The sequence below is a fragment of the Streptomyces sp. NPDC006314 genome (assembly GCF_040613075.1).
Lineage (GTDB): Bacteria > Actinomycetota > Actinomycetes > Streptomycetales > Streptomycetaceae > Streptomyces.
The window spans coordinates 1-56,444 of record NZ_JBEXRL010000021.1 but is presented as its reverse complement, the minus strand read 5'-3'; the positions used below and the strand labels follow the sequence as shown (position 1 = coordinate 56,444).

The window sequence follows — 56,444 nt, the reverse complement described above, 5'->3', positions numbered from 1 at the left end:
GGCCCGGACCGGACTCGGCCCGGGCCGCCGGCCCGGGAAGAACCGGGGTGGTCCTGCTCCTTCGCCTGCCAGCCGATCATCGGAGCGGTCCGGCAGCGGAGGCCGGGGTCAGGAGTGACCGAGTTCCGCCGTTTCCTCGTCGCCCACCTCGGGCACCGAGCCCGAGTCGCGCGCGGGGCGCAGGGGGAAGGGATCGACCCTCGTCTCGTCGATGACCGGCGCGGCCGGCTGGGGCGGCTTCGGCATGACCGCCGCCTCCGAGTGGCCGCCGCAGCCGTAGGCGAGCGAGACCACGCGGCCGTCCGCGGGGGAGAACTCGTTCGCGCAGACACCGAAGGCCTGGCCGAGGTAGCCGCCGATCGGAGCGAGGAAGCCGCAGGTCATACAGGTGGCCGGGGCCGCCTGCGCCATCGGGGTCTTGGCGCCGAACGCCTCCTCCCAGCGGTCCGCGGCGACGTGCAGGCCGTAGCGGGACAGGACCCGGGCGCGGCGCATGCCCAGTTCCTCGGCGACGGCGGCGATCGAGCCCCGGGAGGGCGTCGGCTGGGTGGCGGGAGCGCCGGGAGTGACATCGGCGTCCTCCGCCTCCGCCAGTTCCGCCATCTCCTCCGACACCACCGAGTTCGGCGCCGGCTCGTCCTCGCCGGTGTAGCCCGGCTCCAGGCGCAGGTCGTCCTGGTCGGTGGGGAGCAGATCACCGGGGCCCATGTCACCGGGGCGCAGGCGCTCGCTCCACGGCACCCACTCGGGGGCGAGCAGGGCGTCCGGGCCGGGAAGGAGGACCACCTCGTCGAGGGTGACGATCTTGGCGCGGGAGGCGCGGGCCACCGTCACCGCCCAGCGCCAGCCCCGGTAGCCCAGCTCCTTGCACTCGAAGAAGTGCGTGACAACGCGGTCGCCCTCCGACACCAGGCCGGCGTGCTCGCCGACCACGCCGGGCGCGGCGGCCTCCTCGGCGGCGGCGCGGGCGAGGTCGACGGCCTCGGCGCACAGGCGGTCGGGGGTGCGGCTTCGCGTTGTCGCTGCGCTCACAGGTATCGCTTCTCTCCTACGCCGTCTCGACGAGTGCGGCTGCCTCCGGCGGCTTAGCCGACGGAGCGGACCTGGGGACCGCATCGACGTCTGCATCCGCGCGCTCGGGCGCACCTCTGCCATCCATTCTGCGTTATGGCTGAGATACGCACGCTACACCGAACACGATTCGTTGCCGCCACGCGGCCGGATTTCCCACCCGCCGACCCGGCCCGCCGGGCCGGGAGGCGAGCACCCCGCGCGGCCCGGCGGGCCGAGGAGACACCGCCTCGCCGGCCCGGTTCGCCGCCACACGCGTCGTAACCGCACTATCAGCCGCCTTCTCGGGGCACTATGAACGTCGTGGCAGCCGCGGACAAGACAACTGATCGTGGCGGCGGTGCAGGCCGGGTGGGTGGTGCCGTCCGTGCGGTCGGCCGTGCCCTGAACCTTCCCGTCACCGGTGCCGCGCGAGGCATCCGCAAGGCCACGCACGCCCATGGCGCGGGCGAGTCGGGGCTGGGCAAGCTGATCGAGTTGCACGCGGTGAACGGCGCGGGGGACGTGATGGTCACCGTGGCGCTCGCGTCCACGGTGTTCTTCTCGGTGCCGACCGATGAGGCGCGGGGGCGGGTCGCCCTCTACCTCGCCATCACCATGGCGCCCTTCACCATCCTCGCCCCCGTCATCGGCCCCCTCCTCGACCGGCTGCCGCACGGGCGCCGCGCCGCGATGGCTGGCGCGATGCTGGCCCGTGCGCTGCTCGCCCTGATCATCTCGGGGGCCGTGGCGAGCGGCAGCCTGGAGTTGTATCCGGCCGCGCTGGGCGTGCTCGTGGCGTCCAAGGCCTATGGGGTGGTGCGCAGTGCCGTCGTGCCCCGGCTGCTGCCGCCCGGGTTCTCGCTCGTGAGGGCCAACTCCCGGGTCACCCTGGCCGGCCTCCTGGCCACCGGTGCCGCCGCGCCGATCGGAGCGGGGCTGCACGCCTTCGGTGATCCCTGGCCGCTCTACGGCGCCTTCGTGATCTTCGTGGCGGGTACCTGCCTGTCGTTCTCCCTGCCGGCCAAGGTGGACTCGGCCAGGGGCGAGGACGTGGCGCTGCTCGCGGCCGACGAGCGGCATCTGCACGGGCCGCACCGCAAGCAGGCCAAGCGGCCGGGGCTGCGGACCGTGGGGCCCGCTGTCACGCACGCGCTCGGTGCCAACGCGTCCCTGCGCTGTCTGTCCGGCTTCCTGATCTTCTTCCTCGCTTTCCTGCTGCGCGAACACCCGCTGACCGGGGAGAGCGCGGCGGTCTCGCTGGGGATAGTGGGTGTCGCGGCCGGTGCGGGCAACGCGCTGGGGACGGCCGTGGGGGCGTGGCTGAGATCACGCGCCCCGGAGGTCATCATCGTGACCGTCGTCGCCGTGGTGCTCGGCGCTGCGATCGTGGCCGCCGTGTTCTTCGGCGCGTTCCTGGTGGCCTGCCTCGCCGCGGTCGCCGGCTTCGCGCAGGCGCTGGCCAAGCTGGCGCTGGACGCGCTGATCCAGCGGGACGTGCCGGAGCTGGTGCGCACCTCCGCGTTCGCGCGCTCGGAGACGCTGCTGCAGATGGCCTGGGTGTTCGGCGGCGCGGTCGGCATCGTGATGCCGCTCAACGGCACCGTCGGCCTGCTGGTCGGCGCCGTGTTCGTGGCCGTCGGCTGGCTGGCCACCCTGAAGGGGCTCCTCGCCTCGGCCCGGCACGGCGGCCGGTCCCGGGCACGGGTGGCATAACGAATGGGACACGGTCTCCCCGCCACCGGCGCACCTGGCGTAACGAACCGGGCACGCCGCACCCCACGTGGGTGGACGGCCAGGGGCGCCCGATAGCCTTCGGACATGACCACGCTGCAATCCGCTGTGCGACGCCGCCGCGCCGTCGCCGCCGCCGGCGCCGTTTCCGCCGGACTGCTCGTCCTGTCGGCCTGCGACAAGCCGACGCCTGTCGCGACGATCACCGTCGGCCGAAGCTCGGTCAACTCCGAGGCCCTCTGCTACAACGACGGCAAGAAGCTGGACGCCAAGTCGCTCGCGAGCTGCGCCAAGAAGGCGAACGACGTCGAGTCGATCAAGGTGGACCAGGACGACACGGTCCGCTTCGGTGTCGACCCGAAGATCGCGGACGGCGGCTGGACGATCCTGGTGAACGGCCGTCAGTTCACCGACTCCAGCAAGAAGACGTACCGCACGATCCCCGGCAGCGCCTTCTTCAACGCCCAGTACGGCACCCAGGGCAACACCAACACCGTGTCCATCCAGCAGGGCGAGAAGGGTCTGTGGTCCTTCAAGCTGAAGAAGGCCTGATCACGGCCCCCCTGCGGGTCCTCGTGGCCACCGCCGTCCCCGTCGAACGGGACGCGGTGGCACGGGCGTTCCCCGGGGCGGCCGAGGACGTGCGTCTGCCGGGCGCCCTGCTCCGCCGTACGACCGCGGGCTGTGACCTGCTCGCCGCCGGAGTCGGGCCGGCCCTCGCCGCCGCCTCCACGGCGGCGGCCCTCACCGCCGCCGCGCTGGACGGCACACCGTACGGCCTGGTCGTCTCGGCCGGTATCGGCGGCGGCTTTCCGCCCGAGGCTCCCCTCGGCTCACTCGTCGTCGCCGACGCGATCACCGTGGCCGACCTGGGCGCCGAGACCGCCGACGGCTTCCTCCCGGTCACCGAACTGGGCTTCGGGACCGTCACCCATCGGCCGCCGCGATCACTCGTACGAGTCGTGTCCGAGGCCACCGGCGCCCGTACCGGCACCGTCCTGAGCGTCTCCACCGTCACCGGCACCGCGGCCCGCGCCGCCGAGCTGCGCGCCCGGCACCCCCGCGCGCTCGCCGAGGGCATGGAGGGGTTCGGGGTGGCGGAGGCGGCCGCCGCGCACGGGGTGCCCGTGCTGGAGGTCCGCGCGATCTCCAACCCGGTCGGCCCGCGCGACCGCGCCGCCTGGCGCATCGGCGACGCGCTCACCGCCCTCACCGAGGCCTTCGGGAAGCTCGCCCCCGCACTGGAGAGTTGGAACCCGCATGACCACCAGTGAGCAGCAGCGCCTGCGGATCGCGTACTCGCCCTGCCCGAACGACACCTTCGTCTTCGACGCCTTCGCCCACGGCCGCGTCCCCGGCGCCCCCGCGCTGGACGTGACCTTCGCCGACATCGACATCACCAACGGGATGGCCGAGCGGGGCGAGTTCGACGTGCTGAAGGTGTCGTACGCCGTCCTGCCGTACGTCCTCGACGAGTACGCGCTGCTTCCGTGCGGCGGTGCGCTGGGCCGGGGCTGCGGGCCGCTGGTGCTCACGCGGGAGCCCGACGCCGAACTGACGGGGCGTACGGTCGCGGTGCCGGGCGAGAAGTCGACCGCCTACCTGCTGTTCCGCCTCTGGGCCGCGGACACGCTGCCCGGCGGGGTCGGCGAGATCGTCGTCATGCCGTTCCACGAGATCATGCCGGCCGTGCGGGACGGCAAGGTGGACGCCGGCCTGGTCATCCACGAGGCCCGGTTCACGTACCGGGACTACGGGCTGCACAAGCTCGCCGACATGGGCGAGCACTGGGAGCGGACCACCGGCCTGCCGATCCCGCTGGGCGCGATCATCGCCAAGCGTTCGCTGGGCACCGCCACCCTGGGCCGGCTCGCCGAGTCCGTCCGTGCGTCCGTACGGGCCGCCTGGGACGACCCCGAGGCCTCCCGGCCGTACGTCATGGCGCACGCGCAGGAGATGGACCCGGCCGTCGCCGACCAGCACATCGGGCTGTACGTCAACGAGTTCACCGCCGGCCTCGGCGAGGACGGCTACGCGGCCGTCCGCGGGCTGCTCACCCGTGCGGCGGCCGAGGGGCTCGTACCGCCCCTCGGCCCGACGGCGCTCGCTTTCCCGTAGAACGGCTCGAACGCGCTCGCTTTCCCGTGGCGCGGACTTCAGACGTCCAGCTGGTCGGCGACCGCGCGGAGCAGGCCGGCGATCTTCTTGCCGGAAGTCTTTTCCGGGTAGCGGCCCTTCTCGAGCATCGGCGTGATGTTCTCGAGAAGGGTCGTCAGGTCCTGCACGATCGATGCCAGCTCGTCCGGCTTCTTGCGCTGGGCGGCGGCGACCGACGGCGTCGGGTCGAGCACGGTCACCGAGAGCGCCTGGTCACCGCGCTGACCGGCGACGACGCCGAACTCCACGCGCTGTCCCGGCTTGAGCTCATCGACTCCGGCGGGGAGAACCGAGGAATGGACGAAGACGTCACCGCCGTCGTCGCGGGAGAGAAAGCCGAAGCCCTTCTCGCTGTTGAACCACTTGACCTTGCCGGTAGGCACGTCTGTCCTCGTCCTCGTACTCGTTGGGAAAACTGCTCGGAAACGGCTCTTGATAGCACTAGAGCGGGTCGACCATGACCCGCCGCTACCAAGGCTAATGGTCTTCGGGCGGGTGACAAGACGTCCCCCGGTTGTTCTCTCGCGCAGGGAACTACCCTGGTCCGGTGCGTGACAAAACCCAAACGAATTCCGCCGCGCCCGGTGAGCGACTGATCCGCGCCGGTGCCGTCGTCTTCTTCGTCGGGGCCGTGGCCACCCTGGTCACGGTGGCCCCGCTGTTCCTCGGTGCGAAGCCTTTTCCGACGTACATGTTCGGCCTGAGCATGCTCATGGCCGTCGGTTTCCTCGTCGCCGGCGCGGGCGTCCTGCGGTCGGTCACCGCGGGACGACGTCAGGCGCGGGGCGCCTCCCGGTAACCGGCCAGCCACTGCGGGAAGGCGGCCAGGTCGTCCAGGACGACGTCCGCCCCGGCCGCGCGCAGCTCACCGGCGGAGCACGGTCCGGTCGCCACGGCCACCGGCAGGGCCCCCGCCGCACGGGCTCCGCGCACGTCACCGGTGTGATCACCGACGTACACGGCGGCGCCGTACTCGCGCAGCGCCCGCGCCTTCCCCTCGGCCCACAGGTCGCCCACGACCACGTCCGGCTCGATGCCGAGATGGGCCAGGTGCAGCTTGGCGTTCGGCTCGTACTTCGCCGTGACCACCATCGTCCGGCCGCCGGCCGCGCGCACCGCCTCCATCGCCTCCCGGGCCCCGGCCATCGCGGGACTCGCGGCTACGGCGATCGACGGGTACATCTCCCGGTACAGGCCGGCCATCGCGGCTACCTGCTCGGCCGGGAACCAGTTGACCAGCTCCTCCACGAGCGGCGGCCCGAGCCGGGTCACCGCCAGATCGGCGTCGATGTACGTCCCCGTCCGCTCCGACAGCGCCACGTAGCAGGCACGGATACCCGGCCGGGAGTCTATGAGCGTCATGTCGAGATCGAAGCCGACGGTGAGGGAAGCCATGGGGGACATTGTGCCGGTGCCGGTTTTCGTCGGCGCCCCGTGCCATGGCCGGGCAGGGGCGCGGGGAACCGCGCGACCGGGCACCGGCTGCCGGCAGCCCCGCGACGACCCGCGGGACCACAGCGAGCCCGCAGCCGCTAGCGCTGTCGCTGTGAGCGCCACACCACGTACAGGGCCGACGCCACCGCCGCACCCCTGACCACCCACGGCCAGGTCTCAGCGACGGCGTCCGTCATGTGGCCCTGGGCGATCGGCTCGCCCCAGCGGCCGTTGTCCCTCCCCCACAGCCACACCACACCGGCCGTGACCGCGGTGCCGGGCAGGACCAGCACGGCGCCTTTGGTCTCCGCGGGCGTCAGCCGCCGCGAGCCGTAGGCGATCAGCCAGCCCAGGAGCAGCGCGAACCAGTTCCCGAGCACCGCGCCGGCGACCAGCGCGGCGGCGGCCAGCAGCAGGAGGGGGTTGGTCCAGCCGGCGGAGCGGCGCGGGAGCAGCCGGCGGGTGGGGGTTCCGGTCTCCGCGGGAGCGGAGGCGGCGGCAGGCGCGGGGGCGGGAGTACGGCGGGTGAACAGGCGGCGGCGCGGGGCGGGCACGGTCTCGGCGGAGTCCGCTTCCGGCGTGGTGTCCCGGGCGGCGGCCTGCTCCGTGTCCGTCTCCTTCGGCGGCCGCTTGAGCAACTCCGGGATCTCCACACCGCCCACGAACCCCGGCACCGGGTCGGCGTCCCCGAAGGGACCGCCCGCGGGGCTGCCGAAGGGGTGGCCGCCCACGCGCCACCAGTCGGGCGGTACGGCGCCGTCCCCCAGTTCGTGCGCGGCGGCGAGGTGCGGCGGGGACGGCGCGTCGCGCGGGGCGCGGGGTTCGGGTTCGGCCGTGCGCGGCCGGGGCACGACCCGGCGCAGCCCCTTCGGCCGTTCCTCCTGTGCCGGCTCCGGCTTCCCCACGCGCGGCGCGGGTTGTACGGGCACGGCGGCGGTGGGCGGCTGCGGGCCGCGGCCGGTGCTCGCGGCGCCTCCAGCGGCCTCGACGACCTCGTCCGGGCTGCCCAGGTGGTCCAGGATGCGGCGGACGGCGGCGGGGGAGTCAACGGTCACCCTGGCCCGGCGCCGGTCGATCTCGTTGCGCAGCTCCGACACGAGCCGCATCCGCGTGGCCGACGGCAGCTGCCGCTGCTGAGCGACGTCCCCGACGCGGCTCAGATACTCGTAGACGACCTGGTCGCTCTCAATCCCCACGGAACCCCTCCGGGGCGACGGCGATGAAACCCCGCTGAGGACGGTACCGCTTCTTCCCGGTTGCCCGGAGCCGGTGTGGCCCTCGACGGGGGCCGTGCCCCCGGACCCCCGCTTCGGCCTGACGGCCTCGCCCTCGAACGCCGGACGGGGCCGCCTGAGCCGCCCGCTCCGGACCCGCCGGAATGTCCGCTACCGTTGGCCGGATGAGCCCCGAGGCCCACTCAGCCCCCCGCTCCCTCGCGGAAGCGCTCCGTGTCAGGGACGACGCCTCCCTGGGCGCGCTGTTGCGCAGCCGCCCGGACCTCATCACCCCCGTCCCGTCCGACCTCACCCAGCTGGCCACCCGGGCCGGCACCCGTGCCTCGGTGCTGCGTGCTCTGGAGCGGCTGGACCGGTTCGCGCTGCAGACGGCGGAGGCGCTGGCCGTGGCCCCGGACCCGGCGTCGTACGGGACGCTGCTCGGGCTGATGGCCGGGGACGCCGGGGACGAGACCGTCGCCGCCGCGCTGCCGCGTGCCGTCGGCACCCTGCGCGAACAGGCGCTGGTGTGGGGCGACGACGACCGCCTCCGGCTCGTCCGCACCGCCCGGGAACTGCTCGCGCCGTCCCCGCAGCATCCCTCCCCGACCGGTCTCGGGCCGACCGTGCAGGAGGCCACCCCGGGCATGTCGCCGGGCCGGATCCAGGAGATCGTGACGACGGCCGGGCTGGCCTCTACCCATGACTCGGTGTCCGCCGTGGCCGCGCTCACCGCGCTGTTCACCGACCGGAAGAAGATGACCAAGCTGCTCGCCGGGGCCCCGGAGGCCGCGCGCGAGGTGCTGTCCCGGCTGGTGTGGGGGCCGCCGTACGGGCAGGTCACCCCCGACCCGGCCGCACATCTGCGCTGGCTGCTCGACCGGGGCCTGCTGCTGCCGACCGCGCCGGGCACGGTCGTCCTGCCCCGTGAGGTCGCCCTGCATCTGCGCGAGGGCCGCGCGCACCGGGAGCCCGAGCCGCTGCCGCCCGTCGTGGAGCCGGCCGCGAGCCACAGTCCACAGGTGGTGGACGCGACGGCGGCCGGACAGGCGTACACCGCCCTCGCCACCGTCGAGGAGCTGCTGAAGGAGTGGGACGAGGGCGGCCCGGCCGTGCTGCGGGCCGGCGGGCTCAGCGTGCGCGATCTGAAGCGGACCGCCGTAGCCCTCGACGTGTCCGAGCCGGTCGCCGCGTTCTGGGTGGAGCTGGCCTACGCGGCCGGCCTGCTCGCCTCCGACGGCGAGGCCGACGAGCGGTACGCGGCCACCCCCGCCTACGACGAGTGGCTGGAGCGGCCCGCCGCCGAGCGCTGGGCCCGGCTCGCGGAGGTCTGGCTGGCGGGCACCCGCACGCCGGGACTGGTCGGCGGCCGGGACGCGAAGGACCGTACGCTCTCCACGCTCGGCCCGGGTCTCGACCGCTCGGCCGCGCCCGAGGTACGGCACCGGGTGCTGACCCTGCTGGCCGGGCTGCCGCAGGGCGCCGCCCCGGACGCCGAGTCGGTGCTGGCCCGGCTGCGCTGGGAACGGCCGTTGCGCGGTCCCCAGCGCGACGAAGACCTGCGGATCCGGCTGGCCCGCTGGACCCTGTCGGAGGCGGAACTGCTGGGCGTCACCGGGCGCGGCGCCCTGGCGGCGCACGCCCGCGCGCTCCTGGGGGCGCCGCCGGCCCCCACGCCCGGCTCCCCCGAGCCCGGCACACCCGCCGCCCCCGCGGCCGGCTCCCCGACGCCCTCCGGCCCCGGGGACAAACTCCCGGTGCACCACCACCGCCCGCCCGTGTCGCACGCGCCCCTGTCCCCCGCCGAGCAGGCCGTGGCCACGGCCGCCGCGGCCCGGCTCCTCGCACCGCTGCTCCCCGAGCCGCTGGACCACGTCCTGCTCCAGGCCGACCTGACGGCGGTGGCCCCGGGCCCCCTGCAGCGTCCGCTCGCGGACATGCTGGGCGTGCTCGCCGAGGTGGAGTCCAAGGGCGGGGCGACCGTCTACCGCTTCACCCCGGCCTCGGTCCGCCGCGCCCTGGACGCCGGCCGGACCGCCGTCGACCTGCACGCCTTCCTCGCCCAGCACTCCCGGACCCCGGTCCCGCAGCCGCTCGCGTACCTGATCGACGACGTGGCCCGTAGGCACGGCCATCTGCGGGTGGGCGCGGCCTCGGCCTACGTGCGCTGCGACGACGACAACCTGCTGAACGAGATCGTCGCCGACAAGCGGGCCGCCGCCCTGGGCCTGCGCCGCCTCGCCCCGACGGTCCTGGCCGCCCAGTCCGACCCGGCGACGCTGCTGGAGGGTCTGCGCGCGATGGGCTACGCACCGGCCGCCGAGTCCGCCGAGGGCGATGTCCTGATCACCCGGGCCCATGCCCACCGCACCCCGCCGCGCACCGCCCCCGATCCGGTGCCGGACGGCCCGCCGCCGCCCGACGCCACGCTCCTCGCGGCGGCGATCCGCGCGATCCGGGCCGGCGATCTGGCCGCCACCACCCCGCGCAAGAACACCGGCACCCCCCTCGCGGGCGGCGAGCTGCCCCGCACCTCCTCCGCCGAGACCCTGGCCACCGTGCAGGCCGCCGTCCTCACCGGCGAGTCCCTGTGGATCGGCTACGTCAACGCCGAGGGCACCGCCAGCCAGCGCGTCATCGCCCCCATCCGCGTGGAGGGAGGCTTCGTGACGGCGTACGACCACACGGCGGACGAGGTGCGGACGTATCCCCTGCACCGGATCACGGGGGTGGCCGAGCTGGCGGACGACTGAGGCCGCTTCAGCAGTCCCGGACCGGCGCGTGCGCGGGCAGGCCGAAGTGGGCGCGGGCGGCGCGCTCCAGGCTGTCGGAGGACATCGGCTTCTCCAGGGTGTAGCCGGCGAAGTAACCGAAGTGGGCCCGAGTCCACCGCGCGTACCCCTCGCCGTCGGGCGCCTCCTCCCGCGACACCACCCGGTAACCGCCGTCCGCGTCCCGCTCCAGCCGCACCACCTGCGGGCCCTGCCCGGCACTGCACTCCACCAGGCTGCCGTCGCGCACCCCGTACTCGACGCACAGCGTGTTGACTCTCGCCCGCACGTCGTCCCCGCGCTCCTCCAGGTCGAACGCCTCCGCCCGGCAGAACCAGCGCGCGTCGAGCGCGGGCACGGTCTCGCCGTATCCGCTGCCCCTGCTCTCCGCCGCCAGCCGGGCCTCGATCACCGGCCGTACCTCGCCCCACAGCCGCCTGTCGGCGTTCTCCGGCCTCATCGCCCAGGCTCCGGTGGCGATCAGCACCACCACGGCTCCGACGCCCGTTGCCCCTCTGCGTCCCGACATCCGTGAACTCCTCACCGCGCCGCCCACACCGCGTCTCCCGCCGGTCAAGACACACGAAGGACGGGAGGGGTTGCACGACCGGCCCTGCCCGGCGCCCACCACGTCTCCGGCAAGACGCCCACGAAGCCGACGAAAGCCAGGCGGTCCGGCAGATCCGGGAAGTCCGCCGGCCGGAGCCATCCGAACCGGATCACCGGCAGGACAAGCGTGGGCGCCGGGCGAGCACCGCCGCGGGCACGGAGGCCGTGATCGAGCCCCGCACCGGCGCGGACGCCCGGCTCTTCGTCGTCGAAGCCGCGCCGTGAGCCCGTTCCCGCACCAGGGAGAGCCGCTGATCCCGGGACCTGCGAGCAACCCCGGTTTCGTCGGCATAGCCGCAGCCCTCATCGGCTACCGCCGACTCACCAAGTGAAACGACGTCTAAATGGCCAACCACACCGCGACGTTCGTCGGCCGCTTCCAGTGCGGCCAGGGCTCTTGGCGTGTCTCCACTGGAGCTGAGGAAGGCGCCGCAGTCATCGGGCAGCTCTTCGGCAGGCAATCGCCGACCCAGGCTGGCAACGAAGCCGACCACTTCGAAGTGCTGCCCCGATCAATCACCATGCGAGTCGTCATCTCCGGCCCCGAATCCATCAGGGCCGGCGTGCTGACAGCAGCACCTCGCTATGAGCCAAAGTGTATTCGGCTCTCGTTCCGCCTCGCCGACGCATACGCCCTCGGCGGCTTCCGCCTCAGTTCCGCCTCATGGGACCTGGCGGAATCCGTCCCAGCGCTGATGGCCGCACTATCCGGGACGGACGGGGATGCCCTCTGCGAACTCGCTGCGGAGACGGTTGAGTTCACGACCCGCGATGGAGTCGCACTTTCCTATTGCCGCCCATCTATCAAGGTCATCGGCCCCTGGCACGCCCCCGACCAACACACTGCCTGAGCTGAACAGACCAAGGGCGCACCCACCTTGTCCGGTGGGGGCGCCCTCTCGTCTGTCTGGCGGCGTCGGCGTCAGCCCTGGCTGTCGGTCGCCTCGATCTCCTGTCCGCTCTTCTTCGCCGCTGCCGCCCGTCGCATGTGCCCCTCCTCGCCGAAGTACACCGACAGGCGTGAGGTGTCCAGCTTCTTCCCGCCCCGCCGCGCAGGTGCCACCTCCACGTAGCCGCCCGCGTTCAACAACAGGTCTCGCTTACCGGCCCCGTCCGAGCGCTTCCACTGCTCGGCGTGCGTCTCGCCGGTCGGCTCCGCCTTCACGCCGCCCGGCTTCGCCGTTCGCTGTCTCTCTTTCAGGGACGCCAGACGCTCCTCCAGCTTGGCGTACTGCTCCGCGTATCGGATCGCTCCGTCGTCGCCCTTAAACAGGCCCCGGTCGTAGCGATCTTTCTGCAAGTCGGCCAATGCTTCCTCAGCCTGCCTGATCTGCGGGCGGAAGTCCTCGCCCGCCTCCTGGACCATCCGCATCACGGGAAGGTGCCCGTACTTCGTGAGGAACTGCTCGGTGACATGCTCCTCGGTGGTCACCCCCGCCACGGTCGGCCCGTAGCACTTCTCGCCCGGCTTCTCCTCCCCCTTGGCCGCCCGCTGGCGGTACTTTAGGGGGCCGATGCACCGGTACCGAAGCTGGCCGTTGCGCCCGCTGAAGGTGTACATGCGCTCACCACAGACTCCGCAGTGCATGATGCCGCGCAACAACGACGTCCCCTCCCGGCGCTTCTCACCGGGATTGGCCCGACGCTCCAACTCGTCCTGGAGCGCCTGCCAGATGTCCGTTTCGAGGATCGGCGGGCGGTTGACCAGGGGCAGACCGTCCGTCCGCAGGATCGGCTTTCCGTCCTCGATGACCTGGCCGAGCAACTGGGGATTGCCCAGCAGGCTACGCAGCGTCGTCGTGTACCACTGCTTGGAGTCACTGCGCTTGCCCGTGGTCTGGCGTGAGGTGTGGCCGGGCGACGGGACGCCCTCCTTGTTGAGGTCGTTGATGATCTGCATGAGGGAGTCCTTGGCCAGGACCCGCTCCACGATCTTCCTGATCGTCTTGGCCTCGTTCTCGTTGACCGCGAGGACCTTGCCCGCCCCGTTGGGGTTGGGGACGACCATGTACCCGTACGGAACCCGCCCACCGGTATAGCGGCCCTCCCGGCGCAGGTGCTCGTGGGCACTGGACACCCGCATGCCGATGGTGTCGGACTCCAGCTCGGCGAAAACCGCGATGACCTTCGCCATGGCCCGGCCCATGGACGACGTGAGGTCAAGAGGTTCCGTGGCCGACGCGAGCGCAACGCTCTGGTGCTCGGCGAGTCGCATGATCTCCGCGAAGTCGACCGTCGAGCGTGCGAGCCGGTCGATCTTGAAGAACACGATCACGTCCAGCTCGGCGAGCCGGGTCAGGATGCGTTGCAGACCCGGCCGGTCGAGGCCCCGCGAGAAGCCGGAGACATCGATGTCTTCCTCGACGACTATGACGTCCCAACCGCGTGCCTCACACAGCGCCTCGCAAGCCGCTCTCTGGCGCTCGGGAGAAGTCGTCTCGTCCGTTTCACGCGATAGGCGAACATAGATAGCGGCGCGCATCCCCGGCGCGCTGGCCGGTACGCCCTTCCGGCGCCGGGCACGGGGCATGGCCCGAGCAGTGGCAGGTGCAGTGTCTGTCACGCTGACGATCCTATCTGCGGAGGTATGCGTGTCCTGCCTAATCGTCCAGTCTGACAAGACCCTGCTCCTGGAAGTCGACCACGAGCTGGCCGACGACTGCCGTCGGGCCATCGCGCCCTTCGCCGAACTGGAGCGGGCACCCGAGCACATCCACACCTACCGGGTCACGCCGCTCGGCCTGTGGAACGCGCGGGCGGCCGGGCATGACGCCGAGCAGGTCGTGGACGCCCTGGTGCAGTACAGCCGGTATCCCGTGCCGCACGCGCTGCTCGTGGACATCGCCGAGACGATGGACCGCTACGGCCGCCTCACCCTCTCCAAGCACCCCGCGCACGGCCTCGTCCTCACCACCACCGACCGGCCGGTGCTGGAGGAAGTGCTGAAGTCCAGGCGGATCGCCCCGCTGGTCGGCGCCCGCATCGATCCGGACACCGTCGCCGTGCACCCCTCCGAGCGCGGGCAGATCAAGCAGACGCTGCTCAAGCTGGGCTGGCCCGCCGAGGACCTCGCCGGGTACGTGGACGGCGAGGCGCACGCGATCGAGCTGCTGGAGGACGGCTGGAACCTGCGGCCGTACCAGAAGCAGGCCGTGGAGAACTTCTGGCACGGCGGCAGCGGGGTCGTCGTGCTGCCCTGTGGCGCCGGGAAGACGCTGGTCGGCGCGGGCTCGATGGCCCAGGCGAAGTCGACGACGCTCATCCTCGTCACCAACACCGTCTCCGCCCGGCAGTGGAAGCACGAACTGGTGAAGCGGACCTCGCTCACCGAGGACGAGATCGGCGAGTACAGCGGGACGAAGAAGGAGATCCGGCCCGTCACGATCGCCACCTACCAGGTCCTCACCACCAAGCGGAAGGGTGTCTATCCGCACCTGGAACTGTTCGACTCCCGGGACTGGGGGCTGATCGTCTACGACGAGGTGCATCTGCTGCCGGCTCCCGTCTTCAAGTTCACCGCCGATCTGCAGGCGCGGCGGCGGCTCGGTCTCACGGCCACCCTCGTCCGCGAGGACGGCCGCGAGTCGGACGTGTTCTCACTGATCGGGCCCAAGCGGTTCGACGCGCCCTGGAAGGAGATCGAGGCGCAGGGCTACATCGCGCCCGCCGACTGCGTCGAGGTCCGGGTCAATCTCACCGACTCCGAGCGGCTCGCCTACGCCACCGCGGAGACCGAGGAGAAGTACCGCTTCTGTGCCACGACCGCGACCAAGCGGAAGGTCACGGAGGCCATCGTCCGCCGGTTCGCCGGGCAGCAGATCCTCGTCATCGGCCAGTACATCGACCAGCTCGACGAGCTGGGCGAGCACCTGAACGCGCCGGTGATCAAGGGCGAGACGTCGAACGCCCAGCGGGAGAAGCTCTTCGACGCCTTCCGTGAGGGCGAGATCAGCGTGCTCGTCGTCTCCAAGGTCGCCAACTTCTCCATCGACCTGCCCGAGGCCACGGTCGCCATCCAGGTGTCCGGCACGTTCGGCTCCCGGCAGGAGGAGGCCCAGCGGCTCGGGCGCGTACTGCGCCCGAAGGCCGACGGCCACCAGGCCCACTTCTACTCGGTGGTCGCCCGCGACACCATCGACCAGGACTTCGCCGCCCACCGCCAGCGCTTCCTGGCCGAACAGGGCTACGCCTACCGGATCGTGGACGCGGACGAGATCCTGGCGGAGGGCACGGGCTGACCCCCCCGGCGGCGCGGTACGGCCGCCCACGCCAGCAGCGCCAGCCCCAGCAGCGGATACGGCGACGCCAGGGGTTGCTGCCACCACGGGAGGTGCAGGTCACGGTCGCCCTCGTGGGGGAGCAGCCAGAGGGTGCGGGCCGTGAACGCCGTCGCCGTCAGGGCCGTCAGGAGGACGCGGCCCTCGGCGAGGAGCACGGCGAGGAGCGGTACGCACCACACCCAGTGGTGGGACCAGCTGATCGGGGAGATCAGCAGGGTGGTGAACGCGGTGAGCAGGATGCCGTGCCGGTCCTCGCGGGCGCGGGCCGCCAGGCAGAGGCCCACCGCGCCGACGGCGGCCGCCGGGAGCGCCCAGGCGAGGCCCGGGGCGGGGTCGCCGAGGGCCCGCGCGACCAGGCCCTGCAGGGACTGGTTGTCCACGATCCACGCCTTGCCCACCCGGTCGGTCTCGTACAGACGCCGGGTCCAGAAGTCGGCGCTCGCGGAGGGGAGCAGCAGGCCGCCGAGTGCGACCGTGCCGGCGCACACCGCCGTCGCCGTGGCCGCCTCCCGTCTGCGTCCGGTCAGGAACAGGTACGGCACGAAGAGGGCCGGGGTGAGCTTGATGCCGGTCGCGATGCCGAGGGCCACCCCCTTGCCCCGGGCGGTGGGGGGCCGGGTGAGGTCCCACAGCACCAGGCCGGCCACGGCGAGGTTGATCTGGCCGAACAGGAGGGTCTGGAAGACCGGTTCGAGCCAGAGGGACAGGGCCGTGGCCGCGCAGAGCAGAGGCGGCGGCAGCGGCTGGGGCGGCGGGGGCAGGAGGCCGGTTCGGGCGGCCAGGCGGGCCGAGAGGGTGATCAGGAGCGCGAGCAGGAGCGCGTTGCCCGCGAGGAAGGCCGCCTTCAGGGCCGGGACGGGAAGCCAGGTGGCCGGGACGAACAGGATCGCCGCGAACGGCGGGTAGGTCGCGGGGAGCCGCCACCGGGTGACCGTGAAGCCGTAGAGATCGGTGCCGTGGGCCACGGCCGCGCCCTCGGCCCGGTAGACGAGGAGATCGGCCATGGGTGCGCCGCGCAGGACGCACAGCGCGGCGAAGGAGGCGAGGGAGAGGGCGAGGAGAGGCAGGGCCATCCGTTTCCGCACGGACGTGACCCTATGCCGTCACTTGCGGCGTATGCCCGCTTCCTCGCCGTACTCACCGAGGACGACGACGCCGAACGCCGCCTCCGCGAACACCTTGACGGCACGCAGGGCGTCGCCGAGGCGGTGACGATGGGGGCCGCCCACGGCCGTGGCACCGGACGGGGGTCGGACAGGAGTGGGAGTGATGGTCGCTGCGCTCATGTCTCCATGGTGGAACTTCGGGCATAAGTCCCGCATCGGTCTCCGGAGCCAGTCCCCAAGGGGCCCGAGTAGGCCTGCGGGTGGACCGCGGCCCCTACGCGGCGTGTCCCCCGTCCCCTAGGGGCGGAAATTCATTGGCTTCCACCCAGCCCCCTCACCTAGGATCTCCGCTCTTGCCCGCCTCCCTCACGGAGTGCCGCCGCCCGGACGGAAACCGGGCGGCCCCGTCATGCCCCAGTCATGGAAGAGCAGATCCGGAGGCACCCCCTTGTCCACGCCCGTCCACGACCCGCTCGACGACCCCCTCGCCCGAGAGCGCTCCCACCTCGCCGCGTCCCGTGCCGCCCTGCGCGCCATGCGCGAGGACGTGGAGGCGCTGGACATCAAGGACGTCACCGCGAACTGGGTCAACGCCGAGGTGCTCGCCCGGCAGATCGACGAACGCATCAAGGCCCTGGCCGACCTCAGCGACACCCCGCTGTTCTTCGGCCGGCTGGACTATCTGCACGCGCCGGGGGCCGAGCGGGCCGAGGGCGCGCAGGGCGAGAAGTTCTACATCGGCCGGCGGCATGTGCACGACGCCGACGGGGATCCCATGGTCATCGACTGGCGTGCGCCGGTCTCGCAGCCGTTCTACCGGGCGTCCAAGAAGGACCCCATGGACGTCGGGCTGCGCCGCCGCTTCGGCTACACCGGCGGCGACCTGACCGCCTACGAGGACGAGCACCTGTCCGACCCGGCCGATCCGTCAGGGGCCGCCACCACCAGCAAGCTGCTCCAGCAGGAGATCGAGCGGCCGCGCGTCGGCCCGATGCGGGACATCGTCGCCACGATCCAGCCCGAGCAGGACGAGATCGTCCGCTCCGGTCTGTCCGGCACGGTGTGCGTGCAGGGCGGACCCGGCACCGGAAAGACCGCCGTCGGCCTGCACCGGGTCGCGTATCTGCTGTACGCCCACCGGGAACGGCTCGCGCGCACCGGCACGCTCGTCATCGGGCCGAACAGATCCTTCCTGCACTACATCGAGCAGGTCCTGCCCGCGCTCGGTGAGCTGACCGTGCAGCAGGCCACCGTGGACGACCTGGTCGCGCAGGTGGAGGTGCGCGGCACGGACGACGCGGCCGCCGCTGTCGTCAAGGGCGACGCCCGGATGGCCGAGGTGCTGCGCCGGGCCCTGTACTCCCAGGTGAGCATGCCCACCGAGCCGGTCGTCGTCGTGCGCGGCTCGCGCCGCTGGCGGGTTCCGGCGTACGAACTGGAGGACATGGTCCGGGAGTTGCTGGAGCGGGACATCCGCTACGGCGCCGCGCGCGAGGCCCTGCCGCAGCGGATCGCGCACGTGGTGCTGGTGCAGATGGAGCGGGCCGGGGAGGCGCCGGACGACCGGGTGCAGGACGCCGTGGCCCGCAACAGCGCGGTGAAGGCGGCCGTGAAGGAGATCTGGCCGGCCGTCGACCCGGCGAAGCTCGTGCTGCGGCTGCTGACCGACGCGGACTTCCTCGCCGAGCACGCCGACGGTGTCCTGGACGAGGACGAGCAGAAGACGATCCTGTGGGCGAAGCCGGTGCGGAGTGTGAAGTCGGCCAAGTGGTCGGCGGCGGACGCGGTGCTGATCGACGAGGCGACCGACCTGATCCAGCGCACGCACTCGCTCGGCCATGTGGTCCTGGACGAGGCGCAGGACCTGTCCCCCATGCAGTACCGGGCCGTCGGCCGCCGCTGCACGACGGGCAGCGCGACGGTGCTGGGGGACCTGGCGCAGGGTACGACTCCGTGGGCGACCCGCAGCTGGCAGGAGGCCCTCGCCCACCTCGGCAAGCAGGAGGGGCACATCGAGGAGCTGACCGCGGGCTTCCGTGTCCCCACGGACGTCATCGCCTACGCCTCCCGCCTCCTGCCCCACATCGCGCCCGGTCTCACCCCGGTCGCCTCCGTCCGGGAGAACCCGGGCTTCTTCGAGGTCCGTACGGTCACGGCAGCGGGCGAGGTCGTCGCCGCCTGCGAGGAGTTGCTGCGCAACGAGGGCTCGACCGGTCTGATCGCGGCGGACGCCCGCGTCCCCGCGCTCGCCGAGGCGCTGGCCGCGGCGGGGATCACGTGTCTCGCGCCCGGCGAGGAGACCACCGGCGAGACCCGCCTCACCCTCGTCCCGGCCTCCCTCGCCAAGGGCCTGGAGTACGACTACGTCGTCCTGGACGAACCGCAGGCCGTGGTGGACGGCGAACCCGACGAACGGACGGGGCTGCGGCGGCTGTACGTGGCGCTGACGCGTGCGGTGTCGGGACTGATCGTGGCGCATTCCGCGCCGTTGCCGCCGCAGCTCGCCCAGTAGGGTGCTGTGCCGTTCCCGCATGTCCCCTTGGAAAGGCCCCAGTTGAGCACCCCGCCGCCCTACCACCCCCCGTACCCGCAGACCCCGGGGCCGTACCAGCAGGCTTCGGGGCCGTACCCGCCCGCTTCCGCCGGTCCGCAGCCACGGCAGTACGGCGGCGGCGCGGTGCCGACGGCGGCCTGCCAGGTGTGCGGGGCGTCGCCCGCCGCGCAGGTCACGGTCCGCGGCCACCAGGGCATGCTGGTGATCATGCGGTTCCTGCGGCGTCAGGGGGTGTTCTGCCGCACCTGCGCACTGGCGACCTTCCGCGAGATGCAGTCGGACACCCTGGTGCGGGGCTGGTGGGGTCCGCTGTCGATGGTCATCACACCCGTCACCCTGCTGATCAACCTCGGCGCCCTGTCCGGGATACGGCGCGTCCCCGAACCGGTCACGGCGCGATGGCGGCCGCCGTTGGACCCGGGCAAGCCCGTGTTCAAGCGGCCGGCCGGGGTACTGGCCCTGATTTCACTGGGCCTCTTCGGCCTGCCGGTGCTCGCCGTTCCGGTGGTCATGGTCATCGGCCTGCTGGTCGGTTCGAGCGGGAGTGAGCACCCGACCCTGACGGTCGGCTCATGCGCGCGCAACGACGCCACCTGGCCCGAACAGGACCTGAAGCCCGTGGACTGCGGCTCCTCCCACGCCCGGTTCCGCGTCCTCGACCCGGACAGCGGCTCGTGTAGGGCCGGGGACTACGCGGCCTACCCGGAGTACAGCGGAAACGGCGACCTGTCGCTGTGCCTGCACCCTCTGAGGGGCTAGGGGGACACCTCCTGGGCGGCATCCCCGTCCAGCTCCGCCCGCCACCGGGCGACCGCCTCCACCGAGACCGGCCCCTCCCATCCGTCGGGACGAGCCGCCCCGCCGATGTGGAAGGCCTCGATCCCGCCGGCCCGGAGCCGCGGCACATGGTCGAGGCGCAGTCCGCCGCCCACCAGGATCTGCTGTTCGTACCCTGGCTCCCCGCCGTGCCCGGCCTCCGCGATCAGCGTGGGCAGGCCCTCGTCCACGCCCTCGGCGGCACCGGCCGTCAGATAGGTGTCCAGGCCGGGCAGGTCGGCGAGCTGCTTGCGCAGGGCGTCGCGGTCGGCGGCCCGGTCGATCGCCCGGTGGAAGGTCCACGCGCAGCCGTCCAGCGCGCCGACCACCCGCTCCACCGCCGCGAGGTCCACCCCGCCGCCCGCTTCGAGGAACCCGAGCACGAACTGGTCCGCACCGGCCTCCCGCAGCTCGCCCGCACACCGGACCAGCCGCTCCACGTCACCGGCCGCGAACCCGTCCGCCAGCCGGAGCATCACGCGCAGGTCGATGTCGACGGCGGCGCGGATCCCGGCGACGGTGCGGGGGGACGGGGTGAGCCCGTCGGCCGCCATCTCGGTGACCAACTCCAGGCGGTCCGCGCCTCCGGCCTGGGCGGCGACCGCGTCCTCGACGTCGAGGGCGATCACCTCCAGGACTGCACGCTTGCTCATGGCACCCCATTCGTCGGCGGCTACAGAGACAGGTCTAGTCCAATTCCAAGACTACGCCCGCATCCCGCCCGCCCGGGACGCCCCTCACCCGAAGAGGTTCAGCTCCCCCTCCCTCGCCCCCGCCAGCTCCTACGCCGCCCCGTTCACCGGCCGCCCCGCATACAGCCGTACGAGAGTGGCGGCAGCACCGATGTACCGGGCGGGTCCTCCGCGGCCACGGCCCCCAGCAGCAGCGGCTCGTCCATGTCGCCGAGGTCGGCGTGCAGCGGCACGTGCCGCTTCTCCCGGGTGATCCGGGAAAGCAGGGGCAGCGCGTCCGGCAGGCCGGCCCCGGCGTACGCCCCCGGCTCGCCGAAGACCTCCCACGCATCACCGGCGTGCACCCACTCCCCCAGCGCGATCATGTCCAGCACCCCGCCCGCCTCGGCGATCACCGGCCCGGCCTCGGTCGTACCGCGTTCCAGCTCGTCCACGATCCGGGCGTTCGTCCACTGCGCGCGCTCGGCGATGTCCCGGTCGTTCGGCTCGGGCGAAACACGCCCTGCTCGAACCGGCTCTCCACCAACCGCGGCAACGCGGCGGAACAGTGCGCCAGCACGTCCCGCACCGTCCACCCCGGACACGCGGCGGTGGGCGAGGCGAAGTCCGCGTCCGCGCGCGAGCGCGGCAGCGGTATGAGCGCATCCCGCTCGACCGTCAGCAGCCGCCCGGGGAGTTCGGGGTCACGTGGTACCTCGGTCATGACAGTCATGGGCCCCAGGCCAGGGGCCGCCGAGCGCCACCGTCACGGAAGAACCGCCCCGGATCGCCCAGGAATCGCCACGGGTCACACAGGAACGGAAGAATGAAGGCATGGCCGATCTCGACGCCCTGCGCCTCCGTTTCGCCCGTGCGCTGGAAGCAGCCCGCGCCCCCGGCGGCGGCCCCGACCCCGCGCCGTACGCCGACAACCTCCTCACCCGCTGGCAGGAGCCGCAGCGCCGCTACCACACCCTGGCCCACCTCACCGCGGTGCTCGACCGGATCGACGTACTGGAGGAGTACGCGGCCGACCCGGACGTCGTACGCCTGGCCGCCTGGTTCCACGACGCCGTCTATCTCCCCGAACGGTCGGAGAACGAGGAGCGGTCCGCGCGGCTCGCCGAGCGTGCCCTGCCGGAGGCGGGCCTGCCGGACGCCCGGACGGCCGAGGTGGCGCGGCTGGTCCGGCTCACCGTCACGCACGATCCGGCCGACGACGACCGCGACGGCCAGGTCCTGTGCGACGCGGACCTCGCGATCCTGGCCGCACCCCCGTCGGCGTACGCCGCCTACACCGCCGAGGTCCGCGAGGAGTACCACTTCGTCCCCAACGACGCCTTCCGGGCCGGCCGTTCGGCGGTTCTGCGCCAACTCCTCGACCTCCCCCGGCTGTTCCACACCCCCTACGGCCAGGAGCACTGGGAGGCCACCGCCCGCTACAACCTCGCCTCGGAGCTGGAATTGCTCTCGACCCGAGCGGACGGGGCCTAGGGTGCGTCCATGCGACCGATAAACGGGGACGACGTGAACAGGGCCGTCGCGGGCTGCCTCGCGGCACTGCGGCCGGCGGTGGACCGGGACTGGGAGAGCACCGCCGGGCGGCTGGAGTGGAGCTGCCGGAAGACGGCCGAGCACATCGCCAGCGATCTCATCGCCTACGCGGGCCAGCTGGCGGGCCGTGCCCAGGGGGCGTACGTCCCCTTCGACATCGTCCTGGACGAGGGCACCGACAACGCCGGCCTGCTGCACGTCATCGAGACCACCGGCGTGCTGCTCGCCACGACCGTCCGCACCACCCCGCCCGGCGTCCGCGCCTTCCACCCCTACCCCTTCCGCAGCGCCGACCGCGAGGGCTTCGCCGCGATGGGCATCGCCGAGGTGCTGCTGCACACCCACGACGTGGCCGAGGGTCTGGGTCTGGCCTACGAGCCGGCCGAGGACCTCGCCGAGTCCGTTCTGACCTGGCTCTTTCCGCACGTCCAGCCCGGCCCGGCACCCTGGCCGACCCTGCTGTGGGCCACCGGCCGCGGTGAACTGCCCGGCCGTGCCCCGGTCACCGGCTGGCGCTGGCACAACAACCTCGTCATCCCCGCCGAACGCCTCACCCTCACCGGTCTCCGCCCGGCCGCCGCCCGTGATCTGCGCCTCGGCGGCGACGGCGGTCTGGAGTGGATCGAGGGCGGCCCGTACGAGGGCACGCGGGAGGCCGCCGGCTTCCTGGTGAAGGCGTACGAAGCCGGCGTGCACCGGCCGGAGTTCGGGGTCTTCGCCCTCGTACGGCACGAGGACGGCCGCGCGATCGGCGGCATCGGCTTCCACGGCGCCCCGGACGAGGAGGGCCGGGTGGAGATCGGCTACGACCTCGTCGAGGGCGCCCGCGGCCAGGGCTACGCCACCGAGGCGCTGCGGACCCTGACCGAGTGGGCACTGGCCCGGGAGGATGTCGACCTGCTCTTCGCGATCATCGAGGCGGACAACCTGCCCTCACAGCGCGTGGTGACCCGGGCGGGGTACACCCGGGCGACCGTGGAGGAGGAGCGGACCGCCGGCGAGGACCACGGCATGGAGGACGGGCTCCGGCTCTACGTCCGCCGGGTCTGAAGCCCCTTGGGCCGGCGCAGTCCCGACGCCCGCAGCAGTCGCACCACCTCGCGGCTGCCGACCTCCACCGCCCCGGCGGCCACCGCGTCCGCGTACCGGTGCGACGGAATGTCGTAGTGGTCGCGTTCGAAGGCCCGCCGGGGGACGCCCAACCGCTCGGCGAACCGGTGCAGTTCCTCGTACGACACATCGCTGACCAGATGCGACCACATGCGCCCGTGGCCGGGCCAGGCCGGCGGGTCGATGTACACGGTCACGGGCACCTCACGAGGACGTCGTCCCGCCCGTGACCGCCCCCAGCGAGCCGACCGCGGCGACCTTCACGCCCGCCTTGTGGCACACCCAGTGCGGGTCGGGACCCAGTTCCGGTTCCACGTGCAGCGCGTGCGGGTCGCCGGAGCCGCACACCGAGCACAGCGGCCACCGGCCGTGCCGCTCCAGCAGCGCGTCCTGCACGTCCTGTGCGACCAGCCCGGCGACGTAGGCGGCGCCCTCCGGCCACTGCTCGACCCACCAGCGCCGCTGTGCGACGGAGTCCTCGACCAGTGAGACCACGTCCGCCGCCGCGACCTCGCGCGCGATCAGGTCGGCGAGCACCAGGGCGCGCGCCGCGTGCAAGGCCTGCTCAAGGGGACTGATGGGCTCCATGCCACCCATTGTGCGCACTCTTGACCACCAGACCGAACCGAAAATATCTTTCACCTGTGACCCAGGACATGAAGGAAAGTTTCGGCAGTCCGGGCGGCTCCCTCGCCGCGAAGGTGCGCACGCTCGCCCCCTCCATGACCCGGTCCATGCAGCGCGTCGCCGAGGCCGTGGCGAGCGACCCGGCCGGCTGCGCCGCCCTCACGGTCACCGGCCTCGCCGAACTCACCGGCACCAGCGAGGCCACGGTCGTCCGCACCGCCCGCCTCCTCGGCTACCCCGGCTACCGCGACCTGCGGCTGGCCCTCGCCGGGCTGGCCGCGCAGCAGCAGTCGGGCCGGGCGCCCGCCATCACGACGGACATCGCGGTGGACGACCCCATCGCCGACGTCGTCGCGAAACTGGCCTACGAGGAGCAGCAGACCCTCGCCGACACGGCCGCCGGACTCGACACCGTCCAGCTGGGCGCGGCCGTCACCGCGCTGGCCGGTGCCCGGCGGACCGATGTGTACGGCATAGGGGCGTCCGGGCTCGTCGCCCAGGACCTCACGCAGAAGCTGCTGCGAATAGGGCTCATAGCCCACGCGCACAGCGACCCGCACCTGGCGGTGACCAACGCGGTGCAGCTCCACTCGGGGGACGTGGCCATCGCGATCACGCACTCCGGCTCGACGGGGGACGTCATCGAGCCACTGCGGGTCGCCTTCGAGCACGGGGCGACCACCGTCGCGATCACCGGAAGACCCGATTCGCCGGTGACGCAGTACGCCGACTACGTGCTGACCACCTCCACGTCCCGGGAGACCGAGCTGCGGCCGGCCGCGATGTCCTCACGGACGAGTCAACTACTGGTGGTGGACTGCTTGTTCGTCGGTGTGGCCCAGCGCACGTACGAGACCGCGGCGCCGGCTTTGGCCGCGTCTTACGAGGCGTTGGCCCATCGGCATCGGAGTGGGTCGCGATAGACCGCAGGACCGACCGTTCGTGGGACCTGCGAGTGGGTTCGGGCTCGTCGCGCCCCGCGGCGCAGCCGCACATCGAGCAGGGCCCCGCGCCCCGAGGTAGGTTCACCCCCCTTGAAAAGTCACCGGAGAGAGCCGCCCCCCAATGACCTCTCATGATCTGCGCAGTCAGTTGGCCTCGTTGACCACCGAGGCCTTTCGGCCCGAGCTTGCCGATATCGATCAGTTGTCCACCCTTGAGATCGCCCGGTTGATGAACGGCGAGGATGCGGGCGTGCCCGGTGCCGTCGCGGCGCAGTTGCCCCGGATCGCCGCCGCCATCGACGCCGTGGCCGAGCGCATGGCGCGAGGCGGTCGGCTCGTCTACGCCGGAGCCGGAACGGCCGGACGGCTGGGCGTGCTGGACGCTTCCGAGTGCCCGCCCACCTTCAACACCGACCCCGCCCAGGTCGTCGGCCTGATCGCGGGCGGCCCCGAGGCCATGGTCACCTCCGTCGAGGGCGCGGAGGACTCCAGGGAGCTGGCCCGCAAGGACCTCGACGCGCTCCAGCCGACCGCCGACGACACGGTGGTCGGCATCTCCGCCTCCGGCCGCACGCCCTACGCCCTCGGCGCCGTCGAGCACGCCCGAGCGCTGGGCGCCCTGACCATCGGCCTCGCCTGCAACGAGCACAGCGCGCTCGCGGCCGCCGCCGAGCACGGCATCGAGGTCGTCGTGGGCCCGGAGCTGATCACCGGCTCCACCCGGCTGAAGGCGGGCACGGCCCAGAAGCTGGTCCTGAACATGCTCTCCACCATCACGATGATCCGGCTCGGCAAGACGTACGGGAACCTGATGGTCGACGTCCGTGCCTCCAACGACAAGCTCCGGGCCCGCTCCCACCGGATCGTGTCCCTGGCCACGGGGGCGGACGACGAGGAGATCGAGAAGGCGCTCACCGAGTCCGATGGCGAGGTGAAGAACGCGATCCTCACCCTTCTCGCCGATGTCGACGGCCCGACGGCCGCCCGCCTTCTGGAGGAGTCCGGCGGCCATCTGCGTGCCGCGCTGGCGCACGCGGCCGGCTGACCCGCACGCTCGGGGCGTGCGCAACGATCCCGCCTCCACCGCGACCGCCGTCCTCGCCCGGGTCGGCGGCCCGGCCAACGTCACCTCCGTGGCCCACTGCATGACCCGGCTCCGGCTGGGCCTCGCCGATCCGGCGGCGGTGGACGAGGACGCCCTGCGGGCCGTGCCCGGCGTGCTCGGGGTGGTGGTGGGCGGGGGCGTCTGGCAGATCGTGTTCGGGCCCGGGGTGGTCGACGAGGTCACGGCGGCGGTCCAGGCCCTGATCACCGGGCAGGCGGCCGGCAGCGGCACCTGTCCGGGGCAGCAGCCGCTCGGCGCGCGGCCGGCCGACCAGGGCGCCCGCATCGAGGAGGAGCTGCGGCAGCGCAACGCCACGCCCCTCAAGACCGCCCTGCGCCGCGTCGCGAGCGTCTTCGTCCCGCTCATCCCCGCCCTGATCGGCTGTGGCGTCCTCGCCGGCCTCAACGGGCTGCTCCTGAACGCCGGCTGGCTGCCCGGCCTGACCCCCGCCGTGTCCGCCATCGCCTCCGCCTTCATGGCACTGATCGCGGTGTTCGTCGGCCACAACACGGCGAAGGAGTTCGGCGGCACGCCCGTGCTGGGCGGCGCGGTGGCGGCCGTCGTCGTCTATCCGGGCGTGGCGAAGGTGACGGCGTTCGGTATGCACCTGGCGCCGGGGCAGGGCGGGGTGCTCGGCGCGCTCGCGGCGGCGCTGCTGGCGACCCGGGTGGAGAAGTGGTGCCGGGGCCGGGTCCCGGGCGCACTGGACGTCCTACTCACCCCCACGGTCACCGTGCTCGTCCCCGGCCTGGTGACGCTGTACGGCCTGATGTACGCGGCCGGCGCGGTGGCCACCGCCATCGGCACGGCGGCCAACTGGCTCCTCGCGACCGCCGGTGCCGTGGCCGGACTGGTGCTGGGCGGCCTCTTCCTGCCGCTGGTCATGCTGGGCCTGCACCAGGCCCTCATTCCCCTCCACACCACCCTCATCGAGCAGCGGGGCTACACCGTCCTGCTCCCTCTGCTGGCCATGGCGGGCGCGGGCCAGGTGGGCGCGGCCCTCGCGGTCTACGTCCGCCTGCGCCACGACGTCTCGCTGCGTACGACGATCAGGTCGGCCCTCCCGGCCGGCCTGCTGGGCGTCGGTGAACCCCTGATCTACGGCGTTTCCCTGCCGCTCGGCAGGCCCTTCCTGACCGCCTGTGCGGGCGGGGCGGCGGGCGGAGCCTTCGTCGGCTTCTTCGCCATGCTGGGCACCGAAGTGGGTGCGACGGCGATCGGCCCGTCGGGCTGGGCCCTGTTCCCGCTGCTCGCGGGGGACAGGGGGCCGGGGGTGGCGGCGGCGGTCTACGGTGGCGGGCTGCTCACCGGTTACGCGGTGGGCTTCGCGGCGACGTACCTCTTCGGCTTCCCCCGGCGCCCGGGCTCTTCACCCATCCCGCGAGCAGGTTGATCGGTACCGAGAGCAGGCTCAGCCCGTCCTCGACGGCGTCTTCGGCTCGACGGCCTGGTCGGCGTTCGTCTCGAACCTCAAGCACTGAGCGATCCCCCGAAGCTCAAGCCTCTCGCCCCGAGCTTCGAGCCCTCTTTTCAAGGAACGGGTGGAGGGCCTCAACCCGCCCTCCCACCCCGCGTGTTGACTTGACGCGTTCGGCTTGCCACGCAGAGTCACAAGGCTCTAACGTGCGGCCGTAAGCAAACAGCCCCCGCTGGTGCGCCAACACCGTGCGGGGGCTTGACCTACGAGATCGAAGAGAGAGTTCGATCCCATGGCTGACGCCAACTTTAGTGCTGCCCCCTTCCCGGCGCACCCCTCCCCGCACCCGATGGCCAACCCCGGTTACGGAAAACGCTCCGCCCCCGGCCAACGCCCCCGCAGCAACCACGACTTCGCCCACCTTCCGGCCCGCGAAGCCGCCGTCGCCGCGTACATCGACCGCCTCCCGGACGGCGCCGACATCTCCGTGAAGACGCTGGCCAGGGTGCTGCCGTACGGGCAGTGCGCCCTCGGCACGGCCCTGAGGCGCCTCCAGCGGGAAGGGCATCTGCGCCGGGGACGCGAACGGCTCCCCGGCACCGACTCCGTCCGCTGGATCACCCGATCGTGGTTCTCCCGTACCGCACGCGCCGATGACTGGTGGGCCGCCTTCACGCGCGGGGACGTCATGGGCGAGCCACCGCAGGGCCGCCCTCGGCCGACCCGCTCCCGCGCCCACGTCCTCCTCGCCGCCCTCGGCCGCAGCGCCCCCGCGCTGTCTCTCTCCGAGGCCGACTGCGCCGGCCTCGCGCCGCTGGTCGTGCAGTGGTACGTCAGGGGCGCCGGCGACGACGACGTACTCCGTGCCCTCACCACCGGGCTGCCCACCCCCGTCCACCACCCGGCCGCCCTGGTCCGCAGACGCCTGACCGACAAGCTCCCGCCCACCCCGGCGCCCGAACCCGGGCCGCCGGCGTCCCGGCCGCCCCGGTTGATGGAGTGCGCGGAGTGCGGTGTGCCGGGGCGGCCGGAGGCGCTGCCGGGTGGACTGTGCCGGGTGTGCCGGGGCGCACCCCCTCCTGGCGTTCACCACCATGCGCCCCCGTCGGCACCCGCCATCCACGCCTACGCGACGGAGATGCGTGCTGCGATCCTGGAAAAGAGACGAGAAGCAACACTCACGTGATGGCCTCAGACGATCGAGGAGAGCACTCCGGGGCACCATGGAGCCCGCTGCCCGTGGGGCGCTACCGTCGAACCGCCACCCCCGGCCGGCATCACCCTGGACACCGAGAAGCTGAAGGACTGAGCGAACTGACATGAACCACGCCCAGCTCACCGCCCTCGGCCGGGCCCTGCGGCTGCTCGGGGAGCACGGGGAGGCACTCACCGTCGACACCCCGGACGCCCGGCTGCACGAGGTGAGGGCCGATCTGCGGCGGGCCCTCGATCTGCTGGACGAGAGTGTCGGGGCCGGCGCGCCCAGCACCCGGTGCCCTGAGCACCCGCAGGGGCCCGTGGACGAGAGCGCCCCCGATCTGTGCCTGCTGTGCGAGACCCGGCGCAGGGCCCACCGGCGCTCGGAGTACGGCAGCAGGCCGAACGTGGCCGAGCCGGTCCGCTCGGCCCCCTCCCGTTACGGCGTGCGCGGTGACCGGCCCCAGCCCCAGCAGCGGTGGCTGCCCGAGCTGTGGAACGGGCAGGAGTGGCAGCTGTGCGGGACGCCCAGGCGGGATCGGCAGGAGGCCGAGGCGTACCTCGCCGCCCAGCGGCGCGGATCCCGGCCCGCCATGGCGTACCGGCTCGTGCACGAGTTCACCGACTACGAGGTGCTGCGGGTGTGGGGGACGCCGGTGCGCACCGACATCGAGCCCATGGGCAACCTCTAGCCGCGGTCAGTCCAGCAGCGGCAGCGGCCGGAAGTCGTGACCCTCCCATATGCGCCTGCTCTTCTCCTCGGGGTACGGCGTCACCTTCGGCTCCGCGTCCAGCACCTGTACCGGGCGGGTCCGGGTGTCGTACGCCGGCCAGCCGGGGTCGCCGGTGCGTGCGAACGCCGTCCAGGAGCGGCGGATGAAGGCGGAGAGGTGCTCCGCCTCCGAGGTGGGCCTGCCGCCGGGGAAGAGGAGGCCTCCCAGGTCCGCGCCGAACGTGCCGAAGAGCAGCGGGATGTCCAGGCCGTGACAGGCGCCCAGTACGCTTCCCGGGGCAGGCCAGGTCAGTTCGTAGACGTGGGACCGGCCGCCGCCCGCCAGCTGGGCCTCGGCCAGATGCAGACTCGGCATGCCGAACAGCCAGTCCGTCTGGACGCGTTCGTACAGTTCGGCCGGTGACGCCCCGGGGAAGGCCGCCCGATAGGCCCGCTCGCCCGCCTCGCCGTCCGGTGCCAGCAACCGCAGGGCCCCCGTCGCCTGCTCCCCGGTGATCTCGCCGAGCATGCCGCTCATGGCCATGAACAGGCGGAACTCGTCGCGGTTGTGGCCGACCAGCAGGTCCACCTCCCGCGCCGCGCCCGAGGCCAGCGCCTGCCAGGGAGACATGGGCAGTACGTCGCCGTCGACCACCGGGGAGAAGGGGGTGACCGTGGGCGCCGCCCGGCCCCAGCGGTCCAGATACTGGAGCATCTTGGCCGACAGCGACTGTCCGGCCTCGGGGAGTCGACGAGGGTCCACGGCGGCCAGGTCGGCCGCGGTGGGCTGCCGGCCGGCCTCCGCCGCCAGTGCCGTCGCCATGTCGCGGGCCAGGTCGGCCGAGAAGAACGTGCCGGGCACGCTCTGCGCCACCGCCCGGTGGAACAGGCCCCGCGCCCTCTCCATCGCCAGCAGGGAGGCGACGGAGCCCGCGCCCGCCGACTCGCCGAAGACCGTGACCCGGGCCGGGTCACCGCCGAACGCGCCGATGTTCTCCTGGACCCACTCCAGGGCCGCGACCTGGTCCAGCAGGCCACGGTTGGCCGGGGCGCCCGCCCAGAGGGCGAAACCCTCCATCCCGACACGGTAGTTGAAGGTGACGACCACGACGTCGCCGTCGCGGGCCACGTGCTGGGCGTCGTAGCCCGGCTGGCCGCCGTGGCCGAGCTTGTACGCGCCGCCGTGGATCCACACCATCACCGGGCGGGCGGCGGACGGGTCCGGGTCGGGGGTCCACACGTTCAGCGTGAGCCAGTCGTCGCCCGTGGGGCCGGTGGCGGGGCGGGCCGTGCGGCCCAGGACGCCCGGCTCCTGCGGGGGCGGCGGGCCGAAGGCGTACGCCTCCCGGGTGCCGTCCCAGCAGCGGGCCCGGCGCGGGGCCTGGAAGCGGGCCTCACCTACCGGAGGTTCGGCGAAGGGGATGCCCCGGAACACCGACAGCCCCCGCTCGCGCAGGCCGCGCACCGCGCCGGAGGCGGTGCGCACCACGGGGCCGTCGGTGTCCGGGGCGTGGGACTCGCTCGTCGTCATGATCGCTCCTCACTGGTTGTCAGAGGAACGGACGGCAGCGATCATGAGTGCCCCGTCAGCTGAGGGTCTTCACCGCCGCCGCGTCGTACGGCTTCAGGTCGTCGAAGCGGTCGGAGAGGACCTTGGCCGCCCACTCCGGGTCCTGGAGCAGGGCGCGGCCGACGGCGACGAGGTCGACCTCGTCGGCCTCCAGCCGGTCGAGGAGGTTGTCGATGCCCTTGACCGGGGAGCCCTCGCCCTGGAAGGCGTTGACGAAGTCGCCGTCGAGGCCGACCGACCCGACGGTGATGACCGGCTTGCCGGTGAGCTTCTTCGTCCAGCCCGCGAGGTTGAGGTCGGAGCCCTCGAACTCCGGCAGCCAGTAACGGCGGGTGGAGGCGTGGAAGACGTCGACGCCGGCGGCGGCCAGCGGAGTGAGGATGGCCTCCAGCTCCTCGGGGGTCTCGGCGAGGCGGGCGGTGTAGTCCTGCTGCTTCCACTGCGAGTAGCGGAAGATCACCGGGAATTCGGGGGACACCCTCTCGCGGACCGCGGCGACGATCTCCGCGGCGAACTGGGTACGGGCCACCGGGTCGCCGCCGTACGCGTCCGTGCGGCGGTTGGTGCCCGCCCACAGGAACTGGTCGACGAGGTAGCCGTGGGCGCCGTGGATCTCCACGCCGTCGAAGCCGATGCGCTCGGCGTCCGCGGCGGCCTGGGCGAACGCGGCGACGACGTCGTCCAGGTCCTGCTGGGTCATCGTCCTGCCGGTGGGCTCGGCGTCCGGGGTGACGAGGCCGGAGGGGCCGACGGCGGGGGCGTCCGGGAAGGGGGCGTCGCCCTGCTTGCGGACCATGCCGATGTGCCACAGCTGCGGGACGATCGTGCCGCCCGCGGCGTGCACGTCCTCGGCGACCTTGGCCCAGCCCGCGAGCTGCTCCTCGCCGTGGAAGCGCGGGACGCGGTCGCTCTGGCCGGCCGACTCGTGGCCGACGTAGGTGCCCTCGGTGACGATCAGCCCGACGCCGGCGGCGGCGCGGCGCGCGTAGTAGGAGCGCACATCCTCGCCGGGGATGCCACCCGGGGAGAACATGCGCGTCATCGGCGCCATCACGATCCGGTTGGGGACGGTGAGGCCGTTGAGGGCGATCGGGCGGGAGAGGATCCGGGCCGCGCGGGAGGCGGGCGTGGTGACGGTCACGTGGGGGGCTCCTCGTGAGTGACAGTGTTAACCGGCTGGTATGTGCGCGCGCATTGTTGCACCTTCTTAAGCAACCGTGTAGACGCAGGCCCCCATTCCCGGGCCGGCCGGCCCGGCCCACGTGATCCCGGACACGCCCGAGGGCGGTACCCCCTGCCTGTGGCAGGGGGTACCGCCCTCGTACGAAAGGACTGGTGCCGATCCTCGGAAGGATCAGAAGTCCATGTCACCGCCCGGCATGCCGCCGCCGGCCGGCGCGGCGGCCTTCTCCGGCTTGTCGGCGATGACGGCCTCGGTGGTGAGGAACAGCGCGGCGATGGAGGCGGCGTTCTGCAGGGCAGAGCGGGTCACCTTCGCCGGGTCGATGATGCCCTCGGCGACCAGGTCGACGTACTCGCCGGTCGCGGCGTTCAGGCCGTGGCCCGGGGTCAGGTTGCGCACCTTCTCCACCACGACACCGCCCTCGAGGCCGGCGTTGACGGCGATCTGCTTCAGCGGGGCCTCGAGCGCGATGCGCACGGCGTTGGCGCCGGTCGCCTCGTCACCCTCGAGCTCCAGCTTCTCGAAGACCTGGGAGGCCTGCAGCAGGGCCACGCCACCACCGGCGACGATGCCCTCCTCGACGGCGGCCTTCGCGTTGCGGACGGCGTCCTCGATGCGGTGCTTGCGCTCCTTGAGCTCCACCTCGGTGGCGGCACCGGCCTTGATGACCGCGACACCGCCGGCGAGCTTCGCCAGGCGCTCCTGCAGCTTCTCGCGGTCGTAGTCCGAGTCGCTGTTCTCGATCTCGGCGCGGATCTGGTTGACCCGGCCGTTGACCTGCTCCGAGGAGCCGGCACCGTCGACGATGGTGGTCTCGTCCTTGGTGATGACGACCTTGCGGGCGCGGCCCAGGAGGTCCAGGGTCGCGTTCTCCAGCTTGAGGCCGACCTCCTCGGAGATGACCTCGCCGCCCGTGAGGATGGCGATGTCGCCGAGCATGGCCTTGCGGCGGTCACCGAAGCCCGGGGCCTTGACGGCGACGGACTTGAAGGTGCCGCGGATCTTGTTGACGACCAGGGTGGAGAGGGCCTCGCCCTCGACGTCCTCGGCGATGATCAGCAGCGGCTTGCCCGACTGCATGACCTTCTCCAGCAGCGGGAGCAGGTCCTTGACCGAGGAGATCTTGGAGTTGGCGATGAGGATGTACGGGTCCTCGAGCACCGCCTCCATGCGCTCCATGTCGGTCGCGAAGTAGGCGGAGATGTAGCCCTTGTCGAAGCGCATACCCTCGGTGAGCTCGAGCTCCAGGCCGAAGGTGTTGGACTCCTCGACGGTGATGACGCCTTCCTTGCCGACCTTGTCCATGGCCTCGGCGATCAGCTCGCCGATCTGGGTGTCGGCGGCGGAGATGGACGCGGTGGAGGCGATCTGCTCCTTGGTCTCGACGTCCTTCGCCTGCTCCAGCAGGGCGGCGGAGACGGCCTCGACGGCCTTCTCGATACCGCGCTTCAGAGCCATCGGGTTGGCACCGGCGGCGACGTTGCGCAGGCCTTCCTTGACCAGGGCCTGGGCGAGCACGGTCGCGGTGGTCGTTCCGTCACCGGCGACGTCGTCCGTCTTCTTGGCGACTTCCTTGACCAGCTCGGCGCCGATCTTCTCGTACGGGTCCTCGAGCTCGATCTCCTTGGCGATGGAGACACCATCGTTGGTGATCGTGGGGGCGCCCCACTTCTTCTCGAGGACGACGTTGCGGCCCTTGGGGCCGAGCGTCACCTTCACGGCGTCCGCGAGCTGGTTCATGCCGCGCTCGAGGCCGCGCCGCGCCTCCTCGTCGAACGCGATGATCTTGGCCATGTGAAGTGGTCCCTCCAGGACTGGGGGTGATTCCTTCGGACCGCGCCCGCGCCCGCGACGGACGGCTCGCCGGCCTCGTGGTTCCTTGCCCCACCCGGCCTGCGGGCCTCACCGACCCGGTCCTTCACTGTCACTCTCACCTTCAGAGTGCTAACGCAATGATTAGCACTCGGCATGGTCGAGTGCAAGCGCCTCCGGGGCGACAGGCGGCGCTCAGCCGTCCGGGACGGGGAGGCCCCGGGCAGGAAGAAGGGCCCGCACCCTGTGCCGGTGCGGGCCCTTCGTCGCAAGAAACGTTCAGGCGGTGACGCGAACCATGTCGGCCTGCGGACCCTTCTGGCCCTGCGAGATCTCGAACTCGACCCGCTGACCCTCTTCAAGGGTGCGGTAGCCGTCCATCTGAATCGCGCTGTAGTGGACGAAGACGTCCGCACCACCGTCGACCGCGATGAAGCCGTACCCCTTCTCCGCGTTGAACCACTTGACGGTGCCCTGAGCCATGCCTAACTCCCCTATTACTGGCCCTTGCACAGATCCACACTTCGCGGACCCGGGTCAGACCTCACCCCCCATGGGACGGGGGCGTGCGCCGGAACGCGTCGACCGCCGCTGAATGTATCTGTCCAACTGCCGTCTGCAACAGGTCAATCGGACGAGAATTGCGGAGGAAACCGATCCGGAATGTGCCGAGAATTCATCCGACTTCAGGGCAAGTCGGGCTTCACAAAAGGAGCAAAAGCCGCATAAAACCCGCATACTTTGGCTACTTCTTGGCGGGCTGTGCGGTGTGAATCCAGGGTCCGCAGCCCGAAGGCCACGGCCGCGTTCCCCAACTGTACCGCGCTCAATCACACAGAATTGCCCCCTCCGCTTCTCTCACGGAGGGGGCAATCAGGGAAACAACAGGTAACCACTGTTACCGAAGGTAATGATCGGTCATTCCGTCAGCAGCCGCCGGCGACGGCCGGAATGATGGAGACGCCCGCCCCGTCGGGGGTCGCCGTCTCGAGGCCCTGCTCGAACCGGACGTCGTCGTCGTTGACGTAGACGTTGACGAACCGGCGCAGCTTGCCCTGGTCGTCCAGCACCCGGGCGGCGATCCCCGTGTGGTTCTTCTCCAGGTCCTCGATGACCTCGGCGAGGGTCCCGCCCTCGGCGGTGACCTCGGCCTGGCCGCCGGTGTAGGTGCGCAGGATGGTCGGGATGCGGACAGTGACGCTCATGTATGACCTCCGGTCAGCTCATCGCCCTCAGGGGCGCGGGGCTGTGTCGATATGCGGCTCCGCCGCGGGGCGCGCCCAGCCCCCACCGGCCCGCAGACGGAATCGATGGGCCGAAGCCCTAGGCGAGTCCCGCCTCACGGAACGACTCAAGGGTGGGGCGGATCGTCGCGGAGAGCCCCGTGCCGGCCACCGCGTCGAGGGTCTTGAGGCCGTCGCCGGTGTTGAGGACGACCGTGGTCTTCGCCGGGTCCAGCACCCCGTCCTTGAGCAGCTTGCGGGTGACGCCGACCGTCACACCGCCCGCCGTCTCCGCGAAGATGCCCTCCGTGCGGGCCAGCAGCTTGATCGCGTCGACGACTTCCTCGTCCGTGACGTCCTCCACCGCACCGCCGGTGCGGCGCGCGATGTCGAGGACGTAGGGGCCGTCGGCCGGGTTGCCGATGGCGAGGGACTTGGCGATGGTGTTCGGCTTCTGCGGGCGGACCACGTCGTGCCCGGCCTTGTAGGCGGTCGACACCGGCGAGCAGCCCTCGGCCTGCGCACCGAAGATCTTGTACGGCTTGTCCTCGACGAGACCGAGCTTGATCAGCTCCTGCAGCCCCTTGTCGATCTTCGTGAGCTGGGAGCCGGAGGCGATCGGGACCACGATCTGGTCCGGGAGCCGCCAGCCGAGCTGCTCACAGATCTCGTACGCCAGGGTCTTGGAGCCCTCCGCGTAGTACGGCCGCAGATTGACGTTGACGAAGCCCCAGCCCTCGCCGGCCGGGTCGCCGATCAGCTCGGAGCAGAAGCGGTTCACGTCGTCGTAGTTGCCCTCGATGCCGACGAGTTCGCCGCCGTAGACCGCGGCCATGACGACCTTGCCCTGCTCCAGGTCGTGCGGGATGAACACGCAGGAACGAAGGCCAGCCCGGGCGGCGGCGGCGCCCACGGCGCCGGCGAGGTTGCCGGTGGAGGAGCAGGAGAGCGTCGTGAAGCCGAAGGCGCGGGCGGCCTCCAGGGCCTGGGCGACGACACGGTCCTTGAAGGAGTGCGTCGGGTTGCCGGAGTCGTCCTTCACGTACAGGCCGCCGGTGACGCCCAGCTCGCCGGCCAGGTTGTCGGCCTTGACGAGCTTGGTCCAGCCCGGGTTCAGGTTCGGCTTGTCGGCCACGTCGGCGGGGACGGGCAGCAGGGGCGCGTAACGCCAGATGTTCGCGGGGCCCGCCTCGATGCGCGCACGCAGCTCTTCCGCGTCGTAGGCGGAGAAGTCGTAGGCGATCTCCAGCGGACCGAAGCACTCCTCGCACGCGAAAACCGGGCCGAGCGGGACGCGGTGACCGCACTCGCGACAGCTCAGGGCCGCGGCGGGACCGAGGTCGACGGCGGGACTGCTGGTGCTTGCAACTGTCTGCACAGCCATGGAGGCGAGGCCCTTTCTCCTCATCTTCCTCACGACGCATCTCGCCGTGAGACGGATTTGGCACCTTCCCTAGCCGGGAGCCTCGCGGAGACGATCAAGCTGATCTACGAGAACCGACTGGAGGGTTGCCGGGGCTTCATCGGGCCGTGTCCCTCTGCCCCTCTGGATGAGCTGTATGTGGTTGTAGACGCTCGTGACCCCCGACATGCGATGGTCACCGGCGTTGTTCAAGACTGTAACCGAAGGCCATGACAGTTGAGATAGTCGTCCGAACCGCGAGATGGATCACAGGTACGCCGCACGGCGTCACCGCGCGTGATCACGAACAGTGAGGAGCCGCAGACCGTGCTGGAAGAAGTCGAGCGCTGGCTGGCCACCCGCTCCTGGTCCGTGACCGATCGCCCTCTCCACCGGATCCTGGCCGCCAAGCAGCGTACGGGGCAGACGATCAGCGTCGTGCTGCCCGCGCTCAACGAGGAGGAGACGGTCGGCGACATCGTCGCGGTCATCCGTCACGACCTCGTGGAGCAGGTCCCGCTCGTCGACGAGATCGTCGTCGTCGACTCCGGCTCCACCGACCGCACCTCCGAGGTCGCCGCCGCCGCGGGCGCCCGGGTCGTCCACCGTGATGCCATCCTCCCCCGCATCCCCGCCGTCCCCGGCAAGGGCGAGGTGCTCTGGCGCTCGCTGCTCATCACCAGCGGGGACATCCTCTGTTTCATCGACGCCGACCTGAAGGACTTCTCCTCCGAGTTCGTCTCCGGGATCGTCGGCCCGCTGCTCACCGAACCCGAGGTGGACCTGGTCAAAGGCATGTACGACCGGCCGCTCGGCGGCGCGGCGGGCCAGGGCGGCCGGGTCACCGAGCTGATGGCCCGGCCGCTGCTGAACATGCACTGGCCACAGCTGGCCGGTTTCGTGCAGCCGCTGGGCGGTGAGTACGCGGCCCGCCGCTCCCTGCTGGAACAGCTGCCGTTCCCCGTCGGCTACGGCGTGGAACTGGGCATGCTGGTGGACGCCCTGCACCTGGCGGGACTCGACGCGCTGGCCCAGGTGGACGTCGGGGTGCGCAAGCACCGGCACCAGGACGGCCAGGCGCTCGGCCGGATGGCGGCGGCGATCTACCGCACGGCGCAGCTGCGGCTGGCCCGCGGGCATCTGGTCAGGCCGTCGTTGACCCAGTTCGAGCGGGGCGAGAAAGGGTTCGAGCCGCGCACCCACTCGGTGGACGCCGAGGAGCGGCCGCCGATGGCGGAGATAGCCGAGTACGCGGCACGCCGGGTGGCGTGAACGTGTGAACGCGGAAGAACGGCCGTATACAGCCCCCTTCCGGGGTGGACCGTACGTTTGAGCGTTTCCGGGCCGGGCTAGGTTGAGGCGTATGGCTTCCACGCACGGCGCTGAGGTGCTGGTCGCGTCCAATCGCGGCCCGGTTTCGTACACGGTGGACGAGGACGGTTCGCTGCTCGCCAGACGCGGCGGCGGCGGGCTGGTCTCGGGGCTGTCGGCCATCGGGCCGGACGCCAACGCGGTGTGGGTGTGCGCCGCGCTCGGCGACGGCGACCGGGCGGCCGTACGGCGCGCGGACGGCGGACTGCTGCCGGCCGAGGAGACCGGCGGGCAGCGGGTGCGGATGCTCGACATCGACGCGACCGTGCACGCCGACGCGTACAACGGCATCGCCAACTCGGTGCTCTGGTTCGTCCACCACATGCTGTACCAGACCCCGCTGGAGCCGGTCTTCGACGCGGAGTTCCGCCGGCAGTGGGCCGCGTACGAGGCCTACAACCGGGCGTTCGCCGAGGCGCTGGCCGAGGAGGCGGCCGAGGGCGCGGCGGTGCTGATCCAGGACTACCACCTGGCCCTCGCCCCCCGGATGCTCCGCCGGCTCCGCCCCGACCTGCGCATCGGCCACTTCTCGCACACCCCGTGGGCCCCGCCGGACTACTTCCGCCTGCTGCCCGACGACATCGCGGCCGAGCTGCTGACCGGCATCCTCGGCGCGGACCGGGCCGCGTTCCTCACACGGCGCTGGGCGGACGCGTTCAAGGACTGCTGCCACACGGTGCTGGGGCCCGGCATCCCCTCGGGCACGCGGATCGGCGTGCACGGGCTCGGCGCGGATGCCGACTTCCTGCGCAAGCGGGCCCACGAACCCGACGTGGACGAGCGGATGGCGGCGCTGCGGGGGGAGATCGGAGAGGGGCGCAAGGCGATCGTCCGCGTCGACCGCACCGAACTGTCGAAGAACATCGTGCGCGGGCTGCTGGCGTACCGGCAGCTGCTGGACGACCGTCCCGAGTGGCGCGAGCGCGTCGTCCACGTGGCGTTCGCGTACCCGTCCCGGCAGGATCTCGCCGTGTACCGGGAGTACACGGCCGAGGTGCAGCGGGTGGCGGAGGAGATCAACGCGCGGTACGGGACGGCCGGCTGGACTCCGGTGGTGCTGCATGTGAAGGACGACTTCGCGCGCTCGCTGGCCGCGTACCGGCTCGCCGACGTGGCGCTGGTCAACCCCATCCGGGACGGCATGAACCTGGTCGCCAAGGAGATCCCGGTCGTCTCCGACGAGGGCTGCGCCCTGGTGCTGTCGCGGGAGGCGGGGGCGTACGAGGAGCTGGGCGAGGACGCGATCGTGGTGAACCCGTACGACATCGGGGGCACGGCGAACGCGTTGCACCAGGCGCTGTCCCTGCCGGGCGGTGAGCGGGCGGAGCGCTCCAAGAGGCTGGCCGCGGCGGCGACGGCGCTGCCGCCCGCTCGGTGGTTCCTGGACCAGTTGCACGCCCTGGACGATCAGTCCAGCTGAGCCGCCAGCCGCCGCAGCAGATCCACGACTCCCTCCGGGCCGGCCACCACCAGGTCGGCCCGTTCCGCCAGTTCGGTGACCTCCGTACTGCCGCTGCACACCAGGAGGCCGGGGACGCCGTCGGAGCGGAGTTCGTCCACCGCCGCGAAGGCGGGGAGGTCGCCGAGGTCGTCACCGGCGTAGAGGACCGACTCGGCACCGACCTTGCGGACGTACTCGCTGAGCGCGACGCCCTTGTCCACCCCCGGCGGGCGCAGTTCCAGAACCATCCGGCCGGGCTCGACGATCAGGCCGTGGCGGGTGGCGAGGTCGGTGAGGGGCTCCCGCAGAGCCTCGTACGCGGCCTGCGGGTCCTCGGCGCGGCGGGTGTGGACCGCTACCGCCCGGCCCTTCTCCTCGATCCAGGTGCCCTGCCAGGCGCCGACCCGGTCCAGCAGGCCCGGCAGCTCCGCGCGGACCGCCGCCACACCGGGGTGCGGGGCGGGGGCGGTGACCGTGCCGGTGGCCGCGTCCCAGCGTTCGGCGCCGTAGTGGCCGAGGACGGTCAGGTGCTCCAGGCCGGGGACGCCGGCGAAGCCGCCGTACCGCACGGCGACACCGGCGGGCCGGCCGGTGATCACGGCGACGGAGGTCACCTTGGGGGCGAGCGCGGCGAGCGCGGGCACGGCTCCGGGGTGGGCGCGGGCCTGCTCGGGGTCGGCGACGATCGGGGCCAGCGTGCCGTCGAAGTCCAGGCCGATCACCGCGGTGCGGGGGCGGGCCAGCAGAGCGGCCAGCCCGTCCCGGCCGGCCGGGGTGGCCGGGGTCGGCAGAGGGTCCATGGGGTTGGTCGGGGAGTCCGTCGTAGGGGTGCCCATACGGCGACACTATCCGCGGAAGGCCGTGTCCACTCCTCAGCGCTCCGCTCGGCGGGCCTCCCGCACCCGGCGCAGGCGGTTCACCGTCACCGGGTCGTGGGCCAGGGCGCGCTCGTCGTCCAGGAGGGCGTTGAGGAGCTGGTAGTAGCGCACGGGCGACAGGTCCAGCTCCTCGCGTATCGCCCGTTCCTTCGCGCCGGGGCCGGGAAAGCCCCGGCGCTCCAGCGCGAGGATGGCTTGTTCGCGGTGGCCGAGTTCCATGGAAGGCACGGTAACGCCGGGCACCGACAACGGGCTCAGCCGGCGTTGCTGCTGTCGGCCGCCATGGCCGTGGCCTGGAGGCGGGTCAGGATGCCGGAGGGGCTGCCACCGGGGGCGACCGCCTGGCCGATGTTCTTCTTCACGGCCGCGCTGACCGACGCCCAGGAGGTCTTGCCGACCGGATACTGCTCGGAGGTGGGCAGCTGGTCGAGGAAGGGGTGCAGGGCCTTGTCGGCGGCCGCGCCCGACGCGCTCATGGTGTTGGAGGCGGAGCCGGTGACCGGCAGCAGTCCGTATGTGCGGGAGAAGGCGAGCACGTTCTTCTCGGTGTAGACGAAGTCGAGGAAGTCGCCGATCTGGTCGGCGTGCCCGTTCTGCCTGAAGGCCATCATCCAGTCGGTGACGCCCATCGAGGCCCTGGCCGTGCCGGTGCGGCCCGGCATCGGGACCATGCCGAACTTCACGCCCTTCTTGGCGGCCTGCTGGATCAGCGTGGGGTGTCCGTTGAGCATGCCGACCTGGCCGTCGGAGAAGGCGGCGAAGGCGTCCGCGCGGTTGAGCTTGCCGGGGGCGACCGGGCCGGTCAGGTCCTTGCCGACCAGGTCGTCCTTGAGCCAGGTGAACGTTTCTGCGTTCTGCGCGGAGTCGATGGTGTAGGTGCCGACGTCGTCGGTGTATCCGCTGCCGCCGCTCAGCAGCCACTGCATGGTCTCGGCCTGGGCCTCCTCGGGGCCCAGTGGCAGGGCGTAGGGGTACTTCACGCCCTTCTCCTTGAGCGCGGCGGCGTCGGCGGCCAGCTCGTCCCAGGTGGTGGGCGGGGTGATGCCGGCCTTGGCGAACAGGGTCTTGTTGTAGAAGAGCACACGGGTGGAGGCGGCGAAGGGGATGCCGTACTGCGTGTGCTTCCACTGGCCCGCGTCGGAGAGCTGGGAGAGGAAGTCGGCCTGGGTGCGGATGGAGAGCAGGTCGGAGACGGGGTAGAGCTTGCCGGCGGCCGCGTAGTCGGCGTAGGCGCCGATCTGGGCCAGGTCGGGCGCGTGCCCGGCGTCGACCATCTCCTTGACCTTGCGGTCGACGTCGTTCCAGGAGTAGACGCTGACCTCGACCTTCACGTTCGAGTGCGTGGACTCGTACTCCTCGGCCAGGGTGGCCCAGTACTTCTTGGAGCTGTTGGCGGCCGAGTCGCCGTAGTCGGCCGCGACGAGTCTGAGGGTCACGTCGGAGGAGCCCGTACTCCCGCAGCCGCCGAGAACCGCCGTCATGCCCAGTGCGGACACCACCGCGATCGTTCCTGCCGTACGCCGACGCACCGTCAAAACCCCAACCCTGCTGTTTGACCGTTCAATATGTGGACACATAAGGTCTACACCACGCAAGTGGACTAGACCTCTCCCGGGTGCGAGGGCCACACTAGGCCCTGTGGTGAGACATGTCATCGCCCTGGACGTGGGCGGTACCGGGATGAAGGCCGCCCTCGTCGGCGACGACGGCGCACTACTGCACCGCGTCCGCCGCGCCACCGGGCGCGAACGCGGGCCCGACGCCGTGGTCGCGGCGATCCTCGACTTCGCCGCCGAGCTGAGCGCGTACGGCGTGGAGCACTACGGCGAGCCGGCCGCCGCGGCCGGCATCGCGGTCCCCGGCATCGTCGACGAACAGCAGGGCATCGCCGCCTACGCGGCCAACCTCGGCTGGCGGGACGTCCCGCTGCGCGCCCTGCTCGCCGAACGGCTCGGGGTGCCCGTCGCCCTCGGCCACGACGTGCGCACCGGCGGGCTCGCCGAGGGCCGGATCGGCGCGGGACGGGGAGCCGACCGGTTCCTCTTCGTGCCGCTCGGCACCGGGATCGCCGGCGCCATCGGCCTGGAGGGCCGGGTGGAGGCGGGCGCGCACGGCTTCGCGGGCGAGATCGGACACATCGTCGTACGCCCCGGCGGCACCCCGTGCCCCTGCGGGCAGCACGGCTGTCTGGAGCGGTACGCCTCCGCGTCCGCCGTCAGCGAGGCCTGGGCGGCGGCCTGCGGGGACCCGGACGCGGACGCCGCCGACTGCGCCCAGGCCGTGGCGTCCGGTGACCCGAACGCCGTCCGGGTCTGGCGGGAAGCCGTGGACGCGCTCGCCGACGGCCTGGTCACCGCGCTCACCCTGCTGGACCCGCGCACGCTGATCATCGGTGGCGGTCTGGCCGAGGCGGGGGAAGTGTTGTTCCAGCCGCTGCGGGACGCCGTCCTGCGGCGGGTCACCTTCCAGAAACTGCCGGCCATCGTCCCGGCCGCCCTCGGCGACACCGCGGGCTGCCTGGGCGCGGGCCTCCTCGCCCGGGATCTCCTGACGACCACCCCTACGACTCCGGAGGTAAGCACCTGATGGCCAACGAGCGGGACAGCGCCCCGAAAGGGGCGCGGGGAACTGCGCGACCAGCCACAGCCCAGCCGCAGGTGCTCACCGGCGGAAACGTGGTACTGCCCACCGGAACCGTGGAGAACGGCCGGGTCGGCATCGATGGCCGGCGCATCGCCGGGAACACACCGGCCGACGCCCGGATCGTCGACGTGACCGGCCACTGGGTGATCCCCGGCTTCGTCGACATCCACAACCACGGCGGCGGCGGAGCCTCCTTCTCCGGCACCCCCGACCAGATCCTCACCGCCATCGACACCCACCGCCGGCACGGCACCACCACCCTGGTCGCCTCCACGGTCACCGACGAGATGGACCTGCTGGTCCGCCAGGCCGGCCTGCTGAGCGAACTGGCCGAGCAGGGCGACATCGCGGGCATCCACTTCGAGGGGCCCTTCATCTCGCCGTGCCGCAAAGGCGCGCACTCCGAGGCGCTGCTGCGCGACCCGGACCCGGCAGAGGTCCGCAAGCTGATCGACGCGGCGCGCGGCAAGGCGAAGATGGTCACCCTCGCGACGGAGCTGCCGGGCGGTATCGACTCGGTACGGCTGCTCGCCGAGCACGGTGTGATCGCGGCGATCGGCCACACGGACGCCAGCTACGAGCAGACGGCCGAGGCCATCGACGCGGGCGCCACGGTCGCCACCCACCTCTTCAACGCCATGCCCGGCCTCGGGCACCGCGCCCCCGGCCCGATCGCCGCCCTGCTGGAGGACGAGCGGGTCACCGTCGAGCTGATCAACGACGGCACGCATCTGCACCCCGCCGCGCTGGAGCTGGCCTTCCACCACGCGGGCGCGGACCGGGTCGCGTTCATCACCGACGCGATGGACGCGGCCGGCATCGGCGACGGCCGCTACATGCTCGGCCCGCTGGAGGTGGAGGTCAGCGAGGGCGTGGCCCGGCTGGTGGAGGGCGGCTCGATCGCGGGCTCCACCCTCACGCTGGACCGCGCGTTCAAGCGGGCGGTGACCGTCGACCGGCTCTCGGTGGAGGACGCCGTGACCGCCCTCTCCGCCAACCCGGCACGCCTGCTCGGCCTCTCCGACCGCATCGGTTCCCTCGAGCCCGGCAAGGACGCCGATCTGGTCCTGCTGGACGCGGACTTCGACCTCAAGGGCGTGATGCGCCGGGGCGAGTGGGTGGTCGCTCCCCAACTGGCCTGATCCGTCGGACTTCTCCCGCGACGGCGGCCGACTCATGACTGGGCCGGCCGCCGTCTCTTTGGCATGATCGAGGCCCCGGAAACCGATGGCAGGCGCAGCGACTCGAGGGAGGTCGGCCCGGGTGATCCTCACGGTCACACTGAACACCGCTCTCGACATCACCTATCGCGTACGGTCGCTGCGGCCGCACACCTCCCACCGTGTCTCGGACGTCATCGAACGGCCGGGCGGCAAAGGCGTGAACGTGGCCCGGGTGCTGGCCGCGCTCGGGCACGAGGCGACGGTCACCGGGTTCGCGGGCGGCGTGACCGGGCGGGCGATACGCGACCAGCTCACCGGCACGTCGCGGCTGACGGACGCGCTGGTACCGGTCGCCGGGGCGACCCGGCGCACGATCGCCGTCGTGGACCAGCTATCCGGCGACACGACCCAGTTGAACGAGCCGGGCCCGCAGATAGAGCCCGCCGAGTGGGGCGCCTTCCTGGACCGCTACGACGAACTCCTGCCCTCCGCCTCGGCCGTCGCCCTGTGCGGCAGCCTGCCACCGGGTGTGCCGGTCGGCGCCTACGCGAACCTCGTCCGCCGCGCCCGGTCCTTCGGCGTCCCCGTCCTCCTCGACACCAGCGGCGAACCCCTGCGCCGCGGGGTCGCCGCCCGCCCCGACATCATCAAACCGAACGCCGACGAACTGGCCGAACTCACCGGCTCGCACGAGCCGTTGCGCGCCACGCAGGACGCCCGGCGGCGCGGGGCGCACGCGGTGGTCGCCTCCCTCGGCGCCGGCGGCCTGCTCGCCGTCACCCCCGAGGGCCGCTGGCGCGCCGCCCCACCCGCCCGCCTCCACGGCAACCCGACCGGCGCGGGAGACTCCGCGGTCGCGGGCCTGCTGTCGGGGCTCGTGGAGCGGCTGCCGTGGCCGGACCGGCTGGCCCGCGCGGTCGCACTGTCGGCGGCGACGGTGCGGGCCACCGCGGCGGGCGAGTTCGACCGCGAGGTGTACGAGGAAATGCTGGAACGGGCCACGGTCTCGGCGGAGTTCAGCGCGGCTTGAGATGGCGGTCGGGTGAATTACCTCATGTCATCATCCGCCCGCTAATCCAACTCCCCATCCTCCGCAGGAGTTGGAGATGTAATGCGACTCAAGCGGAAGAATCCTTCGCTCGCCGGCTCGGCGGTGATGGTCCATCCAACCTCGCCGCCGGTGAGTTGGCCGGGTGCCTTCGCCGCGCGACGAGTGACGGAAAATCGGCACACAAAGAGACGCCCTTGCCCATCGCAGATGGGCAAGGGCGTCGGCTCTTGAGAACGGTTGCACGCCATCCTGGGCGCCCGGCGGCGCGGCGCCCACGCGGTCATGTCGTCCCCTAGGCGGAGAGACCACTGGCCGCGGGTGGCGGTGACCCTGCTGGTCAGGCGGCCTAGCTGTCCCGCGTGAGCCGGCCCTTCTTGATCCACAGCTGGTCGATCAGGACGTTGCACTTGTCACCGGGCTGGCAGGAGATGGAGAGGGTGTTCGGGCCCTTCTTCAGGTTCGGCCACACGAAGGAGTTGGTCCAGCCCTTGGCGAAGTCGCCGTCGGCGGCATCCCGCCAGTTCTTCAGCCGCAGCTTGCCGCCGAACGGCTCGCCGTTGACGGTTACCGACATCGACTGGTCGCCGCCGGAAGCGCTGTAGTTGACGAAGAGGGTGTACGCGCCGTCCTCGGGAATGTCGTTGACCGTCCAGGTCACCGAGGCACCGACCTGGTTCAGCCCCCCTACATAGCTGCCGTCCGCGGACCGCGCCCCGGTAACGTCCGAGGCCGCGGCGGCACCGCCGGCCAGCTGGAGGCTCTTGTCGGAGCCATCGGCCTTCGGCAGCTCGCCCGATGTCGCCGAGCTGTTGCCCGACGGGGTCGGGGAGTGGCTCTGGGACTGGGTCGGGGCCGGGCCGGACTGGGTGCCGGACTTGTCGTCGTCCGTCTTGCCGTTGAGCATCGCCATGCCGATGCCGATGACGACCGCTGCGACCACTGCGACCGCGCCGATCAGCAGGCCCTTGGTGTTGGGGCCGCGCCGGGCGGGGGCGGGCGGGCGGGCGGCGGGGGCGCCGCCGGGGAGCGTCTCCGGGGCCTGGTAGTGGGCGTTCGGCTGTCCGTAGGCACCCTGCTGCGGGACGCCCTGGCCGTACGTGCCGGCCTGCGGCTGGCCGTACTGGCGCTCGCCGACCGTACGCACCCTGCTGACCGAGTTCGGGTAGCCGTAACCGCCGGACGGCGGCTGGGCTCCCCGGGCCTGGCCGTCTGCGTACAGGTAGCCGAACGGGTCGTCGTCCTCGGGCGTGCTCGGGCCGTTTTCGCCGGGCGTCATCCCTAGGTCTCCTCAGCGGGTGCGGGTGAATGCGGTACAGGTCTGGAAGAGCGAGCCTACCCGCTCTCGTCGGCCCAAAAGGGTGACTCGGACCGCACCAACCCTCTGACCTGCGGATCAGCCCGCGCGGCGATGTTGTTTGGGACGAGATCGTTTCTCTATGTACATACGCTCGTCGGCTGACTTCAGCACCTCGTCCGCCGTCATGCCGCAGTGCGCCCAGCCGATGCCGAAGCTCGCGCCCACCCGGACGGCCCGCCCCTCGGCCCGGATCGGCTGGATGATCTCGTTGCGCAGCCGTACGGCGAGGTCCTGGGCGTCGGCCCGGCCGAGCCCGTCCGCGAGGATCACGAACTCGTCGCCGCCGAGCCGGGCGACCGTGTCGCCGTCGCGGACGCCGTTGCTCAGCCGCCGGGCCACCTCGATGAGGACCGCGTCGCCCGCGTTGTGGCCGAAGCGGTCGTTGATCGACTTGAAGCCGTCGAGGTCGCAGAAGAGGACCGCGAGACCCTTGGTGCCGTCGTCGCGGCCTTCCTGGGGGGCGACGGTGTGCACATGGTGGTCGTAGGCGTCGTACACCTCCGGGCCCGGCGTGAAGTCGAAGCCGTGGCCGGCGGGAGCGTCGAAGGCGTCGGGGGTCCCCCCTGCTCGAGCGGAGCCGAGAGCTTGGGGGAGGCCGTAGGCCGCGTCCAGGGACTCCAGCGCGCCGGGTTGGGCCGCACGGCGGCACAGCCGGGCCGACAGGCGCGAGCGCAGCTCGGCGGAGTTGGGCAGGCCGGTCAACGAGTCGTGGGAGGCGCGGTGGGCGAGCTGCAGCTCGCGGCGCTTGCGCTCCTCTATGTCCTCGACGTGGGTGAGCAGGAAGCGGGGGCCGTCGGCGGCGTCCGCGACGACGGAGTTGCGCAGGGACACCCAGACGTAGGTGCCGTCGCGGCGGCCGAGCCGGAGTTCGGCGCGTCCGCCCTCCGCCGAGGTGCGCAGCAGGGTGCCGATGTCCTCGGGGTGGACGAGGTCGGAGAAGGAGTAGCGGCGCATCGCTGAGGCCGGGCGGCCCAGCAGGCGGCACAGGGCGTCGTTGGTGCGCAGGATCCGGCCGTGCTGGTCCCCGCCCATCTCGGCGATGGCCATGCCGGAGGGGGCGTACTCGAAGGCCTGCCGGAAGCTTTCCTCACTGGCACGCAGGGCCTGCTGCTCACGCTCCAGACGGAGCAGGGCCCGCTGCATGTTGGCACGCAGACGCGCGTTGCTGATCGCGATGGCGGCCTGGAAGGCGTACATCTGCAACGCCTCGCGGCCCCAGGCGCCGGGGCGGCGGCCGTTGCGCGGCCGGTCGACGGATATGACGCCGAGCAGCTCGCCGGAGGAGCCGCCGCCGTGCACGCCGGGCGTGTACATCGGCGCGAAAAGGCGGTCGGCGGGATGCCACTCGTCCTCGAAGCGGGGCTCGGGCCCGTCGGTGTGCCACTGCGGGACGTCGTCGTCGTCGAGCACCCAGCCCTCGGTGTGCGGTATGAACACCAGGTCGCCCCACTGCTCGCCCATGCTCAGCCGCCGCAACCAGGACTCGCGGGAGCCGACCCGGCCGGTGATCAGGGCCTCGGCGGCGGAGTTCCCGGAGAACGCGGCGACGACGAGGTCACCGTCGGGGCGGGCGAGGTTCACGCACGCCATCTCGTACCCGAGGGCCTGCACCGCGCCGTCGGCGACGGTCTGCAGTGTGTCCGCCAGGCTGCGTGCCGTGCTCATGTCGGCCATGACCTGGTGCAGCTGTCGCAGGGACGCAAGGCGGACGTACGGCTCCGACTCGGTCTCCATGCTCGCCCTCCCCCCGAGACCTCGCAGCGAATCAAGGGTTGTCTTCGGCGCTTCTTTACCGTGGCTCTTACAGTGCTCTCGTGACTCCCCAGCCACTGAATCACAGCGCGCTGCCCACTCGGTACACAGGGTCAACAATTCTTGCCCCTTGTGACTCAAGTCACAGGAGAACGTGAACAATTGAGTGGAGTTTATGCGTTTGCCCTGTGTGTTTCCGAACGCACCTTGTCGCTGCGTTCACATGATGCACACGGCGGTCGTCCGCTGGTCCTAGGACCAGGCTCGGGCGGAGGCCCGATGCGCGCCCTCGGGGGCGGAGACTAGCGTTTCCGGCGTGCTGAACACCGCCTCCTCCATCACCCTCGCCGCTTCCGGGCATGCTGAGGGGGTGAGCAACGACGAGTTCCGGGCCGCGATGTCCCGACTGGCCGCGGGCGTGGTCCTGGTGACCGCGCAGGAACCGCCGCTGGACCCCGACGACCCCGAGGCGCCGGGCGTCGAGGACGTCGGCATGACCGCGACCGCCTTCATGTCGGTCTCCCTCGACCCGCCGCTGGTCCTGGTCAGCCTGCGCGAGGGCTCCCGCATGGACGACCTGCTGGGCGAGCAGTCCCTGTGGGCGGTGTCGGTCCTCACCGAGAGCCAGCGGCACATCGCGGGCCGTTTCGCCATGAAGGGCCGGATCAGCGACCGGCTGCTCTTCGAGGACATCTCCTACACCCGCGGCGAGGCCACCGGCGCCCCGCTGGTCGGCGGCGCGCTGGCCACCCTGGAGTGCCGCACCGAGCAGCGGGTGATCGCCGGGGACCACACCCTGGTCATCGGCCGCGTCCTGACCGCAGAGGTGCCGAGCGCGGAGGGCGGCCCGCTGCTGTACTTCCGCGGCCGCTACCGGCAGGTGGGCTGAGCCCGAAATCCCGTGGTCGCGGAGTGATCCGCCTGCCTAGGGTGCGCGGATGACACCTCGTCTGGAAGAAGTGACGCCCCGGAACTTCGAGACCGCCGTCGGCATACGCGTCCGCCCCGACCAGGAACACGCCGTCTCACCGGTCGTGCAGTCCCTCGCCGAGGCGTACGTCCACCCGGCCGGCGTCGCCTGGCCCCGCCTGATCGTCGACGAGGCCCGCACGGTCGGCTTCCTGATGGCGTTCCTCGACATCGACTGGTACGGCGACGGCAGCGTCCGGCGATCCGGGCTGTGGCGGCTCAACATCGCCGACGGGGAACAGGGCAAGGGCTACGGCCGCTTCGCCGTCGACTCCGTGGCCGCCGAGATCCGCCGACTCGGCGGCACGCAGCTGTACGTCACCTGGCATCCCGGTCCGGACGGTCCCGAGGAGTTCTACCTCCGCCTGGGCTTCCGCAGGAACGGGGAGACCAGCGGGGGACAGACGGTCGGGGTGCTGGAGTTGTGACGCGTCGGGGAGCCGCGCCCGGCCTTGCGAGTGGATCCGGTTCCCGGTTCGGCGCCCCCGCCGTCACCGTCCGCGCGGGTGATCTTCACCGGCGGCTACGCCCCTAGCCAGGGGTGCCGTACCCCCGAAGACGCAGCCGCATCCAGGAGCGGGCACCCCCGGAAACCGACCCCATACCGGCGCCGGAGCGTGCGGCGGCCCGGGAGTGGTCCGGTGTCGGCCGCTGCCCGGCTAGGCCGCCTCGATGGTGAGTTCCGCCAGCCGTGCCGGGTCGGTCACGATGTCGATGACCGTGATGCGGTCGGCCACGAAGGTGAAGGTCAGCACGCGCTCCGGGCGGCCGTCGGTGACGACGACCAGGCCGGTCGCGCCGTCGACCAGAGCCGGGCGCGCGATGCCCGCGAGCCGGGCGAACCTCGTCGCCCCGGAGGCGACCCCCACCGCGCCGCTGGACACACCGGCCTCGCTGCGGGCCACCACGTCCGGGTCGAGCACCGCCAGCAGCCCGTCGAAGTCGCCTTCCCGCGCGGCCGCCAGAAACGCGTCCACCACCTTGCGCTGCCGGGCCAGGTCGGCCTCCGGCGCGTCGGCGCCCCGCACCCGGCGCCGGGCCCGGCTGGCGAGCTGCCGCGCCGCGGCCGGGTTGCGCCCGAGGATGCCGCCGATCTCCTCGAACGGCACCCCGAACAGGTCGTGCAGCACGAAAGCCAACCGCTCGGCCGGCGAGAGCGTGTCGAGGACGACCAGGAGAGCCACCCCCACCGAGTCGGCGAGCACGGCGTCGTGCGCCGGATCCGGTTCGGCGGACGGTGCCGGATGCCAGGTGTCCAGGGGCTCCTCGCCCCGGGAGCGGCGCGAGCGCAGCATGTCGAGGCAGACCCGGCCGACCACGGTCGTCAGCCAGCCCCCGAGGTTCTCCACCTCGCGCGCGTCGGACCGGCTCAGCCGGAACCACGCCTCCTGGACAGCGTCCTCGGCCTCGGTGGCCGAGCCCAGCATCCGGTAGGCGACGGACCGCAGATGCCCCCGATACCCCTCGAACCGCCGGGCGAGAAAGTCGTTGCCCCGGTTCCGGGCTTCGCCGCTGTTCAGCGCACTGTCACTGTGCTGGTCGCTTGCTGGTCGCTCATCGGCTGGTCCGGCCTCTCCCGCGCGTTCCGTGGTCTCTCACCTGCATGACGCATCGAAGGCCGGAGATGTGACAGCGCGCCGCGGGCGAGGGTGGAGCGAGGGGAGGACGAGGGGGCAGGCCGGAGGGGTCAGCCCCAGTCCCGTCCCGAGCGCCCCCGCTTCGTCTCCGAGCGCTGCTTCTTCTGCCGCAGCCGGCGCTCGTTGATGCCGCGCGGAATACGGGTCGGCCTGCGGGGCTTGGGCGGCGGCGCGGTGGCCTCCGCGAGGAGCGCGGTGAGGCGTACGGCGGCGGCTTCGCGGTTGCGCCACTGGGAGCGGTGCTCGGAGGCCCGGACGGACACCACGCCGTCGGCGAGCCGTCCGGCCAGCCGTTGCAGCGCCCGTTCCTTCCACACCTCCGGAAGCGCCTCGGTGCGCGCGAGGTCGAAGCGCAGCTCCACCTGGGAGTCGCTGGTGTTGACGTGCTGCCCGCCGGGCCCGGACGACCGCGAGAAACGCCACATCAGCTCGGCCTCGGGAAGCGAGACCGAGCCGCGGATGAAGTAAGGCCCGGACATGCGTTCCATGTTCCCGGCCCCACCCCTCCCACGTCATCCGGTTTTCACCACTGCGGGTAAAAAAGGTAAAGGGATCCGGAACTACGGGGACCCCCCTCTACGTTCTTCCCGGTGACGGTAGCTTCGTCGGCACACATGTGCAGGGATATCTAAGGAAGGGACTCCCAACATGGCTGTAAGCCTGTCCAAGGGTGGCAACGTCTCGCTCACCAAGGAGGCTCCGGGCCTGACCGCCGTCACCGTGGGCCTCGGCTGGGACGTCCGCAGCACCACCGGCACGGACTTCGACCTGGACGCCTCCGCCATCGCGGTCAACGGGGAGGGCAAGGTCTACTCGGACGCCCACTTCGTCTTCTTCAACAACAAGCAGACGCCGGACAACACCATCGTCCACACCGGTGACAACCGCACCGGCGAGGGCGCGGGCGACGACGAGGCGATCAACGTCAACCTGGCCGCGCTCCCGGCCGACATCGACAAGGTCGTCTTCCCGGTCTCCATCTACGACGCCGAGAACCGCGGCCAGAACTTCGGCCAGGTCCGCAACGCCTACATCCGCATCGTGAACCAGGCCGGCGGCGCCGAGATCGCCCGCTACGACCTCTCCGAGGACGCCGCCACCGAGACGGCCATGATCTTCGGCGAGCTGTACCGCAACGGCGCGGAGTGGAAGTTCCGCGCGGTGGGCCAGGGTTACGCCTCCGGCCTGGTCGGCATCGCCCAGGACTTCGGCGTCAACGTCTGATGCTCCCCGAGTGATCGGCACGGGGAAAACGCCCCGGCGCTGAACGGGAGCCCCTGGACTGCGGCTCACCGCAGTCCAGGGGCTCCCGCCCTTCGGGCCTCCGCCTTGGGGGCCTCACCCGCTCAGGAGCCTCCCGCCTCGGGCCTCACACCACTCAGGCCCCACACCCCGGGCCTCCCCACCTTCGGGCCTCCTGAACTCAAGGACCCTCCCGCCTCGGGCCTCACCCCGCTCAGGGGCCATCCCCTCGGGCGGAGCCGTTGTTCCTTCACCGAACGCGAAAACGCCGGAGGCGTTCGGCGTCCCGGGCGATAAGTTGCCGCCCATGATCCTCGAGCCCCTGCCCCCCGGTCAGGACATCCCGGCCCCGCTGCTGGCCGAGCTGACCGCGCTGTACGCGTCCAACCGCGAGTTCCAGCGGCTCAGCGGCGACTTCCCCGACCCGGACGACATCCGCCCGGAGCAGGTGGCGGCGGTCCTGGCCGAGGAACTGGCCGTGCCGGGCGCCGAGGTGCTGACGGCCCGCACCGAAGAGGGGCGGCTCGTCGGGGTGGCGGTCACCTTGGCCCACCACCCCGACGCCGCCGACCCGGACCCGTGGATCGGGCTGCTGATGGTGGACGCGGCCGAACACGGCAAGGGCTACGGCCGCACCCTCGCGGAACTCCTCGAGAACCGTTTCCGCGCGCAAGGCCGCAAGGCCGTACGGCTCGCCGTCCTCGACGACAACCACAAGGCGCTGGCCTTCTGGACCGCCCTCGGTCACGAGGTGATCGACCACCGGCCCGACCAGTCCCTCGGCCGGCCCTGCGCCGTACTGCGCAAGGTGCTGCGGACTCCCCGGCAAGCGGCCCGGATCGCCGTCGTGGACCCGGACGGCGCGGTGCTGCTCTTCCGGTACGACAACGTCGAGGTCGGTGTCCACTGGGCGCTGCCCGGCGGCGGCCTGGAGCCGGGCGAGGGCCCGCGCGAGGGTGCCCTGCGGGAGCTGGCCGAGGAGACGGGCTGGACCGACCTGGAGCCCGGCCCGCTGCTGTGCACCTGGGAACACGACTTCACGCACACCGTTCCCGTCCGCCAGCACGAGCACGTCTACGTCACCCGTGGCCCGCGCCGGGACCTGTCCGGCCCGCGACTCGCCGCCGAGCACGCCGCCGACGGCATCCTCACCTGGCGGTGGTGGAGCAGGGCGGAACTGGCCGCGGAAGCGGAGCCGGTGTGGCCGCCGGACCTCGCCCGGCTGCTCGACGAGTGGGAGCGCTGAGAACACCCGCGGATGAACACCGCCGGCCGGTGTGACCCCCTGCGCCTCAAGTGCACTGCGATAGCCGGGAGTTGACGGCAGGGACCGTATCCGCATAACGGATTCCGCGGCACGCCTTTCGGATACGAACACGTAAAGTCTTGTCGGCGCTCTGTCAAACAGGCGGTCACCGGTGTCACTCTCTCCTCACTCGCCGCAGCTCTGTGCATTTCCCGTGACCCACCTGTGTCTCCACCCCACGAGACCAGTCCGAAGGAGAACGTGTGAGACAGCAGCCCCACCTCAACGGCGCCTCCCTTACTCCCCGCAAGACCGCCGTACGCGCCGCCGCCCTGGTCGGCTCGGCGGCGATGGTCGTCCTCGCGCTGCAGAACGGCCCCGCGACCGCCGCCCCCGCGCCGCACCCCTCCGGCGCCACCCCGGTCGCCCTCAGCGCCCCGGCCCGCACCGCCGCCCTGAAGGCGGCTCAGCAGCACGCCGGCACGGCGGCCCGCCAACTGGGCCTCGGCGCCCAGGAGAGGCTGGTGGTCCGGGATGTGGTCAAGGACGCGGACGGCACGGTCCACACCCGCTACGAGCGCACGTACGCCGGTCTGCCCGTGCTCGGTGGCGACCTGGTCACCCACGTGGCGAAGAACGGATCGCTCAAGGGCGTGAGCAAGGCGGCCAAGGCCCGGATATCCGTGCCGACCACCACGGCCGCCGTCTCCCCGGCGAGCGCGCGGAAGACCGCCCTGAAGGCCGCCGGTACCGCCAAGGCCACCGCCTCGGCCTCCCGCAAGGTCGTCTGGGCGGCCGGCGCCAAGCCGGTCCTCGCCTACGAGTCCGTCGTCAAGGGCCGCCAGCACGACGGCACCCCGAGCGAGCTGCACGTCGTCACGGACGCGCGGACCGGCAAGGAGATCTACTCCTACGAGGGGATCGACACCGGCACGGGCACCAGCCAGTACAGCGGCACCGTCCCGCTCGGCACCACCGCCTCCGCGTCCGGCGGCTACGACCTGGTCGACGGCGGCCGCGGCGGCCACAAGACGTACGACCTGAACGGCGGCACGTCCGGCACCGGCACCCTCTTCCACGACGCCGACGACGCCTGGGGCGACGGCACCGTGAACAACCGCCAGACCGCGGCCGTGGACGCCGCCTACGGCGCCGCCGTCACCTGGGACTTCTACAAGTCCGCCTTCAACCGCAACGGCATCGCGGGCGACGGCAAGGCCGCCTACTCCCGTGTCCACTACGGCAACGCCTACGTCAACGCCTTCTGGGACGACAGCTGCTTCTGCATGACGTACGGCGACGGCACGAACAACGCCGACCCGCTCACCTCGCTCGACGTGGCCGGCCACGAGATGAGCCACGGTCTGACCGCGGCCACCGCGGGCCTCAGGTACAGCCGCGAGTCCGGCGGCCTGAACGAGGCCACCTCCGACATCTTCGGCACCTCGGTGGAGTTCTTCGCCAACAGCTCCGCCGACCCCGGCGACTACCTCATCGGCGAGAAGATCGACATCAACGGCGACGGCACCCCGCTGCGCTACATGGACAAGCCCAGCAAGGACGGCGGCTCCGCCGACTACTGGTCGCGCAACGTCGGCCGCCTCGACGTCCACTACTCGTCCGGCGTCGCCAACCACTTCTTCTACCTGCTGTCCGAGGGCAGCGGCGCGAAGACGGTCAACGGAGTGTCCTACAACTCCCCGACGTACGACGGCTCCACGGTCACCGGCATCGGCCGGGCCAAGGCCGACCAGATCTGGTACAAGGCCCTGACCACGTACTTCACCTCCTCGACGGACTACGCGGGCGCCCGCACCGGCACCCTGCGGGCCGCGGCCGACCTGTACGGCCCGGGCAGCGCGGAGTACAACGCGGTGGCGGCGGCCTGGAAGGCCGTCAACGTCAAGTAGCCGAACGGACGGGGAAGTACGGCGACCGGCCCGCCCTCAGGGGCGGGCCGGTTTGCCGTCCCCGTACAGCCAGTCCTTCCAGATCCCGGTGAAGTCCTTGCCCGGGGCCGTCTTCTCGACGTACGCGGTGAAGTCGGCGGTGCTCGCGCTGCCGTGGCGGTGCGCGGCGGCCCAGCCCTGGATGATGGTGTAGAAGGTGTCGTCGCCGACCTTCTGCCGGATCTTGTGCAGGACCATCGCGCCGCGCTCGTAGACGGGACTGTCGGAGATGTGCGCGGCGCTGGAGGGCTTCGCCGGCGGGAAGGCCCAGATCTCCTCGTGATCGCCCTCGTACAGCTCGGTGAACTTCTGCTGGACGCTCTTGCCGCCGTGGTCCTCCTGCCACAGCCACTCCGCGTACGTGGCGAAACCCTCGTTGAGCCACATGTCCCGCCAGGACGTGGGGGTGACCGAGTCGCCGTACCACTGGTGGGCCAGTTCGTGGACGAGGGTGGAGGTGTCGGGGGCGCCGGGGAAGACGGGGCGGCTCTGCGTCTCCAGGGCGTACTCGGCGTCCTCCGGGCGGTCGACGATCACCCCGGTGGAGGAGAAGGGGTACGGCCCGAAGTTGGTCTCCCCCCAGTCGATGATCTCGGAGATCTTCGCCAGGACGTCCTCGCTCGCCTCGGCCTGGTCGGGGTCGACGGCGCTGAGGACCGGCAGGCCGTGCGTGCCCGTGCCGTGGGTGATCCTGAAGTGGCCGACGGCGACCGTGGCGACGTAGCTCGCCATGGGCTGGGCCATGTGCCAGGCGTACGTCGCACGGCCCCCCTTGGTGCTCCGGCTCGTCAGCTCACCGTTGGAGACGGCCTGGAGGTCCTTCGGGACGGTGACCGTGATGTCGTACGTCGCCTTGTCGGAGGGGTGGTGGTTGCCGGGGAACCAGGCCATGGAGCCGACCGGCTCACCGAGACCGAGCGCGCCGTCCGCGGTGGGCAGCCAGCCCTCCTCGGCGCCGTCGGGGTCGGTGAGGGTCCGCGGGGTGCCCGAGTAGCGGACGGTCGTGCTGAAGGTCTCGCCCTCGCTCAGGTCGTCGTGGGGACGGACGGTGAGTTCCTGGCCGGTGCGGCTCCAGCGGGCGTCCTGGCCCTCGACGGTGACCGAGTCGACGTCCAGTCCGGCGAGGTCCAGATCGAAGGCGGTCAGGTTCCGGGTGGCGCGGGCGGTGATGACCGCCGTGCCGGTGAGGTGGCGGGCGGCCGGGGTGTAGTCGAGGGTGAGGGCGTAGTGGCCGACGTCGTAGCCGCCGTTGCCGGCCTTCGGGAAGTACGGATCGCGTACGCCGGAGCCACCCGGGGCGCCGTGCACCCCGCCGTCGCACGCGGTGACGGTGAGGGCGAGGGCGAGCAGGGCCGCGGCGGCCGGGACAAGGCGCACGGATCTGGACATGTCAGTGATCTTACTGATCTTTTCGTAAGTTCGGTGGGTGGGGTGGGTGGATGGTGAGTCCGGTGTGGGCGAGGAAGGACCACGGCAGTTGTGGGTTGTGGTTG

At 71.9% G+C, this 56,444-nt stretch carries 52 protein-coding genes, 1 pseudogene and 1 riboswitch; of the genes and pseudogenes, 27 read left to right on the top strand and 26 right to left on the bottom strand.

What is annotated here, in order from left to right; genetic code table 11:
- Positions 1-108: 108 nt before the first annotated feature.
- A complete protein-coding gene (locus tag ABZ079_RS30100; RefSeq protein ID WP_356942581.1) occupies positions 109-1,032 on the bottom strand; it encodes a DUF3027 domain-containing protein in 924 nt (307 codons plus the stop codon).
- A 333-nt stretch (positions 1,033-1,365) separates the two neighbouring features.
- Here ABZ079_RS30100 and ABZ079_RS30095 point away from each other — a divergent pair, with 333 nt between their 5' ends.
- The 4 genes from ABZ079_RS30095 (at position 1,366) to ABZ079_RS30080 (ending at position 4,902) form a co-directional block, all read left to right on the top strand.
- The gene (locus ABZ079_RS30095; RefSeq protein WP_356942580.1) at positions 1,366-2,766 is read left to right on the top strand and encodes an MFS transporter; all 1,401 of its coding nucleotides are present in this window, start codon (positions 1,366-1,368) and stop codon (positions 2,764-2,766) included.
- Positions 2,767-2,871: 105 nt separating this feature from the next.
- On the top strand, positions 2,872-3,336 hold the full coding sequence (locus tag ABZ079_RS30090; protein ID WP_356942579.1) for a DUF2771 domain-containing protein: 465 nt from the start codon (positions 2,872-2,874) through the stop codon (positions 3,334-3,336).
- 23 nt (positions 3,337-3,359) lie between these two features.
- Positions 3,360-4,058 carry a futalosine hydrolase gene (locus tag ABZ079_RS30085; protein WP_356942655.1) on the top strand — a complete coding sequence of 233 codons (699 nt, stop codon included), beginning with the start codon at positions 3,360-3,362 and terminating at the stop codon, positions 4,056-4,058.
- A complete protein-coding gene (locus ABZ079_RS30080) occupies positions 4,045-4,902 on the top strand; it encodes a 1,4-dihydroxy-6-naphthoate synthase (protein WP_356942578.1) in 858 nt (285 codons plus the stop codon). The genes ABZ079_RS30085 and ABZ079_RS30080 overlap by 14 nt, the downstream gene beginning before the upstream one ends.
- A gap of 38 nt (positions 4,903-4,940) precedes the next feature.
- Here the strand turns inward: ABZ079_RS30080 and ABZ079_RS30075 are convergent, their stop codons facing one another.
- Complete coding sequence (locus tag ABZ079_RS30075; RefSeq protein WP_356942577.1) at positions 4,941-5,324, bottom strand: cold-shock protein; 384 nt, start codon at positions 5,322-5,324, stop codon at positions 4,941-4,943.
- A gap of 164 nt (positions 5,325-5,488) precedes the next feature.
- On the opposite strand from ABZ079_RS30075, the gene ABZ079_RS30070 reads away from it, so the two are divergent.
- On the top strand, positions 5,489-5,740 hold the full coding sequence (locus tag ABZ079_RS30070) for a hypothetical protein (RefSeq protein WP_356942576.1): 252 nt from the start codon (positions 5,489-5,491) through the stop codon (positions 5,738-5,740).
- Here the strand turns inward: ABZ079_RS30070 and ABZ079_RS30065 are convergent.
- Both ABZ079_RS30065 and ABZ079_RS30060 read right to left on the bottom strand, forming a co-directional pair.
- A complete protein-coding gene (locus tag ABZ079_RS30065) occupies positions 5,716-6,345 on the bottom strand; it encodes an HAD family hydrolase (RefSeq protein WP_356942575.1) in 630 nt (209 codons plus the stop codon). The genes ABZ079_RS30070 and ABZ079_RS30065 overlap by 25 nt on opposite strands.
- Before the next feature lie 128 nt (positions 6,346-6,473).
- The gene (locus tag ABZ079_RS30060) at positions 6,474-7,571 is read right to left on the bottom strand and encodes a hypothetical protein (protein ID WP_356942574.1); all 1,098 of its coding nucleotides are present in this window, start codon (positions 7,569-7,571) and stop codon (positions 6,474-6,476) included.
- Between the two features lie 203 nt (positions 7,572-7,774).
- On the opposite strand from ABZ079_RS30060, the gene ABZ079_RS30055 reads away from it, so the two are divergent.
- Positions 7,775-10,342 carry a helicase C-terminal domain-containing protein gene (locus ABZ079_RS30055; protein WP_356942573.1) on the top strand — a complete coding sequence of 856 codons (2,568 nt, stop codon included), beginning with the start codon at positions 7,775-7,777 and terminating at the stop codon, positions 10,340-10,342.
- A gap of 7 nt (positions 10,343-10,349) precedes the next feature.
- Here ABZ079_RS30055 and ABZ079_RS30050 read toward each other — a convergent pair whose 3' ends face one another.
- Complete coding sequence (locus ABZ079_RS30050; protein ID WP_356942572.1) at positions 10,350-10,889, bottom strand: hypothetical protein; 540 nt, start codon at positions 10,887-10,889, stop codon at positions 10,350-10,352.
- Positions 10,890-11,313: 424 nt separating this feature from the next.
- Here ABZ079_RS30050 and ABZ079_RS30045 point away from each other — a divergent pair, with 424 nt between their 5' ends.
- Entirely contained in the window at positions 11,314-11,820 is a 507-nt protein-coding gene (locus ABZ079_RS30045; protein WP_356942571.1) for a hypothetical protein, read from the top strand.
- 71 nt (positions 11,821-11,891) lie between these two features.
- Here the strand turns inward: ABZ079_RS30045 and ABZ079_RS30040 are convergent, their stop codons facing one another.
- Positions 11,892-13,532 (bottom strand): recombinase family protein, encoded by a 1,641-nt coding sequence (locus ABZ079_RS30040; RefSeq protein ID WP_356942570.1) that lies wholly within the window; start codon positions 13,530-13,532, stop codon positions 11,892-11,894.
- Between the two features lie 28 nt (positions 13,533-13,560).
- Between ABZ079_RS30040 and ABZ079_RS30035 the strand changes: the two genes are divergently transcribed.
- Positions 13,561-15,207, top strand: a complete 1,647-nt coding sequence (locus ABZ079_RS30035; RefSeq protein ID WP_356942569.1) for a DNA repair helicase XPB — start codon at positions 13,561-13,563, stop codon at positions 15,205-15,207.
- On the opposite strand, the gene ABZ079_RS30030 is transcribed toward ABZ079_RS30035, so the two are convergent.
- Both ABZ079_RS30030 and ABZ079_RS30025 read right to left on the bottom strand, forming a co-directional pair.
- A complete protein-coding gene (locus tag ABZ079_RS30030) occupies positions 15,159-16,322 on the bottom strand; it encodes a glycosyltransferase 87 family protein (protein WP_356942654.1) in 1,164 nt (387 codons plus the stop codon). The genes ABZ079_RS30035 and ABZ079_RS30030 overlap by 49 nt on opposite strands.
- 30 nt (positions 16,323-16,352) lie before the next feature.
- The gene (locus ABZ079_RS30025) at positions 16,353-16,535 is read right to left on the bottom strand and encodes a hypothetical protein (protein WP_356942568.1); all 183 of its coding nucleotides are present in this window, start codon (positions 16,533-16,535) and stop codon (positions 16,353-16,355) included.
- 268 nt (positions 16,536-16,803) lie between these two features.
- Between ABZ079_RS30025 and ABZ079_RS30020 the strand changes: the two genes are divergently transcribed.
- Positions 16,804-18,867 (top strand): UvrD-helicase domain-containing protein, encoded by a 2,064-nt coding sequence (locus ABZ079_RS30020; RefSeq protein WP_356942567.1) that lies wholly within the window; start codon positions 16,804-16,806, stop codon positions 18,865-18,867.
- Between the two features lie 42 nt (positions 18,868-18,909).
- Positions 18,910-19,668: a hypothetical protein gene (locus ABZ079_RS30015; protein ID WP_356942566.1), complete on the top strand. Its 759-nt coding sequence runs from the start codon at positions 18,910-18,912 to the stop codon at positions 19,666-19,668.
- Here the strand turns inward: ABZ079_RS30015 and ABZ079_RS30010 are convergent.
- Together ABZ079_RS30010 and ABZ079_RS30005 are read right to left on the bottom strand one after the other, a co-directional pair.
- Positions 19,665-20,378 carry a copper homeostasis protein CutC gene (locus tag ABZ079_RS30010; RefSeq protein ID WP_356942565.1) on the bottom strand — a complete coding sequence of 238 codons (714 nt, stop codon included), beginning with the start codon at positions 20,376-20,378 and terminating at the stop codon, positions 19,665-19,667. The genes ABZ079_RS30015 and ABZ079_RS30010 overlap by 4 nt on opposite strands.
- Positions 20,379-20,507: 129 nt before the next feature.
- Positions 20,508-21,120, bottom strand: a pseudogene (locus ABZ079_RS30005) (maleylpyruvate isomerase family mycothiol-dependent enzyme).
- Between the two features lie 110 nt (positions 21,121-21,230).
- Here ABZ079_RS30005 and ABZ079_RS30000 point away from each other — a divergent pair.
- Complete coding sequence (locus tag ABZ079_RS30000; RefSeq protein ID WP_356942564.1) at positions 21,231-21,890, top strand: hypothetical protein; 660 nt, start codon at positions 21,231-21,233, stop codon at positions 21,888-21,890.
- 9 nt (positions 21,891-21,899) lie between these two features.
- Positions 21,900-23,000: a GNAT family N-acetyltransferase gene (locus ABZ079_RS29995; RefSeq protein WP_356942563.1), complete on the top strand. Its 1,101-nt coding sequence runs from the start codon at positions 21,900-21,902 to the stop codon at positions 22,998-23,000.
- On the opposite strand, the gene ABZ079_RS29990 is transcribed toward ABZ079_RS29995, so the two are convergent.
- Positions 22,982-23,257: a DUF4031 domain-containing protein gene (locus tag ABZ079_RS29990; RefSeq protein WP_356942562.1), complete on the bottom strand. Its 276-nt coding sequence runs from the start codon at positions 23,255-23,257 to the stop codon at positions 22,982-22,984. The two genes, ABZ079_RS29995 and ABZ079_RS29990, sit on opposite strands and share 19 nt — an antisense overlap.
- 7 nt (positions 23,258-23,264) lie before the next feature.
- Positions 23,265-23,648, bottom strand: a complete 384-nt coding sequence (locus tag ABZ079_RS29985; RefSeq protein WP_356942561.1) for a hypothetical protein — start codon at positions 23,646-23,648, stop codon at positions 23,265-23,267.
- 68 nt (positions 23,649-23,716) lie between these two features.
- Here ABZ079_RS29985 and ABZ079_RS29980 point away from each other — a divergent pair, with 68 nt between their 5' ends.
- The 5 genes from ABZ079_RS29980 to ABZ079_RS29960 all read left to right on the top strand — a co-directional run bounded on the left by ABZ079_RS29980 (position 23,717) and on the right by ABZ079_RS29960 (position 29,042).
- Positions 23,717-24,610 carry a MurR/RpiR family transcriptional regulator gene (locus ABZ079_RS29980; protein ID WP_356942653.1) on the top strand — a complete coding sequence of 298 codons (894 nt, stop codon included), beginning with the start codon at positions 23,717-23,719 and terminating at the stop codon, positions 24,608-24,610.
- 142 nt (positions 24,611-24,752) lie between these two features.
- On the top strand, positions 24,753-25,676 hold the full coding sequence (murQ, locus tag ABZ079_RS29975; RefSeq protein ID WP_356942560.1) for an N-acetylmuramic acid 6-phosphate etherase: 924 nt from the start codon (positions 24,753-24,755) through the stop codon (positions 25,674-25,676).
- A gap of 16 nt (positions 25,677-25,692) precedes the next feature.
- Positions 25,693-27,129 carry a PTS transporter subunit EIIC gene (locus ABZ079_RS29970; protein WP_356942559.1) on the top strand — a complete coding sequence of 479 codons (1,437 nt, stop codon included), beginning with the start codon at positions 25,693-25,695 and terminating at the stop codon, positions 27,127-27,129.
- 373 nt (positions 27,130-27,502) lie between these two features.
- Positions 27,503-28,339, top strand: a complete 837-nt coding sequence (locus tag ABZ079_RS29965) for a hypothetical protein (RefSeq protein WP_356942652.1) — start codon at positions 27,503-27,505, stop codon at positions 28,337-28,339.
- Positions 28,340-28,472: 133 nt separating this feature from the next.
- The gene (locus ABZ079_RS29960; protein WP_356942558.1) at positions 28,473-29,042 is read left to right on the top strand and encodes a hypothetical protein; all 570 of its coding nucleotides are present in this window, start codon (positions 28,473-28,475) and stop codon (positions 29,040-29,042) included.
- A 6-nt stretch (positions 29,043-29,048) separates the two neighbouring features.
- Here ABZ079_RS29960 and ABZ079_RS29955 read toward each other — a convergent pair whose 3' ends face one another.
- The 6 genes from ABZ079_RS29955 to thrC form a co-directional block, all read right to left on the bottom strand.
- A complete protein-coding gene (locus tag ABZ079_RS29955; RefSeq protein ID WP_356942557.1) occupies positions 29,049-30,593 on the bottom strand; it encodes a carboxylesterase family protein in 1,545 nt (514 codons plus the stop codon).
- A 55-nt stretch (positions 30,594-30,648) separates the two neighbouring features.
- Positions 30,649-31,773, bottom strand: coding sequence for an NADH:flavin oxidoreductase (locus ABZ079_RS29950; RefSeq protein WP_356942556.1), 1,125 nt, complete (start codon positions 31,771-31,773; stop codon positions 30,649-30,651).
- A 213-nt stretch (positions 31,774-31,986) separates the two neighbouring features.
- Positions 31,987-33,609 carry a chaperonin GroEL gene (groL, locus tag ABZ079_RS29945; protein WP_014673417.1) on the bottom strand — a complete coding sequence of 541 codons (1,623 nt, stop codon included), beginning with the start codon at positions 33,607-33,609 and terminating at the stop codon, positions 31,987-31,989.
- A gap of 297 nt (positions 33,610-33,906) precedes the next feature.
- Positions 33,907-34,110: a cold-shock protein gene (locus ABZ079_RS29940; RefSeq protein WP_004986573.1), complete on the bottom strand. Its 204-nt coding sequence runs from the start codon at positions 34,108-34,110 to the stop codon at positions 33,907-33,909.
- Positions 34,111-34,553: 443 nt separating this feature from the next.
- Complete coding sequence (locus ABZ079_RS29935; protein WP_356942555.1) at positions 34,554-34,832, bottom strand: MoaD/ThiS family protein; 279 nt, start codon at positions 34,830-34,832, stop codon at positions 34,554-34,556.
- Between the two features lie 118 nt (positions 34,833-34,950).
- Complete coding sequence (gene thrC / locus ABZ079_RS29930) at positions 34,951-36,234, bottom strand: threonine synthase (protein ID WP_356942554.1); 1,284 nt, start codon at positions 36,232-36,234, stop codon at positions 34,951-34,953.
- Positions 36,235-36,251: 17 nt separating this feature from the next.
- A riboswitch (SAM riboswitch) is annotated at positions 36,252-36,407 on the bottom strand.
- 172 nt (positions 36,408-36,579) lie between these two features.
- On the opposite strand from thrC, the gene ABZ079_RS29925 reads away from it, so the two are divergent.
- Both ABZ079_RS29925 and ABZ079_RS29920 read left to right on the top strand, forming a co-directional pair.
- Positions 36,580-37,524, top strand: a complete 945-nt coding sequence (locus ABZ079_RS29925; protein ID WP_356942651.1) for a glucosyl-3-phosphoglycerate synthase — start codon at positions 36,580-36,582, stop codon at positions 37,522-37,524.
- A gap of 91 nt (positions 37,525-37,615) precedes the next feature.
- Positions 37,616-39,043 (top strand): trehalose-6-phosphate synthase, encoded by a 1,428-nt coding sequence (locus tag ABZ079_RS29920; protein WP_356942553.1) that lies wholly within the window; start codon positions 37,616-37,618, stop codon positions 39,041-39,043.
- Here the strand turns inward: ABZ079_RS29920 and otsB are convergent.
- From otsB to ABZ079_RS29905, 3 genes are read right to left on the bottom strand one after another with little or no spacing between them, the layout of a single operon-like run.
- Complete coding sequence (gene otsB / locus ABZ079_RS29915; RefSeq protein WP_356942552.1) at positions 39,031-39,900, bottom strand: trehalose-phosphatase; 870 nt, start codon at positions 39,898-39,900, stop codon at positions 39,031-39,033. The genes ABZ079_RS29920 and otsB overlap by 13 nt on opposite strands.
- Positions 39,901-39,936: 36 nt before the next feature.
- Complete coding sequence (locus ABZ079_RS29910; RefSeq protein ID WP_356942551.1) at positions 39,937-40,161, bottom strand: DUF3263 domain-containing protein; 225 nt, start codon at positions 40,159-40,161, stop codon at positions 39,937-39,939.
- 35 nt (positions 40,162-40,196) lie between these two features.
- Complete coding sequence (locus ABZ079_RS29905) at positions 40,197-41,441, bottom strand: extracellular solute-binding protein (protein WP_356942550.1); 1,245 nt, start codon at positions 41,439-41,441, stop codon at positions 40,197-40,199.
- A 142-nt stretch (positions 41,442-41,583) separates the two neighbouring features.
- Between ABZ079_RS29905 and ABZ079_RS29900 the strand changes: the two genes are divergently transcribed.
- The 3 genes from ABZ079_RS29900 (at position 41,584) to ABZ079_RS29890 (ending at position 44,778) form a co-directional block, all read left to right on the top strand.
- Positions 41,584-42,528 (top strand): ROK family protein, encoded by a 945-nt coding sequence (locus tag ABZ079_RS29900; RefSeq protein WP_356942650.1) that lies wholly within the window; start codon positions 41,584-41,586, stop codon positions 42,526-42,528.
- A complete protein-coding gene (nagA, locus tag ABZ079_RS29895) occupies positions 42,528-43,727 on the top strand; it encodes an N-acetylglucosamine-6-phosphate deacetylase (protein ID WP_356942549.1) in 1,200 nt (399 codons plus the stop codon). The genes ABZ079_RS29900 and nagA overlap by 1 nt, the downstream gene beginning before the upstream one ends.
- 121 nt (positions 43,728-43,848) lie before the next feature.
- Positions 43,849-44,778: a 1-phosphofructokinase family hexose kinase gene (locus ABZ079_RS29890; protein ID WP_356942548.1), complete on the top strand. Its 930-nt coding sequence runs from the start codon at positions 43,849-43,851 to the stop codon at positions 44,776-44,778.
- A 367-nt stretch (positions 44,779-45,145) separates the two neighbouring features.
- Here ABZ079_RS29890 and ABZ079_RS29885 read toward each other — a convergent pair whose 3' ends face one another.
- The gene (locus tag ABZ079_RS29885) at positions 45,146-46,075 is read right to left on the bottom strand and encodes a carbohydrate-binding protein (protein ID WP_356942547.1); all 930 of its coding nucleotides are present in this window, start codon (positions 46,073-46,075) and stop codon (positions 45,146-45,148) included.
- A gap of 117 nt (positions 46,076-46,192) precedes the next feature.
- Positions 46,193-47,890 carry a diguanylate cyclase CdgB gene (cdgB, locus tag ABZ079_RS29880; RefSeq protein ID WP_356942546.1) on the bottom strand — a complete coding sequence of 566 codons (1,698 nt, stop codon included), beginning with the start codon at positions 47,888-47,890 and terminating at the stop codon, positions 46,193-46,195.
- Positions 47,891-48,224: 334 nt separating this feature from the next.
- Between cdgB and ABZ079_RS29875 the strand changes: the two genes are divergently transcribed.
- Entirely contained in the window at positions 48,225-48,797 is a 573-nt protein-coding gene (locus ABZ079_RS29875) for a flavin reductase family protein (protein ID WP_356942545.1), read from the top strand.
- Between the two features lie 49 nt (positions 48,798-48,846).
- Entirely contained in the window at positions 48,847-49,305 is a 459-nt protein-coding gene (locus ABZ079_RS29870) for a GNAT family N-acetyltransferase (protein WP_356942544.1), read from the top strand.
- 231 nt (positions 49,306-49,536) lie between these two features.
- Here ABZ079_RS29870 and ABZ079_RS29865 read toward each other — a convergent pair whose 3' ends face one another.
- On the bottom strand, positions 49,537-50,397 hold the full coding sequence (locus ABZ079_RS29865; RefSeq protein WP_356942649.1) for a sigma-70 family RNA polymerase sigma factor: 861 nt from the start codon (positions 50,395-50,397) through the stop codon (positions 49,537-49,539).
- Between the two features lie 167 nt (positions 50,398-50,564).
- Positions 50,565-51,002, bottom strand: a complete 438-nt coding sequence (gene arfB, locus ABZ079_RS29860; protein ID WP_356942543.1) for an alternative ribosome rescue aminoacyl-tRNA hydrolase ArfB — start codon at positions 51,000-51,002, stop codon at positions 50,565-50,567.
- 160 nt (positions 51,003-51,162) lie between these two features.
- Here arfB and ABZ079_RS29855 point away from each other — a divergent pair, with 160 nt between their 5' ends.
- From ABZ079_RS29855 to ABZ079_RS29845, 3 genes are all read left to right on the top strand, one after another.
- Positions 51,163-51,738 (top strand): TerD family protein, encoded by a 576-nt coding sequence (locus ABZ079_RS29855; protein WP_356942542.1) that lies wholly within the window; start codon positions 51,163-51,165, stop codon positions 51,736-51,738.
- 325 nt (positions 51,739-52,063) lie between these two features.
- Positions 52,064-53,002 carry a bifunctional GNAT family N-acetyltransferase/NUDIX hydrolase gene (locus ABZ079_RS29850; protein ID WP_356942541.1) on the top strand — a complete coding sequence of 313 codons (939 nt, stop codon included), beginning with the start codon at positions 52,064-52,066 and terminating at the stop codon, positions 53,000-53,002.
- 350 nt (positions 53,003-53,352) lie between these two features.
- Entirely contained in the window at positions 53,353-54,912 is a 1,560-nt protein-coding gene (locus ABZ079_RS29845; protein ID WP_356942648.1) for a M4 family metallopeptidase, read from the top strand.
- Positions 54,913-54,948: 36 nt separating this feature from the next.
- Here ABZ079_RS29845 and ABZ079_RS29840 read toward each other — a convergent pair whose 3' ends face one another.
- Positions 54,949-56,340, bottom strand: a complete 1,392-nt coding sequence (locus tag ABZ079_RS29840) for a M1 family metallopeptidase (protein WP_356942540.1) — start codon at positions 56,338-56,340, stop codon at positions 54,949-54,951.
- Between the last annotated feature and the right edge of the window lie 104 nt (positions 56,341-56,444).

Coding starts and splice junctions, on each gene's coding strand:
- arfB (WP_356942543.1), bottom strand. CDS start 51,002: ATGGAACGCATGTCCGGGCCTTACTTCATCCGCGGCTCGGTCTCGCTT.
- ABZ079_RS29940 (WP_004986573.1), bottom strand. CDS start 34,110: ATGGCTCAGGGCACCGTCAAGTGGTTCAACGCGGAGAAGGGGTACGGC.
- ABZ079_RS29980 (WP_356942653.1), top strand. CDS start 23,717: ATGAAGGAAAGTTTCGGCAGTCCGGGCGGCTCCCTCGCCGCGAAGGTG.
- nagA (WP_356942549.1), top strand. CDS start 42,528: ATGGCCAACGAGCGGGACAGCGCCCCGAAAGGGGCGCGGGGAACTGCG.
- ABZ079_RS29845 (WP_356942648.1), top strand. CDS start 53,353: ATGGTCGTCCTCGCGCTGCAGAACGGCCCCGCGACCGCCGCCCCCGCG.
- cdgB (WP_356942546.1), bottom strand. CDS start 47,890: ATGGAGACCGAGTCGGAGCCGTACGTCCGCCTTGCGTCCCTGCGACAG.
- murQ (WP_356942560.1), top strand. CDS start 24,753: ATGACCTCTCATGATCTGCGCAGTCAGTTGGCCTCGTTGACCACCGAG.
- ABZ079_RS29855 (WP_356942542.1), top strand. CDS start 51,163: ATGGCTGTAAGCCTGTCCAAGGGTGGCAACGTCTCGCTCACCAAGGAG.
- ABZ079_RS29870 (WP_356942544.1), top strand. CDS start 48,847: ATGACACCTCGTCTGGAAGAAGTGACGCCCCGGAACTTCGAGACCGCC.
- ABZ079_RS30030 (WP_356942654.1), bottom strand. CDS start 16,322: ATGGCCCTGCCTCTCCTCGCCCTCTCCCTCGCCTCCTTCGCCGCGCTG.
- groL (WP_014673417.1), bottom strand. CDS start 33,609: ATGGCCAAGATCATCGCGTTCGACGAGGAGGCGCGGCGCGGCCTCGAG.
- ABZ079_RS30050 (WP_356942572.1), bottom strand. CDS start 10,889: ATGTCGGGACGCAGAGGGGCAACGGGCGTCGGAGCCGTGGTGGTGCTG.
- ABZ079_RS29910 (WP_356942551.1), bottom strand. CDS start 40,161: ATGGAACTCGGCCACCGCGAACAAGCCATCCTCGCGCTGGAGCGCCGG.
- ABZ079_RS29840 (WP_356942540.1), bottom strand. CDS start 56,340: ATGTCCAGATCCGTGCGCCTTGTCCCGGCCGCCGCGGCCCTGCTCGCC.
- ABZ079_RS30095 (WP_356942580.1), top strand. CDS start 1,366: ATGAACGTCGTGGCAGCCGCGGACAAGACAACTGATCGTGGCGGCGGT.
- ABZ079_RS29995 (WP_356942563.1), top strand. CDS start 21,900: ATGCGACCGATAAACGGGGACGACGTGAACAGGGCCGTCGCGGGCTGC.
- ABZ079_RS29920 (WP_356942553.1), top strand. CDS start 37,616: ATGGCTTCCACGCACGGCGCTGAGGTGCTGGTCGCGTCCAATCGCGGC.
- ABZ079_RS29850 (WP_356942541.1), top strand. CDS start 52,064: ATGATCCTCGAGCCCCTGCCCCCCGGTCAGGACATCCCGGCCCCGCTG.
- ABZ079_RS30080 (WP_356942578.1), top strand. CDS start 4,045: ATGACCACCAGTGAGCAGCAGCGCCTGCGGATCGCGTACTCGCCCTGC.
- ABZ079_RS30045 (WP_356942571.1), top strand. CDS start 11,314: ATGGCCAACCACACCGCGACGTTCGTCGGCCGCTTCCAGTGCGGCCAG.
- ABZ079_RS29965 (WP_356942652.1), top strand. CDS start 27,503: ATGGCCAACCCCGGTTACGGAAAACGCTCCGCCCCCGGCCAACGCCCC.
- ABZ079_RS30000 (WP_356942564.1), top strand. CDS start 21,231: ATGGCCGATCTCGACGCCCTGCGCCTCCGTTTCGCCCGTGCGCTGGAA.
- ABZ079_RS30010 (WP_356942565.1), bottom strand. CDS start 20,378: ATGAGCAAGCGTGCAGTCCTGGAGGTGATCGCCCTCGACGTCGAGGAC.
- ABZ079_RS29960 (WP_356942558.1), top strand. CDS start 28,473: ATGAACCACGCCCAGCTCACCGCCCTCGGCCGGGCCCTGCGGCTGCTC.
- ABZ079_RS30065 (WP_356942575.1), bottom strand. CDS start 6,345: ATGTCCCCCATGGCTTCCCTCACCGTCGGCTTCGATCTCGACATGACG.
- ABZ079_RS29985 (WP_356942561.1), bottom strand. CDS start 23,648: ATGGAGCCCATCAGTCCCCTTGAGCAGGCCTTGCACGCGGCGCGCGCC.
- ABZ079_RS29955 (WP_356942557.1), bottom strand. CDS start 30,593: ATGACGACGAGCGAGTCCCACGCCCCGGACACCGACGGCCCCGTGGTG.
- thrC (WP_356942554.1), bottom strand. CDS start 36,234: ATGGCTGTGCAGACAGTTGCAAGCACCAGCAGTCCCGCCGTCGACCTC.
- ABZ079_RS30055 (WP_356942573.1), top strand. CDS start 7,775: ATGAGCCCCGAGGCCCACTCAGCCCCCCGCTCCCTCGCGGAAGCGCTC.
- ABZ079_RS29935 (WP_356942555.1), bottom strand. CDS start 34,832: ATGAGCGTCACTGTCCGCATCCCGACCATCCTGCGCACCTACACCGGC.
- ABZ079_RS30025 (WP_356942568.1), bottom strand. CDS start 16,535: ATGAGCGCAGCGACCATCACTCCCACTCCTGTCCGACCCCCGTCCGGT.
- ABZ079_RS30090 (WP_356942579.1), top strand. CDS start 2,872: ATGACCACGCTGCAATCCGCTGTGCGACGCCGCCGCGCCGTCGCCGCC.
- ABZ079_RS29885 (WP_356942547.1), bottom strand. CDS start 46,075: ATGACGCCCGGCGAAAACGGCCCGAGCACGCCCGAGGACGACGACCCG.
- otsB (WP_356942552.1), bottom strand. CDS start 39,900: ATGGGCACCCCTACGACGGACTCCCCGACCAACCCCATGGACCCTCTG.